Origin of the sequence: Bacillus sp. PAMC28748 (assembly GCF_014250415.1) — a bacterium.
Lineage (GTDB): Bacteria > Bacillota > Bacilli > Bacillales > Bacillaceae > Bacillus > Bacillus licheniformis.
This window is the reverse complement of record NZ_CP060192.1, coordinates 3,596,161-3,652,790: the sequence shown is the minus strand read 5'-3', so window position 1 is coordinate 3,652,790 and position 56,630 is coordinate 3,596,161. Positions and strand designations below refer to the sequence as shown.

The window sequence follows — 56,630 nt, the reverse complement described above, 5'->3', positions numbered from 1 at the left end:
AGGGAGAATAACAGCCCCGAACCGACAGCCAGATGCACATTCCAAATTCCGCCGATCATGCCAAGCGCTCCGGCGATTTCGAGACATCCTGTAACAGAAAGAAACCACAGCGGATATTCATAATGGCGCCAATGTTCGACTTGAAAAGGAACGTGCAGCACCTTGATTACGCCTCCGGTCAGCATAAATGCCGCCAGCCCTGCTTTTAAGAAAATAAATGCCACCGTGTTCACTCCGTTTCTGGATGCTGCGGATTTACGAGCATTCCGTGGATCAAAAGATCCGTGATTTGTTTTGCGAGACTTGAGGGGTCCTTTGATCCGTCAAGCAAATAGATATCGGCAAGGTGCTCAATCATGCCTGTCAGACATTCAGCAACGGTCTCCATTTCCAGGTCGGATCGGAAGTAGCCGAGCTCCTGCTCTGCTTTCAAGTTTTCTTTCAAGGCGAGCGTTAAATCTTTTTTCATTTCGCCTGCTTCAGGGCTGAGAAAAAAACCGATGCGAGTCAAATCCGGGTCCTCTGCCAAAAATCGAAATACAGCCTCTACAGCGGCCGTTACCCGTTTTGATACGTGTTTTTTCTCGATTCCTTTCTCTAAATGGAACGATTCGATCAGATTTTTTAAGTTCGCGTGAAAGCCATTGATCAGCTCGTCATAGATGGCGTCCTTGCTTGGGAAATATAGGTAGAAAGAAGGCTGAGTCAGTCCAGCTCTTTTCACAATCGTACTCACTTTTGTCTCATGGAATCCCCGGTTTGCAAATTCGTTTGCAGCGACCTCGAGCAGCCGCTTCCGGCTTTGTTTGCCTTTGCGGCCCTTTTCAATTCCCACATCCATCCGCCTCCAAATAATAATACTTGTGAGTAACATTACTCACGAGTATTATTTCATGCAGTCCTTCTTGATGTCAATAAAATTAAGCTTTTGCAGGCGATTTTCTTTTTCAGAAAGCCAATCTTTCACATAGTGATGCGTTCGTCCGTATTCCTTCAGCTTGGCGCGGATTTCCCATGCTTTCCCAGACATGACGATGCGGTCATTCAGGCGGTAGACCTTCATGGCGCGTCCCCCTTTCATGGTGTATGATAAAATGTATGGGATCTAAAGCCAGAGCAGAACTTAGGAGATGATCAAACTGAAGCATTTAGAGGAGAAAACCATATCAAAGGAAAAGCTTTTTTCAGGCAAGGTGATCGATCTTTATCTTGAAGATGTCGAACTGCCGAACGGTAAAACGGGAAAGCGCGAAATCGTGAAGCATCCGGGCGCTGTAGCGGTGCTTGCTTTAACTGATGAAGAAAACATCATCTTAGTTAAGCAGTACAGAAAAGCGCTTGAACGGACGATCGTTGAAATACCGGCGGGCAAGCTTGAAAAAGGGGAGAAACCCGAATATACCGCGCTGCGGGAGCTTGAGGAAGAGACGGGATACACGGCGGCGAAGCTTGAGAAAATCACCGCTTTTTACACATCGCCGGGCTTTGCGGACGAACTGGTGCATCTGTACCTGGCTGAAGAGCTGACGCCGCTTGAAGAAAAGCGCGAACTTGATGAAGACGAATTTGTTGAAGTACTGGAGGTGCCGCTTTCAGGCGCGCTGAAACTGATGGAAACTCAGGACATCTATGATGCGAAAACGGCTTATGCCGTGCAGTATCTGGAGCTGAGAAAGGCCCTGCAAGCAAAAAAATGAAAGAAATATTCGCAGACATGCATATCCATATCGGGCGGACGGAATCAGGCCGGCCCGTTAAGATAACGGCTGCCAGAACGCTAACGCTCGACGAAATTTTGATTGAAGCAAGCGAACATAAAGGGATGGAACTGATCGGCATTATAGATTGTCATTCACCCGAGGTGCTGGCCGAAATTGAAAAAGGGGTGTCTTCAGGGCGTTATACAGAGCTTGAAGACGGCGGAATCAAGTATAAAGATACCGTGCTTTTATGCGGGTCTGAATTGGAAATCAATGATGACAGATGCCGCGGCCCGATTCATGTGCTTGCCTTTATGCCGTCGATCTCCGCAATGAAGCAGTTTTCCGGCTGGCTCTCAGAAAGGGTGACGAATATCCACCTGAGCTCCCAGCGCATCTATGAGACGGGCATCGGTCTTCAGCGGAAGGTGAAAGAGCTCGGCGGCCTGTTCATTCCCGCGCACATTTTTACGCCGCACAAGAGCCTGTACGGAAAAGGAGTCGAATTTTCGCTGAAAGAAGTGTTTGACCCGAGGATGATTGATGCGGTTGAACTCGGGCTGAGCAGCGACACCGATATGGCTTCACACGTATCCGAACTGAATCCTTATGCATTTTTGACCAATTCGGACGCCCATTCTCTTGGAAAAATCGGCAGGGAGTATAATAAGCTGCACATCAAACATGCCAGCTTTCAAGAGTTTTCGCTTGCTTTAAAAGGACAAGAGGGGCGTAGCATTGCCGCGAATTACGGGATGAATCCGCAGCTGGGCAAATATTTTCAAACCGCTTGTGAAACATGCGGCCGTCTGCAGGAGGCAGATGAAACGTTGTGCAAAGCGTGCGGCAGCCGAAAGTTTACAAAAGGCGTCAGCACGCGTCTAATGGAGCTTTATGATCAGGATGAAAGCCCGGTCAAGCGCCCGCCGTACGTTCACCAGGTTCCGCTGCAGCTGATCCCCGGCATCGGCCCGAAAACGATTCAGAAGCTGAAAGAGGCTTTCGGCACTGAAATGAATATACTTCACCGTGTAAAAGAAGGCGATCTAAAAGAAACCATTCGTCCGCAGACGGCAGAGCTCGTGATCAAAGCAAGGAACGGGGATTTAGAGCTGAAAGCCGGAGGCGGCGGAACCTATGGAAAAGTGCAGAGCTAAAGGGGGCTTTAGAGAACAGGGATGGAGTGGAAACTAAAATCGTATGAGGAATTGTCGAAGGAAGAGTTGTATCGCATCATCAAGCTCAGAATAGACGTCTTTATCGTTGAACAAAACTGTCCGTATCACGAGCTTGATCACTTGGATGAGCGGGCGCACCATTTATTTCTGAGCCAAGAAGGAGAGATCGCTGCGTATTGCAGGCTGTTCCCGAGCGGCACAGCATACCCCGAGGCATCAATCGGCCGGGTGATCGTCCGCAAAGAAGACAGGGGAAAGGGATATGCGCAGGCGCTTCTTGATAAAGCGATCCGCTTTTTGGAAGGCGAGTGGGAAGAGACAAAGGTCAAGATCAGCGCCCAGAATCATTTGCGTTCCTTTTACGGCTCCTTCGGATTTAAAGCAATCTCAGACGTCTATATGGAGGACGGCATTCCGCATGTGGATATGGTCAGAACGGAAGAAACCGTATGACTTGCGTTTAGAACCCCGCCTTTCTATAATAGTGAGGTAAAAATTTGACAGGAGAGTGGGGAACATGGCCAAAAGCAAGGCAAGGAAAAAGCGCGAGCACATGTTGAGAAACACAGGCAGAGATGCCGCCGCATCAAGAGGCAAGGCGCCGGACTTCGGCACGCACGTCAGAAAAACGAAAAGCAGGCGGGAAGAGCTTGCAAAGCTGCATATGAAACATAAACGAAAGAACCCTTATGATTTGCTTCATGAAGATCATAAGGGTTCTTTTTTTAGAAGATGCGCGAATAAATGCATGTGTCCCGATATTCGCTCAAATCGTTCGAAAGGTCATCGCTTTGTAAAACGGCTTCAAGCTCGAAACCGAGGCGCTCCGCCATTTTTCTGCTTTTCGTGTTCATGCTGTCACAACATATCTCAAGCCGCTTGGCTCTGACGTGTCTTCTCGCGAAATCAATGAGACCGTTAAGCGCTTCTGTCATGTACCCTTGTCCGGAAAATTCGGAACTGCGCCAATAGCCGATTTCAAACCGTTTCGCTTTCCAGTCCATGCGGTGAAGACCGGTGCTGCCGACGAATTTTCCCGTTTCTTTATGGAAAATATGCATCCGCAAATCGTTGCGCAAAATAAAATCGGCCTGTGCCCGCCTGACGTTGATTTCTACACGCTCTTCCTCGGGGATCTCCCTTGCAAACGGCATCCACGGCTTTAGTTCTGAAAACGAAGCTGCAATAGCATCATATACTGCCTTGCCGTCACCGGCGCGCGGTGCTCTGATCAGCAGGCGCTCTGTTTCGAAGCTGTCCGGAAAATCGAGCAGTATCGGATTCATAAAGTATTCCTCCCGCAGGTGTTTTTCATGAAATGTTGCCACCGCAGGCGACGTGATCCAAAAGGCCTGTCCGTCGAACTCGGCGCCCGTTTGCATCATTGCTCTCCATCGACCAGTGGAAAATTTTTGATAATATGAGTCTATCATAAGCTGCCTTTGAAAAAAAGAGGTAAGAAGAAAAGGCATTTTTCACTAGCGAAAAATCCTTTTTCGATATTACCCGCTTATTTTTCTTCCGCCGCCTTCGTATTGAGCCGTTTCATTTGAAATGGCAGCCGGCGGATGGATGCGCATTAAAAAGATATAGGCGAAGGCAGCGATCAGCACGCCCGAAAACCAGGAGATGTCATAAAGCGGCTTCATGGCGGGGATGTAAGAGCCGATGAGAGATATAAGCGCTCCGAGAGCTACCGCAGCAAAAGCCCTGTAATTATAGCCTTTATAATACATATACTGTCCTTTTGCGGAATAGAGATCTTCGAGGCAGAGGGTGCGCTTCCGGATGATGAAATAATCGGCGAGCATAACGCCTGCGACCGGGCCCAATATTCCGCCGATCGTGCCGAGAAACGAAAACACACTCGCTTCATTCTCCATCAGCTTCCATGGAAAAGTGAACAGGGCCAAAACTGCTGTCAAATAGCTGCCTCGCTTGAAATCGATGTATTTCGGCAAAAAATTGGCCAGATCATAGGCAGGCGAGACAATATTTGCCGCAACGTTTACCGAAATGGCGGCGATGCAAAGCGTAATGACCGAAAGAGCGATCACGTACGGATTGTCAAAATGGGCGAGAATATCGACCACGTCCCAAATCGGCTCCCCGAAGGCAGCCTGTGAGCCGGAGGTGACGGTGATGCTTGCAGAACGAATGTGCCCGGCAAACCGTAAAACTGTCCTCTGATTTGTTCTTTTTGGGAGGCTGCAAACCTCGTAAAATCGGGAATGTTCAAAATGAGCGTCGCCCAAATGCCGATAATCCCCGTCACACCGGCAAGAAATGGCCAAATTAATTCGCTGAATGTCTGAAATTTTCCCGGCTGCGAATAAATCGGACCGAGCCCCCCTGCAATATCGACCGCCCACCACACCATCCCGCCAAAGACGAGATAAACGAGCGGGCCGGCCCAGACTTCAAACCTTCTAATCGACTCCATTCCGTGATGGAGGACGAGAAGATGAATCCCCCAAAAGAAAACAAATGACAAAAGACCCGGTAAATGCAAACCAAATAAGTTCCAGTCGCCGCCGATGTCTTTCCAGCCGCTCCATACGTTTAAGATCAGGATGTTGATCGCCGTGCTTCCCGCAAACGCTTGAATGCCGAACCACATAATCGCTACGAAACCTCTGAGGAGCGCCGGTATATTAGCCCCGTAGATCCCGAAAGAAGACCTAATTAATACTGGAAAAGGCACGCCGTATTTTGCGCCGGCATGTCCATTCAACGCGAGGGCCGCGTAGAGAACAATCGAAGCGACGGCGATAATCCCAAGCACTTGCCACGGAGAAAGTCCGATCGCAATCAGTCCGCCAACCGTTGCATAAGTCGGGATGTTATGGATGCAGCCCATCCAGATCGATGCGAAATTAACCGCTTTCCATGTGCGTTCCTCCGGCTTCAGAGGCTGCAAGTCGCTGTTTGAGAGCGTGAGGTCTGTTTGAATTTTTTCTTGATGGACAGGTTTCATGTAATCCCTCCGGATTTTTTAAGGAAAAATATAACTCATTATCCTGAAAAATTCATTAGATAAACTAAACAAATGTTTCAAGGCGTTTGTTGAGGTTGACTAAACGAGCCGTTTGAAACAGCTATAAAAATATTGATTTTTATGAAACAGTTGTCTATCTCGATCATAGGATAAAAGACCAGGTTGAAATGTTTCTCCGCATCATAATGAAAGCGTTTTCTTTGCGGCGGAGGAAAAGATGAATCCAAAGGGGGTCAATTGATAATGAAGAAAATTTTATTGGTTTGTGCGGCCGGCATGTCAACGAGCCTGCTTGTCAGCAGAATGAAAAAGCATGCAGAGGCGCTGAACGAAGAGGTCGACATCATTGCTCTGCCTGTATCCGAAGCGGGGACTGCCGCGTCAAGCGCGGACGTCGTATTGTTGGGGCCGCAAGTCAGGTACCAAAAGTCACAGGTTGAGGCGAGCGCAGGAGACACGCCGGTCCAGGTGATCGACATGCGAGACTACGGCACCATGAACGGCGAAGCTGTGCTGCAAAAAGCGCTGCAGCTGATGAAATAAAAAAGGAGGGGAGATAGGGATGAGCGGGTTTATGGAGAAGTTTGAGCGGAACGTGGAGCGGTTTTTGGTTCCCGTTGCTGCAAAATTGAATTCACAGCGCCATATATGTGCGATCAGAGATGCTTTTATTCTATCATTTCCGATTATTATGGCAGGATCGATTATCATTTTATTGAATTTTGCCATTTTATCTCCGGACGGGTTTATCGCCAAAATTTTATTTCTTGAAAAGATATTTCCGAACTTGGCTGATTACCAGTCGGTCTTTACGCCCGTACTGCGGGGGTCGCTCGATATTATGTCCATATTTGTCGTGTTTCTCGTCGCCCGCAATTTAGCCATCTCAATGAAAGCGGATGAACTGCTTGCCGGATTAACGGCTGTATCCTGTTATTTTATCATTTATTCACCGTACCGCCTGATCGAAAACGAGAGCTTTTTAACGACGAAATGGCTCGGCGCCCAAGGACTGTTCGTCGCCTTAATCATCGGAATCATCGTCGGTGAAGTGTTCAGCAGGCTATCAAATGCCAAGCGACTGCAAATTCATATGCCTCCGCAGGTGCCGCCTGCGGTCGCCCGGACATTTAAAGTGCTGTTTCCGATCATCTTCATTACGATTGGTTTTGCGATATTAAGCTTTGCGCTGATGTCCCTGTCGAAAAACGGTCTGCATGAATTGGTGTATACTGTGCTGCAGGCGCCGTTGAGAGAGATGGGAACGAATATTTTCACCGTTGTTTTTCTTGGAATCGTCGCCAACTTTTTATGGCTGTTCGGCATTCACGGTCCGAATACGATTGCGGCGATCAGAGAAACGATTTTTGCAGAAGCAAACCTTGAAAACCTCGGTTTTGCCGCTAAAACAGGCTCTGCATGGAACGCTCCGTTTCCTGAAACATGGGCGCTGAATGACGCCTTTGCGAACTACGGGGGATCAGGCATGACGCTGGGGCTTTTGATCGCGATATTCATCGCTTCAAAGCGGCGGGATTATAAAGATATCGGCAAGCTTTCGATCGGGCCGGGAATATTTAATATCAATGAACCTGTCATTTTCGGACTTCCGGTCGTGCTCAATCCAATCTTCATGATTCCCTTTATTATCGTTCCGGCAGTCAATACTGTCATCGGCTATTTGTTCATCAAGTTTCAGCTGATTCCGCCGATCGCATACGCTGTTCCGTGGACAACGCCAGGGCCGTTGATTCCGTTTCTCGGGACCGGAGGAAACTGGCTTGCGCTCGGCGTCGGCTTTCTCTGCCTCGCCATTTCAACGATGATTTATCTGCCGTTTGTGATGGCTGCCAACAAGACTGTGAATACGGACAGGGAGCATTCCGCGGAAAACAGGAAGGAATCATAACTTTAGACGGGGCGCCTTTTACGGGCGCCCGTCTTTTTTTAAAAAAAGTCATGCGGCTCTCTTTTCTCTCATACAATCTATTAAAATCAAAAGCACGTCTGGGAGGAAGATACATGCGGAAGCCCACAATCAAAGAGCTCATCTTTCAACATATGAAGGACCATCTGTCGATCTATTTATTTGTTTCTGTGCTGTTCTTAATGGGTGTGATTTTCGGCGCGGTCATCGTCAACAGCATGACGATCGGTCAAAAAGAAGATTTGTTCTACTATTTGAATCAATTTTTTGGACAGCTTTCCGAAGGAAAAGCAGCCAGCTCAAAGGAAATGTTTTTGCAGAGCTTTCTTCATAATATGAAATATTTAGGCTTAATGTGGATTCTCGGGATATCCATCATCGGTCTGCCCGTCATTTTTATCATGGTCTTCTTAAAAGGGATCGTCGTCGGATTTACAGTCGGCTTTTTGGTCAATCAAATGGGAATCAACGGCTTTTTCCTGTCTTTTGTCTCCGTGCTCCCGCAAAATATTCTGCTGATCCCGGCGTACTTGATCATGGGCACCTGCGCCATCGCCTTTTCGATGAGGCTCATCCGCCAGCTTTTTGTTAAACGCAGCCTTGCAGAAGCACCTGTCCATTGGTTTGGCCGCTACGCTTTTGTACTCGTCCTGATTCTCGCAATGTCTCTTATATCCTCTTTCTTTGAAGCATACCTTTCGCCAGTGTTGATGGAAAAGCTGACAGAGTACGTCTTGCCGAAACAGCATTAATTTATAATGATTATTAAAAAATATTCATTTTGTTTCTCAATTTATAATGATTATAGTTGGCTCTCTGCGCTTGTTTTGTTATAATAAGCTAGGTAATGCGGCGTAGGAGGGAAAGTCAATGGAAACACGTATTGATCGGATTAAAAAGCAACTGCATTCTTCCAGCTATAAACTCACCCCTCAGCGCGAGGCTACTGTAAGGGTGCTGCTAGAGAATGAGGAAGACCATTTAAGCGCAGAAGATGTATACCTCCTCGTAAAAGAGAAATCTCCTGAGATTGGTCTTGCGACAGTATATCGGACTCTTGAACTGTTAACTGAATTAAAAGTAGTGGATAAAATCAATTTTGGCGACGGTGTGTCAAGATATGACCTCCGCAAAGAAGGTGCCGCCCATTTCCATCACCACCTGGTTTGTATGGAATGCGGTTCGGTTGTTGAAATTGAAGAAGATTTGCTTGAAGACGTGGAAGAAATCATTGAAAAGGATTGGAAATTTAAAATAAAAGACCACAGGCTGACGTTCCACGGCATCTGTCATGACTGTCAGCAAAAGGAATCGGAATAGCCTAAACCGGAGAGAACCCTTTCAGCCATGAGCGGGTTCTTTTTTGATTCAGACGTATAAAACTTGTCTCATTTGGCATAAGTTTTAGTAATCGAATCAAAAGAAGGGACCTGAAACCGTATGAAAATGCTGAAAACGGCCGCCGATATGATCAAGGTGTTTGTGCTGTTTACCGGTTTTACCGTCTTGTTTTATTATGCTATGATATGGATAAATTCAGAGTATGAAAACTATCATCGGTATGATAAACCTGAAGGAGCAGCCCTCAAGGTCGCCTCGATGGAAGAGGACGAGCAGGGCAGCTGGTTTAACCGGTTAATCTTTTTTTATTTGAACGGGGAGTAGGATAGCGTGAAAGTTCATATTAAAGACTTTATCCACTACGCCGTTGTTGAACGGGGGCTTTCCCACAACACGGTTGTGAGCTATGAACGGGATTTGAACAGCTACGCCGCCTATTTAGAGGAGCAGGAGCAGCTGAACTCTTTTGACCAGGTGACAAGGCTGCACATCATCCAGTTTTTGAAGCATTTAAAAGACGCCGGAAAATCCGGAAAGACGGTCGCGAGGCATCTCGCTTCCATCCGCAGCTTTCACCAGTTTCTGCTGAGGGAAAAAGTGACGGCCCAGGACCCGTCCGTCCATATTGAATCGCAAAAAACGGAACGGACCCTTCCGAAGGTGCTGTCATTACAGGAAGTCGAAACGCTTTTGGATACGCCGAAGCTGACGGGGCCGTTCGGCTACCGCGATAAAGCAATGCTGGAGTTATTGTATGCGACAGGAATCCGCGTCAGCGAGATGATCGCATTAAAGCTGTCCGATGTCCATTTATCGATGGGCTTTATCCGCTGCTTCGGGAAAGGAAGAAAGGAGCGGATCGTTCCGCTCGGCGAAGCGGCGTCACATGCGGTCGGCGAATATCTGTCAAAAGCGAGGGGCAAGCTTTTGAAAAAAAATACCGAAGACGCCCTGTTTCTGAATCACCACGGCAGACAAATGAGCCGCCAGGGGTTTTGGAAAAATTTAAAGAAAATCGCTTTGGAAGCGGGAATTAATAAAGAGCTGACGCCGCACACGCTGAGGCACTCATTCGCCACACACTTGCTCGAAAACGGAGCCGATCTCCGGGCCGTTCAGGAAATGCTCGGACACGCCGACATTTCGACGACGCAAATTTATACGCACGTGACGAAAACAAGGCTGAAAGATGTGTATAGGCAATACCATCCCCGTGCATAGCCTGAAAGGACAGGCGGTAGCACGGTTTTTCATGTTGAGGGAGTAGCAAATTGCGGGAAGTTTCTCACTATTTCCGTTCGTATTGTCAACTGTTGTGTAAACGGTTTATACTTGGCTAATAGCGGTATTTTGGTTTTTTTATGCCAAGCGTGACAGCCTATAGCTGACAGAAAGAAAAAAAGGAGGCCGACAAATGCCTGCATTTGATTATAACCGCGTATTTTTAATTGTAATGGATTCCGTTGGAATCGGCGAGGCGCCTGATGCCGAAAAATTTAATGACAAAGGCGCAGATACATTGGGCCACATTGCCGAACACATGGGAGGCATCAGCCTGCCGAACATGGCAAAGCTCGGGCTCAGCAACATCCGTGAAATCAAAGGCGTCGAAAAGGCGGAAAAGCCGCTTGCCTATTACGGCAAAATGAAAGAAGCCTCAAACGGAAAAGATACGATGACTGGCCATTGGGAGATTATGGGACTTTACATAGACAAACCTTTCCGGGTGTTTCCCGAAGGTTTTCCGGACGAATTGATCCACGAACTTGAACAGAAATCCGGAAGAAAAGTGATTGGAAACAAGCCTGCATCAGGCACTGCGATTTTGGATGAACTCGGTGCGGAGCATATGGAAACCGGCGCGCTGATCGTCTACACCTCAGCAGACTCCGTTCTGCAGATTGCCGCACACGAAGAAGTCGTGCCTCTCGAGGAATTGTACAAGATCTGCGAGATCGCGCGCGAGCTGACGCTTGACGAGAAATATATGGTCGGACGCGTTATTGCGAGGCCGTTTGTCGGCAAGCCGGGCGAATTTAAACGGACGCCGAACCGCCATGATTATGCGCTGAAGCCGTTTGACAGAACCGTGATGAATGAATTGAAAGATGACAGCTTTGATGTGATTGCGATCGGCAAAATCTCCGATATCTACGACGGCGAGGGCATTACGGAATCGCTCAGAACGAAATCGAATATGGACGGGATGGACAAGCTGGTGCAAACGCTTGACAAAGGTTTTACTGGGATCAGCTTTGTAAACCTCGTGGACTTTGATGCGCTGTTCGGACACCGCCGCGATCCGGAAGGATACGGAAAAGCGCTCGAAGAGTTCGACGCGCGCCTTCCTGAAGTATTTGAAAAGATGCGCGAAGATGATCTGCTCATCATTACCGCCGACCACGGCAATGATCCGGTTCACCATGGCACTGATCATACAAGGGAGTACGTTCCGCTTCTTGTATACAGCAAAAAACACGAAAAGCCTGGGGCGCTTCCGCTCGCAGATACATTCGCGGACATCGGCGCAACGATCGCCGACAACTTTAAAACGAATATGCCAAAGTACGGAAAAAGCTTTTTATCCCTGCTGAAATAGGAGGAAACGACGTGAAACAGATGATTGCAAATGCCGCAGACTATATTAAAAGCAAAACGGAAATCAAACCTGCGGTCGGCCTGATATTGGGATCCGGCCTTGGCGTGCTTGCCGATGAGATAGAAGACGCCGTCCGCATTAAATATGAAGACATCCCGGACTTTCCTGTTTCCACTGTTGAAGGGCATGCCGGACAGCTTGTCATCGGCAGACTTGAAAATGTGCAAGTCGTCGCGATGCAAGGGCGTTTTCATTTTTACGAAGGGTATTCCATGGACAAGGTAACCTTCCCTGTCCGTGTCATGAAAGAGCTGGGGATCGAGACTTTAATCGTGACCAATGCCGCAGGCGGCGTCAATGAATCGTTCCGTCCCGGCGATTTGATGATCATATCCGATCATATCAATTATATGGGAACGAACCCGCTGATCGGTCCAAACGATTCCTCGCTCGGCGTCAGATTCCCGGATATGTCGTCCGCATATGATAAGGAACTGCGCCTCTTGGCGAAAAAAACAGCCGAAGAATTGAACATCAGCGTACAAGAAGGGGTTTACACAGCCGTTACAGGACCTACATACGAAACGCCTGCCGAAGTGCGGTTCCTCAGAACGATCGGATCGGATGCCGTCGGCATGTCGACGGTTCCGGAAGTCATCGTGGCAAAACATGCGGGCCTTCGCGTGCTCGGCATTTCGTGTATATCAAACGCGGCAGCCGGAATCCTCGATCAGCCGCTCTCCCATGATGAAGTGATCGAAGTCACCGAAAAAGTAAAAGCCGACTTCTTGCGGTTTGTTAAAGCGGCAGTCGCCAAAATCGGCTAAAACTACAGCGAAGTTGAAATATGAGCCAGTGCAAGTTCAAATGAGAGCCTGCATTGGCTCTTTCTTTTTGGTCGTTGAGAAATTTTTTCCAACCGATCCGTATAAATCCAACCGGATTGGAAAAAATAGAGAGGATTACGAAATGGAGGTCTGGGTGATGAAACGTCATTTATCCAAATTGCTGATTTTTACGATAATCCTGATGACTGCGCCGTCGGCGCTTGCAAAAGAGAGCGCAAAGAAACCGTCGGAGCTTGCTGATGACGCAAAATCTGCCGTTTTAATCGAGCGGGATACCGGTAAGGTGATGTATGACAAGAACAGCCGTGAAAAGCTTCCTCCGGCCAGCATGACAAAGGTGATGACCATGCTGCTGATCATGGAGGCCCTTGATGAAGGCAAAATCAAAATGAAAGACAAAGTCAGAACAAGCGAGTATGCCGCTTCAATGGGGGGTTCGCAAATTTTTCTAGAGCCCGGTGAAGAAATGACGGTTGAAGATATGCTGAAAGGGATCGCCATCGGATCGGGTAATGATGCCTCTGTTGCAATGGCAGAGCATATTGCGGGGTCTGAAGAGGAATTCGTCAAAAGAATGAATGAAAAAGCTGCTGAGCTCGGCCTCAAGGATACGTCTTTTCAAAATACGACAGGTCTGCCTGAAGAAGGCCATTACAGCACAGCCTATGACATGGCGCTCATGGCGAAAGAGCTTTTAAAATATGAAAACATCACGAAATTTACGGGAACGTATGAAGACTATCTGAGAGAAAACACTGATAAAAAATTCTGGCTCGTCAACACAAACCGCCTCATCAAATTTTATCCAGGTGTTGATGGAGTCAAGACCGGCTTTACAAATGAAGCAAAGTACTGTCTGACAGCTTCAGCGAAAAAAGGAAACATGCGCGTCATCGCTGTCGTTTTTGGAGCCAGCACGCCGAAAGAACGAAATGCCCAAATCACAAAAATGCTTGATTTTGCGTTCAGCCAATATGAAACGCATCCGATGTATAAACGTAACGAAATCATTTCCGATTTGAAGGTCAATAAAGGCCGTGAGCAAAAAATAAACCTTGTCACATCAGAACCGATTTCCCTTTTGACGAAAAAAGGCGAAAATATCGAATCTGTTAAAAAAGAAATCAAACAGAAAGAAGATATCCAGGCCCCTGTCAAAAAAGGCACAGAGCTTGGGACGCTCGTTTTGAAAAAGGATGGAAAGGTGCTCGCTGAAAGTCCTCTTGTCGCTGAAAAAGATATGGACAAAGCGGGGATGTGGACGATGTTCAAGCGGACGATGACCCACTGGACGAAGTGGAGTGAATAATGCCGAACGGTCACTAGTTTTGTCACGGTGAAGGAATTTATAAAGTCTGAAGCGAAACACTCATTATCCGATTTAAACCAAGGAGGAATGAGGATGAGCCTCGGAATCGATATTCACGTCAAAGAATCCGTATTATGCATTCGGTTGACAGGTGAACTCGATCACCATACAGCAGAAACCTTGAGAAAACAAGTCAGTGACCATCTGGAACAAACCGACATTCGCCATATTGTCATGAATCTTGCAGACCTTTCGTTTATGGACAGTTCAGGGCTTGGCGTCGTGCTCGGCAGATATAAGGAGATTAAGCAGCTCGGCGGAGAAATGATCGTCTGCGCCATTTCCCCTGCTGTCAAACGTTTATTTGATATGTCCGGGCTGTTTAAAATCATTCGCCTTGAGCAATCAGAGCAGCGTGCACTTGAAACGTTGGGGGTGGCGTCATGAAAAATGAAATGAACATTCAGTTTACAGCGCTCAGCCAAAATGAATCGTTTGCACGGGTGACAGTCGCTGCTTTTATCGCTCAGCTTGACCCGACGATGGATGAACTGACCGAAATTAAAACGGTCGTATCCGAAGCGGTCACAAACGCGATCATTCACGGTTATGAAAACTCAGGGCAGGGAAACGTATATATTTCCGTCACTCTCGAGGACCATATTGTCTATTTAACGATCCGCGACGAAGGAGTCGGCATCCCTGATCTTGAAGAAGCGCGCCAGCCCCTGTTCACGACAAAGCCTGAACTCGAGCGGTCGGGAATGGGCTTTACGATCATGGAAAATTTCATGGATGATATTTCGATCGACTCCTCACCTGAGATGGGAACCACAATACACTTAACAAAGCACTTATCAAAAAGCAAAGCGCTTTGCAATTAAGGGAGATTTGTTATGGATGTGGAGGTTAAAAAAGAAAACCAGAACACTCAGCTTAAAGACCATGAAGTGAAAGAACTGATTAAAAACAGCCAGAACGGCGATCAAAAAGCAAGGGACCTCCTCATAGAAAAAAACATGCGTCTTGTTTGGTCTGTCGTTCAGCGTTTTTTGAACAGAGGCTATGAGCCTGACGACCTCTTTCAAATCGGCTGCATCGGCCTCTTGAAGTCGGTGGACAAATTCGATCTTTCCTATGACGTTCGGTTTTCCACCTACGCCGTTCCGATGATTATCGGCGAGATTCAGCGGTTTATCAGAGATGACGGAACCGTCAAAGTGAGCCGCTCGCTGAAAGAACTCGGCAACAAAATCCGGCGGGCGAAAGACGAGCTTTCCAAGTCAAACGGCCGGATTCCGACCGTTCAGGAAATCGCCGATTATCTCGAAATCAGTTCAGAAGAGGTCGTGATGGCCCAGGAAGCGGTCCGCTCTCCCTCGTCCATTCATGAAACGGTTTACGAAAACGACGGGGACCCGATTACACTTCTGGACCAAATCGCCGATCAGTCGGAAGAGAAGTGGTTCGATAAAATCGCTTTGAAGGAAGCCATCAAGGATTTGGATGAACGGGAAAAGCTGATTGTTTATTTAAGGTATTACAAAGACAAGACGCAATCTGAAGTTGCCGACCGCCTCGGCATATCCCAGGTGCAAGTCTCGAGGCTTGAGAAAAAGATTTTAAAGCAAATCAAAAACCAGATGGACCATTTTGAAAGCTGAGGCTGCTCATGTTGCAGGCAGCCTCGGATGTCCGATGAAAAACCGGACGCTCTTGGGAGCGTTCCGGTTTTTTTGTGTGGTAATTTATGGTCTTTTGCGCCTTTCTGAATGATAAATGGGATGTACTTCATACTACAACTATAACCATCATATAGGAAGTGACCCAGATGGAACGTCAAGTTTTTATCAGACTCCGCCACCGGCTTGAGGCAGATCCGGATGAATTGATTTTGCTCGGCCATATCGCACAGGTAGCGGGTGACCGCCGATACAAAGAAAAGCTTGAACGGCTGCCTATTTATCAGGTCAGCAAAGCGGATCAAAGCATGGTGGTGCTGGACGTGATGAAGGTGATTGAAGCTGTACATAAATCGTTTCCTGACCTTGATGTCCAAACCGTCGGCGGTTCTGAAACCATCGTGGAGATCCAATATCCGAAAAGGGGTCTGTCGCCCGTGCTTTTCATCGCCGTCTGGCTGCTCTTGTTCGTCGGTGCCGGCCTTGCCGTCATGAACTTTCATGAAGATGTCAGCATGAGGGAAGTGCACATCCTGCTTTACGAAATGGTGACGGGCAAGGTGAACCGCTACCCATACCTTTTGCAGGTTCCGTACAGCATCGGTCTCGGCCTCGGCATGATCTTGTTTTTTAATCATTTATTTAAAAAACGGTTTAACGAGGAGCCCAGCCCCCTGGAGGTCGAGATGTTTAAATATCAGCTTGATTTGGACCATTATGTGGCCATGCACGAAAACAAAGAAACGACAAAGGATATTCATGATCATTAGCGTGATATTTATCATCTTTCTCGGACTCGCAGGAGGGGTTGCTGTTGGATCCGGCTTTGTCGCTTTTCTTACCGTGCTTGGCATTATCCCGAGGCTGACTCAGCTGACGAAAACAAAAGGATTTATCCAGGCGTATGAATGGGCTGTCATTTTAGGCGCGGTTTTCGGAGGATGGGAATCGCTGAACATGTCCCGCTTTTTTTTATCCAAATGGCTGCTTGTTCCGATCGGCCTTTTTGCGGGCGTTTTCATTGGAATGCTTGCAGCGGCGCTAACAGAAGTCTTGAACGTGCTGCCGATACTGGCGAAACGCATCGGGATGGGAGACCGGATTTTGATACTTTTAATGGCCATTGTTTTCGGCAAGATTCTCGGATCGATGTTCCAATGGCTCATTTTTGTTCATTTGTCATAAAAGGAGGATTATGATGTCAAGTTTGAAAGATAATTATCAATCGAAAGTTAAAGCGTATCAGCCTTCACCGCCTTATGTCCTGAACTGTATCAAGGCATTTCTCGTCGGTGGTCTGATTTGTACGATCGGCCAGGCTTTCCAGAATTTTTATATGGCTGTGTTCCATTTTGATGAAAAAACGGCCGGGAACCCGACGGTTGCCACGCTGATCCTGATCTCCGCTCTGTTAACAGGCCTTGGCGTCTACGACAGAATCGGACAGTTCGCCGGCGCTGGTTCTGCCGTTCCGGTTACAGGGTTTGCCAACAGTATGACGAGCGCAGCGCTTGAGCACAAAAGCGAAGGCTACGTCCTCGGCGTAGGTACAAACATGTTCAAGCTTGCGGGAAACGTCATCGTGTTCGGTGTTGTGGCCGCTTATATTGTGGGGATGATCCGCTTTGCCTTTGACAAGCTGTTTTAGGAGGAAAACATCATGAAATTAACAGGAAAACAAACATGGGAATTCGAGAACCCGCTGTTTGTTAACTCAAGCGGAACAGCGGTCGGTCCCAAAGAAAAAGAAGGTCCTCTTGGACACTTATTTGACAAAAGCTATGATGAAATGCACTGCAACCAGAAAAACTGGGAAATGGCAGAGCGCAAGCTGATGGAGGATGCGGTTCAGTCCGCGTTATCAAAACAAAATCTTAAAAAGGAAGACATCGATATCTTTTTGGCTGGCGATCTGCTCAACCAAAACGTGACAGCCAACTATGTGGCGCGGCATTTGAAAATTCCTTTTCTCTGCTTATTTGGAGCATGCTCGACATCAATGGAATCGATCGCGATCAGTTCGGCGTTGATTGACGGGGGTTTCGCAAAGCGCGCCCTAGCGGCAACCAGCAGCCATAATGCTACGGCAGAAAGGCAGTTCCGCTACCCGACGGAATACGGGGGGCAAAAACCGGGAACCGCGACTTCGACAGTGACCGGAAGCGGAGCGGTCGTCCTCAGCCAGCAGCCCGGCGGAATTAAAATTACAAGCGCAACTGTCGGAAGGGTTATCGACTTGGGGATTACCGATTCGCAAGATATGGGGTCGGCGATGGCACCCGCTGCTGCGGATACGGTCAAGCAGCATTTGGAGGATCTGGGACGCACCCCTGATGATTACGATCTGATCTTAACCGGCGACCTTTCAGGCGTCGGCAGCCCGATTTTGAAGGATCTGTTAAAAGAGGAAGGAATCAATGTCGGGACAAAACATAATGACTGCGGGCTGATGATCTATACGCCTGACCAGCAAGTTTTTGCAGGTGGAAGCGGATGCGCTTGTTCCGCGGTCGTCACCTTTGCCCATATTTTCAAAGAAATTGAAGCGGGAAGGCTGAACAGAGTGCTTGTTGTCGCGACAGGCGCCCTTTTAAGCCCGACGATCATCCAGCAAAAAGAATCGATACCATGCATTGCCCATGGCGTCGTATTTGAACGGGCCGAAAGGGGGAACGCTTAAGATGGAGTATGTCATTGCTTTTATTGCAGGCGGGCTGATTTGCGTCATCGGACAGCTCTTGCTTGATATCTTCAAAATGACGCCGGCTCATGTCATGTCAACTTTTGTCGTATCTGGAGCGATCCTTGACGGATTCGGCATTTACGACCGTTTTATCGAATTTGCCGGTGCCGGGGCTACAGTCCCGATTGTCAGCTTCGGCCACTCTCTTTTGCACGGCGCGATGCACCAGGCTGAGAAACATGGCTTTATCGGAATCGGCATGGGGATATTTGAACTGACATCTGCCGGTATATCTGCCGCTATCTTGTTCGCTTTTCTTGTTGCCGTGATTTTTAAACCGAAAGGATAAAGGAAAATGCCAGCAAAACGCAAGGTCATTTTGGTCACAGACGGCGATATATACGCTGCAAAAGCAATCGAATATGCAGCAAGAAAAACGGGTGGCCGCTGCATTTCCCAATCGGCGGGGAATCCGAGCGTTAAAACAGGACCGGAGCTTGTAACCATGATCCTGCAAACCCCTCATGATCCTGTATTCGTCATGTTTGATGATTCCGGACTTCAAGGTGAAGGCCCGGGAGAGACAGCTATGAAATATGTAGCGATGCATCCCGATATCGAGGTGCTCGGAGTCATCGCCGTCGCTTCAAAAACTCATTATGCAGAGTGGACGAGAGTCGATGTATCAATCGATGCAGAAGGCGAACTGACAGAGTACGGCGTCGATAAACACGGGGTCAAAGAGTTCGATGTCAAACGAATGAATGGTGATACAGTCTATTGCCTTGACCAGCTGGATGTTCCGATCATTGTCGGAATCGGTGATATCGGTAAGATGAACAGAAAAGACGATGTGGAAAAAGGTTCGCCGATTACAATGAAAGCGGTCGAGCTCATTTTAGAAAGGAGCGGGTATCATGAGTGCTCAAAAGCAAGAGAAGACGAACGTATTCCTTGATCCTTCTAAGAATGAAGCGTATTTCAAGAAGCGGGTCGGCATGGGAGAAAGCTTTGACCTTGGCGTACGGAAGGTCTTTATTCTCGGACATGAAGTTCAGCTTTATTATGTCAACGGATTGTGCGACACACAATACATCATTCACCTGTTAAGAGAACTGGTGCATCTGAATGATAAAGAAAAAGAATCGGGCGAGGTCGAAGACATCGTCGAAAACAGGCTTTTGAACCAGCAGGTTTCAAAAGCGGAAACGCTTGATGAAGCTGTCGACCAAGTGTTGTCAGGACTGGTTGCCATCATCGTCGAAGATGCGGGCTTTGCTTTTATCATCGATGTCAGAAGCTACCCGGGCAGAACGCCGGAAGAACCTGATACAGAAAAAGTCGTACGCGGTGCAAGGGACGGACTCGTCGAGAACATCATCGTCAACACAGCCCTGATTAGACGCCGGATCAGAGATGAGCGCTTGCGCTACAAAATGCTTCATATCGGTGAACGCTCTAAAACAGACATCTGCCTCTGCTATTTGGAAGACGTTGCAGATCCCGATCTTGTTGAAGTATTAAAAAAAGAAATTGAAGATGTGAAGATCGACGGGCTGCCGATGTCGGATAAATCGGTAGAGGAATTCCTGGTCGGCCAAGGCTACAATCCGTTTCCGCTTGTCAGGTTTACGGAAAGGGCAGACGTAGCCGCAAGCCATATTTTAGAGGGGCATGTCATCGTGATCGTCGATACGTCGCCAAGCGTCATCATCACACCGACCACTTTGTTTCACCATGTTCAGCATGCTGAGGAATACAGACAGACGCCGGCTGTTGGGACGTTTTTAAGGTGGGTGCGGTTTTTCGGTATTTTGGCCTCCACCTTTTTGCTGCCGCTTTGGCTGCTGTTTGTCATTCATCCGTCGCTCTTGCCTGATAATTTATCGTTTATCGGGTTGAATAAAGACACCCATATTCCGATTATCATGCAGATTTTCCTGGCGGATCTCGGCGTCGAATTTTTAAGAATGGCCGCCATTCATACGCCGACGGCGCTTTCGACTGCAATGGGCCTGATCGCCGCTGTATTGATCGGCGATATCGCGATCAATGTCGGCTTGTTTTCTCCCGAAGTCATTTTATACGTTTCCCTCTCGGCAATCGGAGCCTACACGACACCAAGCTACGAGCTGAGCCTGGCGAATAAAATGGTGAAGCTGTTTATGCTGATATTGGTGGCGCTTTTTAAAGTGGAGGGATTTGTCATCGGATTAACGATCTTAACTATAGTGATGACTTCGATCAGGTCATTGCGAACGCCTTACTTATGGCCTCTCCTCCCGTTCAATGGAAAAGCGTTTTGGCATGTTCTCGTGCGCACGTCCGTTCCAGGGGGAAAAGTCAGGCCGAGCATCGTTCATCCGAGAAACCGCTCCAGACAGCCGTGAAGCCGGCATTCGAAGAGGCTTTTCCCCGGGGAAAAGCCTCTTTTTCAATAATCGAATTCCGGTCTTTGAGTACCGATGCCTCTGTATTCATTGGCAGAGATCGCGACTGCCCGGAGGCTGCAGATGTTGTTCTGTCTTCTGATCGGATAGACGACATACAGCATTTCGCGGCCGTACGGGTCAATCGTTGACGAATGAAGGAAAACCTCAGTTCCTCTCCGCCAAAATCTCGTATTCGCCGGAGCTGTAATAATCTGCCCTTCATAAGGCTCATAAATTCTCTGTTCATAATGCGCAGCCGGCTGATAAGGGGCGTATACATCTTCAGGTGCATAGCCGGGAGCGGGGGTGTAGGGATAACGATTTGGATACATATGATAACCTCTTTCCCACTTCGTTTTTTGGTTTTCATCTTTAAGATTATATTCAGGTAAATGCCTATTTGTATGGGCGAAAATCTCAGCTTTTCGGCTCTTTTTTTATTGAATGGACGTTGTGTATGCCTATTTCTATCAAGCGCTGTTTTCTGTTATTCTATAATCAATAGAATGGATTAGTTGTTTAGGGAATCATTTCCTTTATAAATCAAGAAAATTTGGACAAATGGTGGTTTAGTTTTTAAAACGAAATGTTATAATACAACATAAGAATCGCACTATCATGAAGCCGGAAGATGCATCGGGCAGCAACCGGAGCGCCCCTTGCACCTTTGTCGATAGAGAAAGAGGGAATGACAATTGTTTTTACACGGTACTAGCAGACAAAATGAAAGAGGGCACCTCGAAATCGGCGGTGTCGATGTTCTATCATTGGCAGAAAGATACGGAACACCTCTTTATGTATACGATGTCGCGCTGATTAGAGAGCGCGCCCGAAAATTCCAGAAGGCATTCAAGGAAGCCGGTTTAAAAGCGCAGGTAGCGTATGCAAGCAAGGCGTTTTCATCGGTTGCCATGATTCAGCTTGCCGAACAAGAGGGGCTGTCTCTGGATGTGGTATCGGGAGGAGAGCTTTTCACTGCGATCAAAGCAGGGTTCCCAGCTGAGCGGATTCATTTTCACGGAAACAATAAGAGCCCTGAAGAACTAGCCATGGCGCTGGAGCATCAAATCGGCTGCATCGTGCTCGATAACTTTCACGAGATCGCCATTACAGAAGATCTTTGCAAGCGATCAGGACAAACTGTAGACGTTTTGCTCAGAATCACTCCGGGAGTTGAAGCGCACACGCACGATTATATTACGACGGGGCAGGAAGATTCCAAATTCGGTTTTGATCTGCATAATGGACAGGTCGAACAAGCCATCGAACAAGTCCTCCGCTCGTCTGCGTTTAAGCTCCTCGGCGTGCACTGCCACATCGGTTCGCAAATTTTTGATACGGCAGGATTTGTCCTTGCAGCAGACAAGATTTTCGAGAAGCTTGCGGAATGGCGGGAGACTTACTCTTTCATTCCGGAAGTGCTCAATCTTGGCGGGGGCTTCGGCATCCGCTATACAAAAGACGACGAGCCGCTCGCAGCTGATGTTTATGTTGAAAAAATCATCGAGGCGGTCAAAGCAAATGCCGAGCATTTCGGCTTTGACATCCCTGAGATTTGGATCGAACCAGGCCGGTCTCTCGTCGGTGATGCGGGGACTACGCTGTACACGATCGGTTCTCAAAAAGAGGTGCCGGGCATTCGCAAATATGTAGCCATCGACGGCGGCATGAGCGATAATATCAGGCCGGCGCTTTATGAGGCAAAATATGAAGCAGCCGTCGCCAACAGGATGAACGATGCTTGTCATGATACCGCATCAATCGCAGGAAAATGCTGCGAAAGCGGAGATATGCTGATTTGGGATTTGGAAATCCCCGAAGTTCGCGACGGAGATGTGCTCGCCGTTTTCTGCACCGGTGCGTACGGCTACAGCATGGCCAACAACTACAACCGCATTCCGCGCCCGGCCGTCGTCTTTGTCGAGGACGGGGAAGCGCAGCTCGTCATTCAGAGAGAGACGTATGAGGATATCGTCAAGCTGGATCTGCCGCTGAAATCGAAAGTCAAACAATAAAAAAATGGAGATTCCCTAAGAGGGGGGTCTCCATTTTTAATTCAAGCACGAAAAACACTTCCCGGTGATCGGGAGGTGTTTTTTGTTAAAAAGATCATGACATGCATAGAACAGCGACCGGGCTAATTGTATATAATATTGTGAATTTAACAAAAAATTTACAAAGGAGATGATAAAGGCAATGACCAGGGTGAAAAGGATGAGATTTGCTGATTTGTTGGATTTAGAGGCGGAGTAGATGAAACCGGCCAAAGTATCCCTACTCCACCGATTGCTCCAGTGCCTGAAGCAATGTGTTGATTGTAACACAGTAAATCGTTTTACAGCAATAAACATTTTTGTGAATATTTTATTGATTTCGGCTGTGATCTCATTCCCATATTCTGCTGCGGCCCATGGCGCAACACAGTCCGGCGATCAATATTCAAGCTTTGAAGAATTGGAGCGGAATGAAGATCCAGCTTCTTACCGAATTACGGAGAAGAACGCAAGAGTGCCGATGCTCATCATGGCCATCCATGGAGGCGGCATCGAACCCGGAACGAGCGAAATCGCCAATGAAGTGTCCAAAAACTATTCCCTGTACTTGTTTGAAGGGCTGAAATCATCAGGCAATACGGACCTTCACATTACAAGCACGCGTTTTGACGAGCCAGCGGCGCTCGCAATTACTGCAAGCCACCAGTATGTCATGTCGCTCCACGGCTATTACAGTGAAGACCGCGATATTAAAGTAGGCGGCACAGACCGCGCTAAAATCAGAATATTGGTTGATGAGCTGAACCGCTCGGGGTTTGCCGCTGAAATGCTGGGGACAGATGACAAGTATGCCGGAACCCATCCGAATAACATCGCCAACAAGTCGCTTTCCGGGCTGAGCATTCAGCTTGAAATGAGCACGGGTTTCCGCAAATCTTTATTCGACCGGTTTACACTAAAAGACAGGGCGGCGACGCAAAACGAAACGTTTTACCGATTTACAAAGCTGCTGACAGATTTTATTCATGAAAACTATGAAGAAGACGGAGGGGATTTCCCCTCTGCAAAAATAAAACACCCCCTTCAAGTGAAAAAGGAGGTGTTTCGGCGGTTGTGTTAACCGTTGGACTCTGAGGTGCCGCCGCCGGTGAATACGGAAACGATGGCGTTCCACAGAGACACAAAGAAGTCGATCAGTTTTTGAAGAAAGTTTTGTCCTTCTTCAGAATCCAAGAATTTCGTGATTTTATCCTTTGCTTTGTCAAGCTGGTCTCCAACCTGGTTCCAGTCGATATTAATATTTTTCATGTTATTAAATAAAGATATAAGAGAGTTTTTCTGATCTTCTGTGAGTGTCACGCCAAGTTCGGAAGCAGCCGAATCAATCGTTTTCTCCAATTCCTCTTTTGACTCGGGAACTCCGTTTTTCGAGATTTCTTCCTTGACTTTGGCCATCAGCGCTGACGCGTTTTCACTGCCGATTTTCTCGCCAAGCTCTGAAGTGGTGACAAGCTCTTCATTCGCGACCTTTTTCACATCTTCGGAAATTTTTTCGCCCGAAGTCGTTTCATACGCTTTCATCAATCCGGTTAAAGCGGCTGTGCCTGACACTTCAAACGGAGCGGTGACATAGACTTTGGCGTCTTTTACACCGGCCGTCATCAGCGCGTTCAAATACATCTCATCTGTAATTCTGCTGATATTGTGTGTCTGAACTTCCAAACCGGTGCCTTTTTTCGCTACGGTAATTGAAGAAGAAGAAATCGCTCTTGTTCCGATTTGTGCTTTCGGTATATAATCCCCTAAATATTTATGCTCCTCATCATTTGTCACCTCGATGATGGTCGCATTTTCAGGCGCATTCATTTCTTTTAATACTATTTGTCTGTCCTGGCTTGACAAGTCTTTCCCCAGCGTGACGATGACATCACCCACTGCGGCGTCAGCGAAGCTGACCTGCGGGAAAATGAGCAGACACAATGCTGTAAAGATTCCTAGTATCGATTTTTTCAAGCTCAATGCCCTCCTTAAAAATGCAGGCTTCAGGCAGAATTGCTGTACTTTTAAAGAAGCCTGCCGGAACGGAAATAATGCGTTCCGAAATATAGACGGATGAAAGATGAGTGAGGTTTCAAAGAAAAAAAGAGAGAATTTTCTCTTCAAGTCAAATGCCCTCCCGGCATCGTATCTCGCCGCTCTTTTATCATTCATGATTTTCACAGGCGATTCAACCTTTTTTTAAAATTTTTTACAAAAACGATACAAGAGCGGCGTTTATTTCGGTCGATTGGCTCTCTGCTTCTTCAATATGATATAATGACCCTTGTGAAATGAAAGGAGAGAATCAAGATGGCTAAAAAAGGATACATACAACTGACAAACGGCAAAAAAATCGAGTTTGAACTATATCCGGATGCGGCGCCGGGAACTGTCGCCAACTTTGAAAAACTTGCAAACGAAGGGTTCTATGACGGGCTGAAGTTCCACCGCGTCATCCCGGGCTTCGTCAGCCAGGGAGGCTGCCCGCACGGCACCGGAACAGGCGGACCTGGATATACGATTAAATGCGAGACAGAAGGGAATCCGCACAAACACGAAGCCGGTTCTCTCTCAATGGCTCACGCAGGAAAAGATACCGGAGGCAGCCAATTCTTTATCGTCCATGAGCCTCAGCCGCACTTGAACGGCGTTCACACCGTTTTCGGAAAGGTCACATCAGGCCTTGATGCCGTCACTTCAATGGAGCAGGGACAAGGCATGGAAAAAGTCGAAGTATTTGATGCATAATCAGAGAGCGCAAAAAACAGCCCGCTTAGCCGGGCTGTTTTTTTTGTCTGTAACGGTGTTTATTTTCCAGGTGCAACAGGACTTGAGGCCGATTCTTCGTCCACATCCTGATAGGAAATAACGATGCTAATAAATAAAATAATTGTGAAAAAATGACCCTTTATGTAAAATATATTCAAGTGAAGAGCTAGATAGAGAACGCAATCTGTAAAAAAGGAAGGGGCGTAAGGGGTGAGCGTAAAAATCCCATCGACGGCAGTCGGCGTAAAAATTAATGACTGGTATAACGCGATACGTAAATTCAACGTCACGGACGCCGAAATGCTGAAGGCAGAAATTGAGCGCGAAATTTCTCAAATGGAAGAGGATCAAGACTTATTATTGTATTACGCCTTAATGGAATTCAGACACAGAATCATGCTTGATTACGTAAAACCTTTGGAAGAAGGCGAAACCCCGCCTGACTTTTCTGAAATATTAAAAGATATCGAAGATGAACAAGGAAAGCTGACAGGCCTGCTCGAATATTATTTTAACTTTTTTAGAGGGATGTATGAATATAAAAACCATGATTATATTAAAGCGATCTCTTTTTACAGGCGCGCCGAAAAAAAGCTGCTGCACGTCGAGGACGAAATAGAGAGAGCCGAGTTTCATTTTAAAATGGCTGAAGTGTTTTATCATATGAAACAGAGCCATGTGTCGATGAACTATGCGCTTCAAGCGATTGAAACCTATCAGGCGCATGAAACCTACACGGTTCGGAGAATCCAATGCGAGTTCGTCATCGCAGGGAACTATGACGATTTAGAGTCGAATGAAAAAGCGCTGTCACATCTTGAAAAGGCGCTGAAGCTTTCACAGCAAGAAGGCCAGCTCATATTGGAAGGACACACCTATTACAATTTGGGAAACTGCTATTATAAGATGGGGGATTTCGATCAGGCAGCCGAGTACTTCAACAGGGCTGCTGCGATTTATCAAGAAGAGTCATCAGATATTCTTCCAAAAGCGTTTTTCAGTCTTGCACTTGCATATTTCAAGTTGAAGCAGCTGGAAAAGGCGGATGACGCGTTAAACAAAGGAATTGACATCGCCCGCCGATCAGACGATGCGATCTACCTTTCAAAATTTCATTTTTTAAAAGCTTTGTATGTTGATGATGACGGCAGGGCTCCAATGCTGGAGACATTTCAGCTGCTCGGGTCAAAAAAGATGTATCCCGATATTGAGGACTTGGCATTGGAAGCAGCTGAATACTATAATGAAATTGGGCGCTTGAGCGACTCTGTTTATTTCTATCAAACGGTATTCAGTGCTCGAAAACAAATGAAAAAAGGGGACTGGTCGTATGAAATCTAAACTGTTGTTAACCGCCGCTGCTTCAGTAGCAGGACTTTCTTTGGCAAGTGCTGCGCTGATGACGCAAACAGATGGTGTGAAGGTCGCCGAGAGAAACGTCACATCCGCGCCAATGCAAATCGCAGAGAGAAATGTAACATCAGCACCGGTGCAAGTCGCTGAGAGAAATGTAACGTCCGCGCCAGTGCAAATCGCAGAGAGAAACGTAACATCCGCACCGGTACAAGTTGCTGAGAGAAACGTAACATCTGTCAAAACGTCACCGATTCATATCGGAGAACGAAACGTAACATAATATTTCAGTAAAAGAGCAGTGCTTGGTCTATATCAGCACTGCTCTTTTTATGTCCGCTAAAAAGCCTCTTCTTCCCTGAGCTTAACCTCATATTGGCATGCATAAATCAAAGCGTACAAGAAATCATAAGGTTATGAAAACATGAAGGAGGAAAGAAAATGCCGTTAGTACCTTACGAACCATTTAAACATTTGAATACGATCAGAAGAGAGTTTGATCGGGTGTTTGCCGATTTTCCGGCAAACTTTGGAGGAGAGCACGGCTTTGGCGATATCAGGGTTGATGTGCATGAAGCCGGGAATGAAATCGTCGCCTCCTGCGATATCCCGGGCCTTGAAAGCAAAGAAGATGTTCATATTGAGGTTGAAAACAATATGCTTCATATCAGCGGAATCATCAACAGGTCAAGCGAAGTAAAAGAGGAAAACATGCACCGGAAAGAACGATTTACAGGCCGTTTTCACAGGGCAGTCGCGCTTCCTGCTCCCGTCAGCCGTGAAGGAATAAGAGCTTCTTATAGGAACGGCGTGCTTGAAGTGAGAATGCCGAAAGACAAGCCCGACGAAAAAAAGAGGATAGATGTGGAATTTCATTAAGGACACAAAAGGTCCCCTTTATGGGGATCTTTTTTATTTGTTTTTGAAACAAATAGCAAAAAATTACGTATATTCTTGGAAGGAATGCTAAAATTAACTCATCAGAACTGAATAAGGAGATCAACAATGAGGACTTTAGTACTGCTTAGAGGCTGCCCTGGCACCGGAAAATCAACCTGGATCAGGGATCATCAATTGAATCAATATACGCTGTCTGCCGATCAGCTGAGGCTGATCCATCAGTCACCAGTGTTAAATTTGGAAGGGAAATACGACATTTCCCAAAAAAATGACGGCAAGGTATGGAAGCTTTTGTTCAGCCTGCTTGAAGAAAGGATGGAGAGGGGAGAATTCACGATCGTTGATGCCACACATGCAAAACAAAGCATGATTTCCGGCTATAAAGCTCTCGTTTTAAAGTATCGCTACAGAGCGTATGTGGTTGATTTTCCCAATGTTCCGCTTGAGACCGCCCTGTTGAGAAACCGCGAGAGGGCTGAGCATAAGCGGGTGCCAGACAGCGTGGTTCACGCCATGCACGAGCGGATTTTATCCGAACCGGCGCCTTCCTGGACAACAGTGATCAAGCCGGAAGAATTTGCCGATGCTATGCAGTATAAGCCGAGGCGGCTTGACAGCTACAAAAAAATACATGTCATCGGGGATGTGCACGGCTGTTTTACGGTGCTTGATTCCTATTTGAAAGGCAGACTCGAAGATGACGAGTTATATATTTTTACAGGCGATATGGTTGATAGAGGAATAGAAAACGCAAAAGTCGTCCAATTCCTTCTCCGTATCAAAGACCGCAAAAATGTGATTTTGCTCGAAGGAAATCATGATAAATATTTAAAGCAATACGGGCATGACGAAGTAACAAGAAGCAGCGTATTCAACAAGAAGACAAAACCAGAATTAGACGAAGCAGGTTTTGACAAGAGAGATATCAGGGAACTGGCCAGGCGCTTCCACCAAATTGCCTACTTCACGTATGGACAAGACACTTACATCATCACGCACGGCGGCATTTCCGCGCTCCCTGACAACCTTCTGTTTACGGCTACCAGCCAGCTGATCAACGGTGTCGGCGGATATGAGACAGATATCGACCATGTCTTTACGAAAAATATGGAAGGGCGGAACATCATTCAAATCCACGGGCACAGAAACATGTTCCGACTTCCAGTGCATGCAGCTGCAAAATCATATAACCTGGAAGGGCAGGTGGAGCACGGCGGGCATTTAAGAGTTGTTACCATTGATCGGTCGGGAATTCAAACACACGAAATAAAAAATGATGTGTTTAAAACTTCCGCTCCTCCGCTTACTTCTCATCACGCGCACGAGGAGCTGACGGTCGAACATTTTCTAAAGCATTTGGACGAACATGATTATGTGTCTGAGCAAAAACTAGCCGGCGGCATTTCCTCTTTTAACTTTACGAGAAAGGCTTTTCAGGAGAGAAAATGGGACAGCGTCAGCATGAAGGCAAGAGGGCTGTTTATTAATAGAAACACGAATGAAATCGTCAGCAGAAGCTACAACAAATTTTTCAACATCGAGGAGCGTCTGACGACGAAAATGCATGTTCTCGTTAACACGCTGCGCTTTCCGGTCACCGTCTATGATAAGGCGAATGGATTTTTGGGAACGGTCGGCTACAATTCTGAAACCGATGAGCTTGTCTTCACCTCAAAATCCTATACATCAAGCGGACAAAAAGACGGCCATGCGAAATGGGTGGAAGAGCTGTTTTACAAAACGTTTGACGCATCTCAAACAGAGGCTATGAAAGAATATGTGAAAAAACGCAATGTTTCGTTAGTGTTTGAAGTCGTGCTGCCAGAAAAAGATCCGCACATTATCGAGTACGAATCGGACAAGCTTGTCCTTCTCGACATTGTCAAGAGGCAGATGAAATATGAAAAGCTGCTGTATGAAGACGTCCTTCGTTTTGCGGAGACATTCCGCGTAGAATGTAAGCAAAAAGTCATTACTTTTCATCAGTGGACCGATTTTTATAAATGGTACCTGTCTGTGTCAAATGACCCGTCGATTGAAGAGGAAGGATATGTGATTGAAGACTCGGCAGGATTTATGACAAAATTAAAACTGCCTTTCTATCAATATTGGAAGTTCATCCGCGGAATCAAACACAGACTCGGCGCGGCTGCTGCTCGCTCGCCCCAACACGAGGCACTGTTCCATTCCGAGCATGTGAAGTTTCTCGCCTGGGCAAAAACAAAAGACAGCGAGTATTTTAAAAATCAGTCTGTTATCGCCATCCGAAACGACTTTTACAACGAAACCTGAAGCGAAGAAGACAGAACAAACGGTTTTTTGAAATGTAGTGATTTAGACTCAATTTTTAAGCTTGTTTTCGCAAACACCCCTAAATCAGAATGTACATTCGTAGGTTATAAGTAGTATTTCGTCTGAATATGAAACGATTTCCCTTCATTTTGCGTTATACTTAAAAACCACATATTTTCCGTCTGAATCGAACATGTTTTATTTCATCATTCATAGGAAATAAACATAGGATAGTTCAGAACGTGTTCTGGAGGTTTTGATCATGGGGAAAATAAAATTCAAGCTCACGGTTCTGCTCGTTTTGGCTGCCGTACTGGCCGGAGGCTTTTATTATTTAAAAAACGGAAGCGTTCAGGATGTCTCAACGGCGCTCAGCCAAACCGTCTCATCTGAGGAAAAGAACTATACCATTTATCAATATAAGATCACCAAAATTGACGGCACTGAATACCACGGGGTATCAGATAACGGAACGAAGATCATTTTCAATGCGAAAAATCTTAACCAGGATCTGTCCGACATTAAAGAAGGAGACAAAGTAAAGGCCTACTTCTCTAATGCCAACAGAATCGACGGATTAATAAAAGTCGTCAAGGTGGCAGAATAAAAACCCTCTGTTTTTCAGAGGGTTTTTCTGTGCAAGCAGTTTTCATTGCAATTTTAATATGCGGCCGCTATAATTACGCATAAGGACAAGTAAATATCGATTGTATCCTTCGGGGCTGGGTGAAAATCCCGACCGGCGGTAATAAAGCGAGAGACAGCTTTAGAGCCCGTGACCCGCTGTGCTTCGTGCAAAGCGGTGGATTCAGTGAAAAGCTGAAGCCGACAGTGAAAGTCTGGATGGGAGAAGGATGAAGAGACTATGTAAAAAATAATGAATAAGCATAGTTTTATTTCTCATGCACAAAAACAACCCCCGGATCAACATCCGGGGTTATTTTTTTGAAAGAAGGGAGGGAAATTCATGACGGATGCGCATTATATGAATCTTGCATTGGAGCTGGCGAGGCAGGGCGAAGGCCAGACCGGGGCCAATCCGCTTGTCGGAGCGGTTGTCGTCAAAGACGGCGAAGTGGTCGGAATGGGAGCCCATTTAAAATACGGCGAAGCACATGCAGAAGTGCACGCCATTCAAATGGCAGGCCGCCATGCGGAAGGAGCCGTCATCTATGTGACGCTTGAACCGTGCAGCCATTACGGCAAAACGCCTCCTTGCGCGGAACTGATTATTCGTTCCGGTTTGAAGCGGGTGGTCGTGGCTGCGGAAGATCCGAATCCGCTCGTTTCCGGAAGAGGAATCGAGATGCTGAGAAGCGCCGGGATCGAGGTGGAAACAGGCATTCTCAAAGAACAGGCGGAAGAGCTGAATGAAAAGTTCATGCATTTTATGCGGACAGGCCTTCCGTATGTGACATTAAAAGCCGCTGCAAGCCTTGACGGCAAAACCGCCACCGCAACAGGCGACAGCAAATGGATTACTTCTGAAGAAGCGCGGATGGATGCTCACCAATACCGAAAAAACCACCAGTGTATTTTAGTCGGATCGGGCACAATAAAAGCAGACGACCCAAGTTTGACATGCCGTCTCCCCGGTGCGGTGAATCAGCCGGTGCGCGTCGTTCTCGATACGACGCTGTCAATCCCGCTCCAGTCAAAAGTGATTCAGGATAAAGAAGCGCCTACTTGGATTTACACGACGTCCAAGGCAGATCCCGAAAAGGTTCGGAACGTGGAAAAAGAAGGTGTGCAGGTAACCGTGCTCGATGCGGATGAACTTCAGGTGCGCGACGTGCTTCTGCACCTTGCAGACCGCGGCATCGCTTCAGTCTTTGTCGAAGGAGGCGCAACGGTTCACGCAAGCTTCGTCAAAGAAGGACTCTATCAGCAAATAATCTTCTATCTTGCCCCTAAATTAATCGGAGGGCTGCAATCTCCCAGCATCCTCTCCGGTGAAGGCTTTCAATCGATGAAAGATGTCCCCTTACTGCAATTCACAACCATTACCAAGATCGGCCAGGATATAAAGCTGGCAGCAAGACCGATAAAAGAATAAGGCGGTGGCATATGTTTACAGGCATCATTGAAGAAGTCGGAACGATTTTGGACATGAAAAAGGCGGGAAGCGCCATGTCTTTAGTCATTCAATCCAACAAAGTGATCGAAGATGTGAAGCTCGGCGACAGCATTGCTGTCAACGGAGTCTGCCTGACCGTAAATGAGTTCGGTTCCAGCAGTTTCACGGCGGATGTCATGCTTGAAACGCTGAAAGCAACATCACTCGGCACATTGAAAAAAGGAAGCCACGTCAATCTTGAACGGGCGATGGCGGCAAACGGCCGCTTCGGCGGGCATATGGTGTCGGGGCATGTCGACGGCACTGCATCGATCGTTCGCATAGAAAAAGCGGCAAACACCGTATACTATGATTTAAAACTTGACCCTTCACTGGCCAAAATGCTTGTGTTAAAAGGTTCGATCGCCGTAGACGGCGTCAGCCTCACCATATTCGGACTGACGGAGGATCAGGTAACAGTCTCGCTTATCCCGCACACATTGGATGAAACGATTTTTCCTGCAAAAAAGGTCGGAAGCATCGTCAACATCGAGTGCGATATGATCGGCAAATACATTTACCGCTTTCTCCACCAAACAAAACAAGAAAAACAGGCACAGGCATTGACTGAAGCATTTTTTAAAGAAAACGGGTTTTAAATGAAAGGAGGCTGTGCGTCTATGTTTCACACAATTGAAGAAGCGATTCGCGATTTGAAGCAGGGAAAAGTCATCATCGTAGTCGATGACGAGAACAGGGAAAACGAAGGCGATTTCGTTGCGCTGGCGGAATACGCAACACCCGATGTAATCAACTTTATGGCTTCGCACGGAAGGGGGTTGATCTGCGCGCCGCTCAATGAAGAGATCGCTTCCCGGCTTGAGCTCCAACCGATGGTGGACGAAAATACCGATTCTCACCACACAGCATTTACGGTCAGTGTCGATCACCGCGATACAAAGACGGGGATTAGCGCTCAGGAGCGGTCGCTGACCGTCATGTCGCTGATCGCTGATCACGCGCATCCGGGTGATTTTAAAAGGCCGGGGCACATTTTCCCCCTGATCGCGAAAAAAGGCGGCGTTTTAAAAAGAGCCGGACATACGGAGGCGGCCGTTGACCTTGCAGAAGCGTGCGGGTCCGCGCCGGCCGGCGTCATCTGCGAAATCATGAATGAAGACGGCACGATGGCAAGGGTGCCTGAACTCAAAAAAATAGCCGATCAGCACGGCTTGAAAATGATCACGATTAAAGATTTGATCGAATACCGCTACAGCAAGGGAACGCTGATCAACCGGGAAGTGAAAATTACGCTGCCTTCCGAATTCGGTACCTTCAAGGTTTACGGCTATACAAACGAAATCGATGACAAAGAACATATAGCACTCGTCAAAGGCGACATACCTTTCGGTGACGAGCCTGTGCTTGTCCGGGTACACTCAGAATGCCTGACGGGCGATGTTTTCGGCTCTTACCGCTGCGACTGCGGCCCGCAGCTTGCCGCTGCGCTCGCGCAAATCGAACAAGCGGGCCGGGGCGTACTCCTGTATTTGAGACAGGAAGGAAGGGGAATCGGCTTAATCAATAAACTGAAAGCTTATAAGCTGCAGGAAGAAGGATACGACACCGTACAGGCTAACGAAAAGCTCGGTTTTCTTCCAGACCTTCGCAACTATGGGATCGGCGCCCAAATCTTAAGGGACCTCGGCGTGAAGCAAATGAAGCTGTTAACGAACAACCCGCGAAAAATTGCAGGTCTCGAAGGCTACGGCCTGACGATCGCAGACAGGGTGCCGCTGCAGATGGAGACAAAAAAAGATAATGAAAAGTATCTAAAAACGAAAAAATCAAAATTGGGGCATATGCTTCATTTTTAAACTAAAATCAATCACAAAAAAGGACGGGATTCATATGAATAAAATAGAAGGTCATGTAATTGGAACAGATTTGAAAATTGGGATCGTTGTGTCAAGGTTCAACGATTTTATTACAAGCAAACTTCTAAGCGGCGCAGAAGACACGCTGTTGAGACATGGGGTCAAAGCTGATGATATTGATGTCGCCTGGGTTCCCGGCGCTTTCGAAATTCCGCTCATCGCCAAAAAAATGGCTGAAACGAAAAAATACGACGCAGTGATTACGCTGGGCACGGTTATCAGAGGAGCGACAAGCCACTATGACTATGTCTGCAATGAAGCGGCTAAGGGGATTGCAGCGAGCAGCATGTCAACAGGCGTTCCGGTGATCTTCGGCGTATTGACGACAGACACGATCGAGCAGGCGGTCGAACGCGCCGGAACAAAAGCCGGAAATAAAGGTGCAGAAGCTGCCGCGGCAGCGATTGAAATGGCGAACCTGACCCGGTCGCTTCAATAATTGCCGAAAAAGAGTTTAAAAAGGTTATAAAAATGTTTATAATGTGATGTGAAGCGACTAGCCTTCGTTAGATCCACATTTTGATATATTGAGGGGTATTTATGTTAATTCGTTATAAAAAGTCATTCGAAAAGATTGCGATGGGGCTCCTTTCGTTTATGCCGAATGAGAAGGACGTCAAGCAGCTTCAGCAGACAATTAAAGACTATGAAACGGACACTGAAAGGCAACTGTTCCTATGGAAAGAAGGCGAGGATATTGTCGGCTGTGTAGGAGTAGAGAAAAGAGAAGAAGAAGTCGAGATCAAGCATATCAGTGTAAATCCGTCTCACCGTCATCAGGGAATCGGCAAAAAAATGGTGTCGGCTATTTCGCCAATATTTGCACCTAAACCGCTGGTTCCGAATGAATTAACTAAAGGATTCTTTGAGCGCTGTCAGGATCATGAAAATGAAGACATCACATATAACCAATGAGCAGAGGCTTCTAGCCTCTGCTCTTTTTTCGCCGCTTGATTTGTTTATCCCTCTCGGCAATTACTTCAGTCCGGTCCCTCAGCCGGTGTTTATCAATGATAAAGGCGTCTGGTGCAGCGTTTGCTCCCCACTCATATGACTTTTTCTCACATTGTTTCCGGCATGCTTTGATCAATGCTTCATCTGCGATCGGGAGCATGATGCTTTCATAAGGGGAATGGGCTTCGATTTTTTGGTGAGTCCGCCTTAACAGTTCGATGAAGCGGCTGTAATCCAATCCGAGCGATTCAACTGCGTCTTTTTCGGACGCCAGGATGCGAATGCTGTTCGCCATTAATCTCTCCGCGCCGGCAAAATTGTTTCTCCGCTGATGATAGAGCGCGACAGCCAGCTGAATCAACCCGACCCAGTGTAATTTCCGCTCGCCGGGAGGGTCCTTTTTCCAATGGTCTTCTAGAATTTCGTGGCACTCAAAATAATCCCTTGCCCCGTGGAATTCGGCGAGGTAATCGATATAAGCTTGGGGATACATCTGACATCCTCCTTTAAGTTTCCGTTAAAGTGTATCATAAGAACGGAACGGAGGAAAAACGGCTGATATATCCAGGCTGTGAAAAAAGCGCCCGGTAACGGACGCTTCTCATCTTTTATGTTAATAGATCCATGCCGCTCCAACAATAATCAACAAAATAAACAGAACGACAATCAAAGCAAATCCTCCGCCGTAGCCGAAGCCTTTACCTCCCATGTTGTTCCCTCCTCAGATTTAAGATTTTACACGGTATTCTATGCAGAATACACTCAAACCGTATAGGCGGATGCCAAAGCTTCTTAAATTATATTGGACTTCATGCAGACGCGTAATTTATACTAAAGGGTAGCCAGTTTTAGCCGGCTTAGAAGCGATTTTGAAAATGGTGAGAAATGAACATGGAATATCAGGTGAAAATCGAGGCGTTTGAAGGGCCCCTGGATCTGCTGCTGCACTTAATCAACCGCCTTGAAATAGACATTTATGACATACCTGTTGCGAAGATAACCGAGCAGTATTTATTATATGTGCACACGATGCGCGAACTTGAGCTCGACGTGGCCAGCGAGTATTTGGTGATGGCTGCGACCCTTCTCAGCATCAAAAGCCGAATGCTTCTTCCAAAGCAGGAAGAAGAGCTGTTTGACGAAGAGTTTCTCGAGGAGGAAGAGGATCCGAGAGAAGAATTGATTGAAAAATTAATAGAGTACAGAAAATACAAAAGTGCCGCGCAAAATTTAAAGGAGCGCGAGGAAGAGCGGCAAAAAGCATTCGCAAAGCCGCCGAGCGATTTAAGCGACTACGCCAAGGAAATCAAACTCAGCGAGCAAAAGCTGTCCGTCACCGTTTACGACATGCTCGGGGCGTTTCAAAAAGTGCTGAACCGCAAAAAAATCAACCGGCCGTCTGAAACAAGAATTTCAAGACAGGAAATACCGATAGAAGAGCGAATGACGCAAATCGTCGACTGTTTGAAATCGTCCCGCAAAAGGATGCATTTTATGGAACTGTTCCCGTATGAACAGAAAGAGCATCTCGTTGTGACGTTTTTGGCGATTTTGGAGCTGATGAAAAACCAGCTGATCATCATTGAACAGGAACACAACTTTTCAGATATTTACATAACAGGGAGTGAAGCGATTCATGACGCTTGATATCGTGAATTGGAAAGCCATTGTCGAAGCGCTTTTGTATGCCGCCGGCGACGAGGGCCTGACAAAAAAACAGCTATTATCCGTTTTGGAGGTCGATGAAGCCGAGCTGCTGGATATTATGCTTGATGTCAAAGAAACCTATGAAAAAGAAGACAGGGGCATCGAGCTTGTCGAGTATGCGGATACGTACATGCTTTCGACCAAAAAAGAATTCGCCGTCTATTTGAAAAAGCTGATCGAAGCCCCTTCAAAAGGGCTTTCTCAGGCTGCGCTCGAGGTTTTGGCCATCGTCTCTTATAAGCAGCCGATCACGAGAGCGGAAGTTGAGGAGATCAGAGGGGTCAAATCTGAACGGATTCTTCAGAGCCTGGTCGCAAAAGCGCTGTTATGCGAAGTCGGACGGGCGGATGGACCGGGCAGGGCGATCTTGTACGGTACAACAGAAACATTTCTGGAACAATTCGGCTTAAAAACGCTTGAAGAGCTTCCGCCGCTGCCCGAAAATGTAGAAGAAGACGGGGTTCAGGAAGAAGCCGATCTGTTCTTCGAAAACTTTAACCAGACGTTCGAAGATTTAAAATAGATTCACCTTAAGGATCGAAGTATGATAATATATATTATCGTATTTTTTATGTTTAATTTCATTCATGAAAGAATACGATTGTAACAAAGCGATGAGGAGAGGGTGCCGACACCAATGGGAAAATCTATGGCAAGAGCCCAAACCGAGCAGGCAGGCGAATTTTTAGCACAGACCGTTCAGACGCTGAGCGATTATTTAAACGAAACGACGCTTTCATCCCTTGAAGCCGAAGAGCCCGGGAGAAGAGATTATTATCGCGATGTCCTCAGCAACTTGAGAAAACTGGCGGTTTACTGTGAAGAAGGGCTTGCGGCCTGCCGAATCAGGCTGCAGCAGGATCCTTTTCAGGAAGCTGCAGCCGAAAGGACGCTCTATCAGGTCTATCATCGATGCATAGAAGAATTTTTTACACCGAAAAAAGATACTTGGTACGAAGACAGCAGAGCGGCCTACACGGGAAAAAACGCCATTTGCTTTCACGAACCAGCGCCGGCCTCATTAAAAAATTTGATGGCTTCGCTTGAAACAGGATATCAATCGATGAGAGAAGAATTGGAATACTATGCGACTGACTATCGAATGAAGATGGTTCAGCCGAGATCATAGCTTAAATGAACCGTGAGCCGGAACTCCCCCTTTCATGAAAGGGGGGGTTTTTATCTTGCTTTAGATTTTTCTCGGGAAATCATCCAATTGGTGTTCATAACAAAAAGACAAGCGCATAAACTTGTACAAACAACCACAAGGACGTGAGAAAAAATGCGCTTTTTTCTAAAACAAGCGGCAGCAGCCATCATGATATGCTCTCTTTTATGCTCTTCATACGAAACCGCTCAAGCACAGCCCTCCCTTCATATCAGCGCAAAAAGCGCGATTGTCATGGACGGGCAATCCGGACGGGTTTTGTTTGCAAAGGATGAGCATGAAAAACGGCGCATTGCAAGCATTACGAAGATTATGACAGCCATTTTGGCCGTGGAATCGGGCAAATTGGATGAGACGGTCACGGTCAGCGACAGAGCGGTCAGGACAGAGGGATCATCGATCTATTTAACAAGCGGGCAAAAGGTGAAGCTGAAGGACCTTGTTTACGGTTTGATGCTGAGATCGGGAAATGATGCAGCCGTTGCGATTGCCGAACATGTGGGCGGAAGCCTGGAAGGCTTTGTCTACATGATGAATCAAAAAGCGGCCGAGCTCGGCATGGAAAACACCCTGTTCCGCAATCCGCACGGACTTGATGACCACCCTGATCACTATTCCTCGGCCTATGATATGGCGCTTTTAACAAAATATGCGATGACAAATGAAACGTACAAAAAAATCGCCGGAACGAAACGCTATAAAGCAGAAACGATGCAAGGCATCTGGAGAAATAAAAACAAGCTTTTAACAGGGCTTTACAAATACAGTACAGGCGGGAAGACGGGATATACAAAGCTTGCAAAGCGTACGCTCGTCTCCACTTCATCGAAAGACGGAACCGATTTGATCGCCGTCACAATCAATGCCCCTGACGACTGGAATGATCATATGAACATGTTCAACTATGTATTCGGCCACTACAAAACATATATCATCGCCAAAAAAGGCGAGATTCCGAAATTAAAAGACTCTTTTTACGGAAATAAAGCTTTTATTAAACGGGATGTCACATATCTTTTAAACGAAGAGGAAAAAGAAGATGTGAAGGTTGATATCGAGCTTCTTGAACCGAAAAAATCATGGCGTAAAAACAAAAAAGAAATCCCGGACATCATCGGAGAAATGAACGTCATGTTCGACGGAAAAACGATTGCAAGCGTACCGATCTATTATGAAAACGAGCGAAACAAAAAACCGAAAAAATCGTTTTTCGAGACCTTTCAATCCGTATTCCAAAAAGCGGCGGGCGGTTCATCATGGTCAATATAATCTGGGTCGGCTTAACGGTGATCGGTCTGGTGTTTGCGCTTTTCAACGGAACGGTTCAGGAAGTTAATGAAGCTGTATTTAAAGGATCGAAGGAAGCCGTCACGATTGCGATCGGACTGATGAGCGTCCTTGTTTTTTGGCTGGGGCTGATGAAAATCGCTGAACAGTCCGGGCTTCTCGAAAAATTCAGCAGGCTGTGCCGGCCGTTCATTTCAAAGCTGTTTCCCGAGATCCCTCCGGATCATCCGGCGATGGGATATATTTTATCCAATTTAATGGCCAACTTTTTCGGATTGGGCAATGCAGCGACACCGCTCGGTATTAAAGCGATGGAACAGATGAAGGCGCTCAACCGGAACCGCAGGGAAGCGAGCCGCTCAATGATCACCTTTCTGGCGGTCAATACGTCAAGCATTACCTTGATTCCGACGACCGTCATCGCGGTCAGGATGACATATGATGCAAAGGCGCCGACAGACATCGTCGGTCCGACCATTTTGGCGACTTTAATATCGGGGATCTTTGCGATCTTCATCGACCGATACTTTTATTATAGAAGAAAAAAGAAGGGGTGAGCATTTGGAATTCATCAACTGGCTTTCTCTGGCCCTTATCCCGTTTATCATCGCCACGATTCTGCTATACGGTACATTCAAAAAAGTTCCGACTTATGAAGCGTTTGTTGAGGGGGGGAAGGAAGGAATCCAAATTGCATTTTCCATTATCCCTTATTTAGTCGGTATGCTTGTAGCGATCACGGTTTTCCGGGCTTCAGGGGCGCTCGATTTTTTTATGAATCTTTTAAAGCCCGTGTTTTCCGCCGTGGGAATTCCGACGGAAGTGGTTCCGCTGGCTCTGATCCGGCCGATTTCGGGAACGGCAGCGCTCGGCATGACGACCGATTTGATCGCCGTTTACGGGCCCGATTCGTTCATCGGCCGGCTGGCCTCTGTCATGCAGGGATCGACAGACACGACTCTGTACGTTTTGACCGTCTATTTCGGAGCGGTCGGAATCAAGAAAATGGGGGATGCTTTAAAGGTGGGACTGCTTGCTGATTTAGCGGGGGTTATCGCGTCTGTAATTATTGTAACATTGCTGTTTGGAAGCGCCTGATCAACAGGCGCTTTTTGCTTTTTAGCCAAAACTGTTTTACTTTTGAGGTGAGAAAGGATACATTTAAGGGCGGAGTGCTACTTTCCTAAGGAAGAAGGCGCCTCGCAAACTTGTTTGTTGGTCTGGAAAAAAGTAAGATAATACATGAGGTGAAAGATATGGAACGACTTCAAAAAGTAATCGCCCACGCCGGTATCGCATCGAGGCGGAAGGCGGAGGAGCTTATAAAAGAAGGGAGAGTCACGGTCAACGGCAAAACCGTCAGAGAGCTTGGCGTTAAAGTATCAAGCTCCGATCGGATTGAGGTAAACGGCATCCAGCTTGAAAGCGAAGAACCCGTTTATTTTCTCCTGTATAAACCGAGAGGGGTTATATCAGCAGTTAAAGACGACAAAGGCCGGAAAGTTGTGACCGACTTTTTCACCGAGGTGGAGGAGCGGATTTATCCGATCGGAAGGCTTGATTATGATACGAGCGGCCTCTTATTGTTAACGAATGACGGGGACTTCGCCAATAAATTGATGCACCCGAAATACGAAATTAATAAAACGTATGTAGCAAAGCTGAAAGGCATTCCTTTAAAGGAGAATTTAAAAAAACTTGAGCGGGGCGTGCGCCTTGAGGATGGAAAGACAGCTCCTGCAAAAGTGAAGCTTTTGTCGCTTGATAAGAAAAAGCAGACAAGCATCGTCCAAATCACGATCCATGAGGGGCGAAACCGCCAGGTCAGGAGAATGTTTGAAGCCATCGGACACGAGGTGCTCAAGCTGAAAAGGGAAGAGTATGCTTTTTTGAACCTGGCGGGCTTGAAAACAGGGGAAAAAAGAGAGCTTACGCCTCATGAAGTCAAAAGGCTCAGGGCATTGGCAGAACACGGTAAAGCGGCTTTCTAAATTTTCACACAACCTTCAAAAAAGGCAAATGGCAGTCAGTCTTGAGATGATATAATGATACTGAATGTCTACATGAGGGGGCGGATTATGAAAAAAAAGCGTTTTTACATTCGGACAGGCATCCTCCTTGTGCTGCTTGCAGCGCTTGGCTACACGCTGTACAGCGCCGTGTTTCAAAACACGGAGAGTGTGGCGGTGGGGGAAAAAGCTCCCATTTTTTCGCTGGAGGATGTTGACGGCAACCGTCTCAAACTGGACGAACTAAAAGGCAAAGGGGTATTTTTAAACTTTTGGGGAACATGGTGCGAACCATGCAAAAGAGAATTTCCTTATATGGCGAATCAATACAAGGTGTTTAAGGATAAAGGGGTGGAAATCGTCGCCGTCAATGTCGGCGAATCGAACCTCGCCGTCCGAAACTTTATGAAAGACCACGGCGTCAATTTTCCGGTTGTGCTTGATAAAGACAGGCAGGTCCTTAACGCATATGATGTCACACCGCTGCCGACCACGTTTTTGATCAACCCTGACGGAGAGATTGTCAAGGTCGTGACGGGCGAGATGACAGAACGGATGATCCACGATTATATGAATATGATCAAACCAGAGGGATCGTCATGATGAAAGAAATCAAATGCGAATGCGGCCATGTGAATCCGGCGGGTACCGTTTTGTGTGAATCGTGCGGAAAGCCGCTGGTCAAACAGGATGCCAAACTCCTTGACATGCGGTATGACGGAAGTGCGAGACGCTCTCAAACCTATAATAAAACGATCGTAGATAAAATATGGAATTTCTTTTCGTCTGTAAAGGTCGGCGTCTGGCTGATCGTCATTACGCTGACAGCATCCGCTTTTGGAACGATATTTCCGCAGGAAATGTTCCTGCCGCCGGGTGCGCAGGCTGATACATACTACAGCGAACAATACGGGCTTCTCGGACAAATCTATTATGCTCTCGGTTTTCACAATCTCTACGGTTCATGGTGGTTTATTATTCTGGTTGCCTCAATCGGCATTTCGCTTGTCATCTGCAGCCTTGACCGGGTCGTTCCTTTGTACAGGGCTCTGAAAAACCAGGGCGTCACGCGAAATCCGAACTTTATGGAGAGGCAGCGCCTATTCAGCCGGACGGAAGCGGACATGTCTGAGGACACAAAATCGCAAATCATCGGTAAGCTGAAGAAAAAACGATACCGCGTCAAGGAAGAAAACGGCAACCTATTTGCCGAAAAAGGCCGTTTTTCAAGGTGGGGCCCATATGTTAACCATATCGGACTGATTATATTCCTCATCGGGGTCATGCTCAGATTTGTCCCGGGCATGTATGTCGACGAAACCCTTTGGATCAGGGAAGGGGAAACGGTGCCAATTCCGGGAACTGACGGCCATTACTATTTGAAAAACAACCGGTTTATAAAAGAAATGTACGACAGTGAAAAAGAAAAAGAAGTATTTTCAGAGGCGATCACCAAAGCTGGTGACGGGACTGTCGCAAAAACATATCAAACCGATGTTGAACTGTATGAAAGAAAAAATGACAGCCTGCCGGGCGAAGCGCCTGAATTGAAGAAAGTGAAAAACGGCAAGATCAAGGTCAATGACCCGTTGAAATTCGGTTCATATGCACTCTATCAGCTGACATACAAGGAAGGCGAGCTCGACAAAATGGTGTTTCAGCTGATTGAAAAAGACAGCGGGAAATCCTTCGGCAAAGTGGCAATCGACCTCTTGGAGCCGAAACCGGAATATGATCTTGGTAACGGTTACAAAGTTCATATAGCAAGCTACCTGCCGGACTTTTATTTTAACAAAGACGGGGAACCGAGCACGAAAACGAGGAATCCGAACAATCCGGCATTTGTATTCCAGATCACCGCACCGGATAAGCCTAAAGGAGAAAAAAGTTTCGTGGCGATTCAGGAAACAATCGAAGGTTCTGACGACAATAAATACAAAATGAAGTTTGACCATGTCGAAACGAAGAATCTCTCAGGCCTCACAATTAGAAAAGATTTGACTTTGTGGGTGCTCATTGTCGGCGGTGCCATCTTTATGATCGGCGTCATTCAGGGGATGTACTGGCACCATAGAAGGATCTGGCTCAGAACGCTGGACGGGCATGTGCTCGTCGCCGGACATACGAACAAAAACTGGTACGGGCTGAAGCAGGACTTGAAGGCCGCGCTCGCGGATACGGGGATATCCGAACCGGCCGATCAAAAAGAACTGTCAAAGGAAAAAAAATAAACGGCCAGCATAGGGAGGGGTTTTCATGGCAGAGTTAAGCGGCAATTTATTGTACGCGGCATTTCTCTTGTATCTCTCAGCGGTCTTCTTTTTTGGCGGCTCCATCAGGAGCAAGGCTTCAGACCGGAAGAAGAAGAACCGCTGGGCATCGATCGCAGTGTTGATCACGATCATCGGATTTGTATGCCAGTTTGGATATTTTATTGCGAGATGGATCGTTTCCGGACACGCGCCGGTCAGCAATCTCTTTGAATTTACAACTGCTTTCAGCATGATGCTCGTCCTGGCGTTCATCATCATCTACTTTATTTACAAGCTGTCCGCATTGGGACTGTTTACGCTTCCCGTTGTCCTGCTTTTGATCGCATATGCCAGCATGTTTCCGACCGATATCACACCGCTGATTCCGTCGCTTCAAAGCAACTGGCTGTATATTCATGTCACGACTGCAGCCCTCGGGCAGGCGATTCTCGCCATCAGCTTTGTCGCCGGCGTGATCTTTCTGCTCAAGCATGTGGATCATTCAAAGCCGGGCAAAAAAACGTTCTGGCTCGAATGTGTCATGTTTATGCTTGTGACAACGCTCGCGTTTATCCTTGTGACGACCTCATTCCGCATTGGGGGCTATGAGGCGCAGTTTAAGTGGATTGATAAAGACAACCAGGAAGACGTCATGATTTACGAGCTTCCCGCTCTTATCGGCCCGAATAAAGGAGAACTTTTAACGGAGGAGAGAATGGAGCCGCTTGTCAATGTGCCGCCCATTTTTTCAGGCCGGAAGCTGAATACCGTTCTCTGGTCGTTTGGAACCGGCGCCTTGCTTTACGGTGTCATCAGGCTGATCATCAGAAAACGCATCAGTCAGCTTCTTCAGCCGCTCGTGAAAAATGTGAACCTTGACCTTGTCGATGAAATCGGCTATCGCTCCGTTTCGATCGGCTTTCCGGTTTTTACGCTTGGCGCGCTTATTTTCGCGATGATATGGGCACAGCTGGCGTGGAGCAGATTCTGGGGCTGGGATCCGAAAGAAGTCTGGGCGCTGATTACATTTTTGTTTTATGCAGCTTATCTGCATCTCAGGCTTTCGAGAGGCTGGCACGGCGAAAAATCGGCGTGGCTCGCCGTCATCGGTTTTGCCATTATTATGTTTAATCTTATTTTTGTAAACCTTGTCATCGCCGGGCTTCACTCTTATGCATGATCCGTGCGGTGCAGGAAGGTCCGGGCTTTTCACCGGGCCTTCCGCAGCTTTTTGTTTTAAATTGAGGAAAGGCATTCTTGGCTTGGCTTACAATCGCTTTTCTAATAAAATGAATGTAAGAAGATTCAAATCAGGAGGTTTACGATGGAACAGACGAAAGAGACAAAAATATTAGTAGTAGATGATGAGGCAAGAATCAGACGACTTTTAAAAATGTACCTTGAAAGGGAAAACTACAAGATCGAAGAAGCCGAGAATGGCGATGAAGCCATCGACAAAGCCCTCGGCAACGATTACGATTTAATCCTGCTCGATTTGATGATGCCGGGAACCGACGGCATTGAAGTATGCCGCCAAGTACGCGATAAAAAAGCCACTCCGATCATCATGCTGACGGCGAAAGGCGAAGAAGCGAACCGGGTGCAGGGCTTTGAAGTCGGAACCGATGACTACATTGTGAAACCTTTCAGTCCGAGGGAAGTGGTGCTGAGAGTCAAGGCGCTCCTAAGAAGATCATCGCAAACCTCTTACCTGAATACGGATACAACGGCAAAAAATGTGCTTGTTTTTTCTCACTTATCCATTGATCACGATGCTCACAGAGTCATGGCGGACGGAACGGAAGTCAGCCTGACGCCGAAAGAATACGAACTGCTTTACTTTCTGGCCAAAACCCCTGATAAAGTATACGATCGTGAAAAGCTGCTGAAGGAAGTATGGCAATACGAGTTTTTCGGCGACTTGAGAACGGTCGATACCCATGTTAAACGTTTACGTGAAAAATTGAACAAAGTCTCGCCGAAAGCTGCGAAAAAAATCGTAACAGTATGGGGCGTCGGGTATAAATTTGAGGTCGGAAACGAATGAAGTTTTGGAAGAGCGTAGTCGGTAAACTGTGGTTTACCATACTGCTTTTGGTTTCATTTGTCTTATTTATCCTTACGTTCTTTCTGCTCGAGTTTATTGAAAACTACCATGTAGATGAAGCGGAAGCTGATTTGACAAAGCTCGCCAGCAAGGTGGCCGTCATCATGGAAAACCATAAAGACCAGGAGACAGCCAGATCGATTACATGGGAGCTTGCCGATGAACTGACGAGCATCGCCGTCATCAAAAATGAGAATGAATATTGGTATTCACCGCGGGAACATCAAAAAGTGGCTTCCATCACATTAAAAGATATTAAAAACGATCCAGATCTGAACGAAGCGCTTCGCAAGCATCAAAAAGTGCAGAAGAGGACGGTTATCTCCAATCAAAAGAACGATCAGCTGATTGTCGGCGTACCCTACGGGAAAGGCGAAGATGAAGGCATGGTGTTTCTTTCTCAATCGCTTCTTGCCGTCAAGGATACGACACAGCATACGACGAGGTATATCCTCTTTGCCGCTGCGATTGCGATTGTGTTAACGACGATTTTCGCTTTCTTCCTCTCAAGCCGGATTACCTACCCGCTCAGAAAAATGCGGCAGGGTGCCCAGGACTTGGCGAAAGGGAAGTTTGATACGAAGATTCCGATTCTGACCCAGGATGAAATCGGCGAGCTGGCGATTGCCTTTAACCAAATGGGGCGCCAGCTGAAGTTTCACATTACGGCACTCAATCAGGAAAAGGAGCATTTGTCGAATATCTTAAGCAGTATGGCCGACGGCGTGATCACCATTAATATCGACGGGACAATCCTTGTGACAAACCCTCCGGCTGAACGCTTTTTACAGGCTTGGTATTATGAGCAGAACATGAATGTAAAAGAAGGCCATGAACTGCCTCCCGAAGCGCGAGAGCTTTTTCAAAACACCGTCAGCACGGAGAAAGAGCAGATGATTGAAATGACCCTGCAAGGCAGAACATGGGTGCTGCTCATGAGTCCGCTGTACAATCAGTCCCATGTACGCGGAGCGGTTGCCGTGTTGAGGGATATGACGGAGGAAAGACGGCTTGATAAGCTGAGAAAAGATTTTATCGCCAATGTCAGCCATGAGCTGAGAACACCGATTTCGATGCTTCAAGGGTACAGTGAAGCGATCGTTGACGACATCGCAAGCTCTGAGGAAGAAAAAAAGGAAATCGCCCAGGTCATCTATGACGAGTCTTTAAGAATGGGAAGGCTTGTGAATGATTTGCTGGACCTTGCCAGAATGGAGGCGGGGCATATTTCCTTAAACGTTGAACCGGTGGAGCTCCGCGAGTTTTTTGAGAGAGTGTTCAGAAAGTTTTACGGAGTGGCCGGGGACAAAAATATTACGCTTTCTCACAATCTTGATCTGCATGAAGCAAAATTTGTGTTTGATCCGGACAAAATGGAGCAGGTTTTAACCAACCTGATTGACAACGCGATCCGCCATACAAATGCCGGGGGCACCGTTCATGTCGATGTGCAGTCTGCTGAAAGCGGGCTGAAGATTGCCGTGAAAGACTCCGGCAGCGGGATTCCCGAAGAGGATCTGCCGTTTATTTTTGAACGTTTTTATAAGGCCGATAAAGCAAGGACGAGAGGAAAAGGCGGGACTGGCCTCGGGCTTGCGATCGTCAAAAACATCGTCGATGCACACAACGGATCGATCACCGTCCACAGCATGCTGAACGAAGGTACTTCCTTCACGTTCTACATTCCAAGAAATAAGCAGGATGATGGCCAAATTTGACGAAGAATCTTGTTCCATACGAAACAAAGAGCACCTGTTCATACAGAACAGGTGCTCAGTTATTTGAAGGCAAAATGTATCCAATTTGTAAAATTTCTGTATATCCTGAAACGTTTATGCCTTTGTAGCCGATAAAAGAGTGAGAATTTCAGGAAGACAGATGAGCGTCTAAGAGGAGATGAAAGAAGAATTTAGGACAACCGCAAACTTTATCATAGTGAAAACCGCATATGGAAATGGCCGCTCCCGTTCTGGTAATCTATACAAGGCGGTTCGCTTTTTACTGCACACACTAAAGTCCGCCAGCCATTCCCAATAAGAGTGGGATGACTGAAGGGCTGTCAAATGAAGACTTTGGTTTGGATTTATGTATAATCTCTATAGAAGGATGCGAGAAACAAAAGAGATTTTTTAGATAAAATAAGCATGAAACAGGGAATGAGTGATGACTGATGGAAAAAACAAAAATACTGATTATTGAAGATGATGAAGCAATTGCTGATTTGCTTTCATACGGGCTGACGTCCGAAGGCTTTGAAACGTGCACGGTCAATAACGGTTCTTCAGGAATGAGGAAACTAGATCAGTTCAAACCTGACCTTCTGCTCCTCGATTGGATGCTGCCGGACTGCAGCGGATTGGATATTTGCAAAAAAGTGACCGAAAGCTGTAATATTCCAATACTGATGATTACCGCAAAATCAGATATCACGGATAAAATACTGGGGTTGGAATTCGGGGCCGATGACTATATTACAAAGCCGTTTGATCTGCGCGAAGTTGTCGCGAGAATACGCACGATCCTTCGGCGTCTGGAACAAGCCCATCATGTGAACGAACGGGAAACGGAAAAAGTGGATGAGATCCGGTTTAAAAATATTGTGATCGTTCCGGGCGAAAGACTGGTGAAAAAAGACGGGGCAGCCGTCGAATTAACTCCTAAAGAATATGATCTGCTAATGACTTTGGTTGACCATCGGGGAAAAGTTTTTACCCGTTCAGAGCTTTTGGAATTCATCTGGGGATACGATTTTTTCGGTGACACCCGTACAGTCGATACCCATATTCAAAGACTCCGCAAAAAGCTTGATGCAAGCGACTTGATTAAAACAGTGTTCGGCATCGGATATAAATTCGAGAAGCAGGAGGAGTAGAGAGTGTTACGGACCATCAAGGGCAAGTTTATTGTTGGCTTTTTTCTGATTTTTTCTCTCTCTTTCCTTGTGCTCAATCACACGGTTAAGAACGTCATTTGGTCGAGTAACGAAAAAATTGTAACATCGGATTTAGTCGAACTGAAAAAAAACAGTACCGTCTATGTAAACCAAGCATTTTTAATCAATCACTATAAAAACAATGAACTTTATTTCGGTGATATGGCCGATGAAATGGTAGATAATTTAAATCACTCCACAGGAAGCAATGTCGGTGTTTATACAGTAGATGGCGCATTGTTGTCTTCTTCTGATCAGAAGGTGTTTTCCAGAGGGAGTGATGAAGATCTTCAACAGGCGATCAAAGGAAAGACTGCCTATCATATCACCTATAACCGGAATAAAGCAAAAGTGTTTTTCTCATATCCGGTTGTCATTGAAGGCACAAAAGTAGGCATATTACGCTTTTCGAAAAATTTCGACCTGCTGTATAAGCAGAGCGGAGAGATTCTGGATATTGTTTTTTATATCGCGCTTGCAATATTTGTGGCGGCGTTCCTTTTCTCCTATATCCTGTCCAGACATATCACGATTCCGCTCGTCAAGCTGACAGATGCCACCTCACAAGTCAAGAAGGGTAAGCTGGATATGGATATCCACTTTAATAGAAAAGATGAGATTGGCCAGCTTGCCGTCAACTTTAACGATATGATCAGCAGGATTCGGGAACAAATTTTAACCATCGAAAGGGATCGCGACCGTCTAAAAGAACTTAACGAACAAGAAAAACGGTTTTTTGATAATATGACGCATGAGCTGAAAACACCTCTGACTTCCATCCAAGGATATGCTGAGATCATAAAAGATAAAGGGGAAGCGGACCGGAAATTTTTTGATAAAGGAATGAACCACATTGTCGAAGAAAGCCGGCGCCTGCATAATTTGGTGATCAAGCTTCTTGAAGTATCCCGGGAAACGTCCAAGAGTGCTCAATTTGACAGGATCGACGCAGGCGAAATTTTAAAAGATGTTTGCGAGTCGATGAAATTTCGGGCAGAACGGTATAAGAAAAGGATCACCTGTGACATTGAAGATGGCCTGTACGTTCTTGGTGAGGTGAGCAGGCTGCGCCAGCTTTTTATCAATCTGCTGGACAACGCCATCAAATACAGCTTATCTCATTCGGAAATCATCATTAAGGCCGAAATCGTTGGAGAAAACATTCTTTTTACATTCAAGAATCCAAGCGATCCATTGGAAAATGACCAACACACCAAAATGTTCCAACCTTTTTATTCAGTCAATCAGAAGATTAAGGAAGAAGGAAGTGTAGGTTTGGGATTAAGCATTGTGAAAACAATTGTTGACGAACACGGAGGAACAATCGAGATGTTCTACAAAGAAAACCACACAGTGATTCAAGTTGAATTAGCTTACGCAAAGGTTGAGAAATGATGAAAAACAAACCGTTTATTATATGGGCAGGAGTGCTGCTGTTTCTGATCATTATCGTGTCCAGTTATAATGTCGGAAAAAGATCGGAAACGATTATTATCCCAAGCGGGGAAGAAAATCATATCTATGACCAGAAGACCCGCCCTTTTCAAGTCAATACGATCTATCGTCTTCCAAAAGTCGGGCAGCTGCTCGGGTGGTCTTCACCGGATTCCGTTGTCGGTTTTTTCAAGGGAGAAGGGACATCCGAACGTACAGCGCACAGTCTTCAGCGCCTTTCCTCCCCCTATGAAAAAGCTGAAATCGTAAAAGGCATTGAAAGCAACACGTCCAACCTAAAAATGTCTCCAGACGGAAAGCGTATCGCCGGAGTCACTTTGTCATTAAGTAAGGCATCAATGCAGCTGTTTTCGCCGGCGAGCGGGAAAAAAACAGAAATCGCCAGCACCTCCGCCAGCAATGAGGTCTATGTCCAAGATGTTTCATGGTCAAATAATAGCAGATACGTTTGCTATCTTGTTTTAGATGTCGGGCAGGGGGATGAGACCGGCCTTCGTGTTTATGATACGGCTTCCGGAACGCTTAAAACGTATTCATTGAATGATTTTGCGGAGAAGGATTCGCTTACCGGAGTTAACATCTCCGATAATGGACGAGATTTGCTGTTTACCGTGTTGCAGCGTTCCGACGAGTACGGGATCAGAATGGGAACCATTGACGGCAGCCGCATTAAAATCGAGGACAAGCGTCTGGACAGCCGCGGCGGGCCTGTTTGGTTAAACAATGATCAATTTGTATTCCTGGACACCGGGGAAACCCTGTGCGAATATGATCGCAGAAACGGAGAGCTTTCTGCTCTGCTCGATAAAGTAACTGTTTTTAAATTCTCAAACGACTTTAAGAAAATCGCTTACTCTTTAAAGGATGAAGACAATATCTATGCAGGTAAGCTTCAGGGGAAAAATATCCTCTATGAAGAACCGATATACCACGGCACCATCCCTTCGGAAATATTTTGGAGTCCGGACGGCAACAGCCTGCTTGTTAACGCTCAATACCAGTACCCTGCCATGGAGAGTGCATCCGTGCGATTTTTAGAAGAGCAAGCTTATATCATCACATTTAAATAATTGTTCGTTCTCCACTTTAATATCAGGCAAAAAAACCTTATTTCGGCATTTAACCGAAATAAGGTTTTTCTTTTGTAAAGACTTCTTTCACTTTTTTTGCAGGGTAATTAGCCTGATTATCATTCCTCAAAAAATGATGTTTTTCTTCTTTTTGTGACATTTTGTTTACAAGTTGGTCGAACTTCTGCGATATCTTCCTCTTATATTTAAAGAGCATCCTTCTTATAGAACTTTGTCTTCAAAAATAGCAGCTTAAAAAATTGTCACTTGTGAGTGACGAGTTTAAAAGAAACCTAGTGATTGTTAATTAAAGTCTAAGGAGTTGGAAAAAGTGTCAAATTCACCAAAAGAAGATCATAAATTGAGCGCACTAGGAAAATTAGTGCTAGGTATGTTGATTGTATTCGGTGTGACTTTGTTATGCATTTCTTGGAATGCGCTTGCCGGCCCAAAGCAGGAACCGATAAAAGAAAATTCCGCGGCTTCAGCATCGGTGCCGGGAGGCAAACATAAAGCAGAGAAAAAAGAAAGTAAGCAAACAGCGCCGGAAATCGGAAAGGTCGTCTATTTGTCATTTGATGACGGTCCGAATCCTGCGGCTTCAGATAAAATCTTAAGTTTGCTCGATAAGTATCATGCGAAAGCTACATTTTTCATGTTAAAACCGAATATTGAACAAAATCCCGATATTGTGAAGAAAATGGTTGAAAACGGCCATTCTGTCGGCTCTCACGGAGTGACGCATCAAGTATCGAAAATCTATAAATCTCCTGAAAGCTTCGCGGCAGAAATGAATGATACGCTTAAAGCCATCAAAGAAACGACCAACGTTGACACACATTTGATCAGATCGCCTTACGGATCAAAGCCCTATATCACCGGTCCATTTCAAGAAGTCATTAAGCGCGACCATTTTAACCTTTGGGACTGGACTGTTGATTCAGAGGACTGGAAATCTGCAAATACAAACGGTCAATTCGTGAATAATGTGATTCAGCAAGTCAATAACCTTTCCGGTGTTGAGCCGCTAGTTGTATTGATGCATGAAAAACCGACAACTGCGGCCCATTTAGAGAAACTATTGAAATACTTCCAAGAAAACGGATATGAAATGAAGCCCATTCATGATTCGATAAAACCGGTTCATTTCAGATGGAATTAAAAAATATGAGATGCATCAACAAGGAAGGGATACTATGGTAAAAATGAGAAAAGGAAAACTAAAGATGAAAAATGTGATATTGTTTGTCCTCGCGCTAGTGATAACGATCGGCAGTGTGGTGTCATACTGGATTTACCGTACAGTCGCCAAATCAATAAATGGAATGTACGAACCTCTTCATCGGGATGCCGAGCAGAAGGATACTGCTCCGCACGATCCTATATCCATTCTTTTATTGGGGATAGATGAGCGCCCCGGTGATAAAGGACGCCCGGATTCTATGATTGTAATGACTGTTAACCCGAAGACAAAGAAAACGACAATGACCAGTATTCCGCGTGATACAAGGGTGTTTATCAAATCAAAAAATAAATTTTCGAAAATGAATTCGGCTTATACGTATGGCGGAATTGAAGGAACCGTTGAAACTGTAGAACAATTTTTGAACATTCCAATCAATTATTATATCAAAATCAATATGGATGGGTTTAAAGATATAGTAGATGCGATTGGCGGCGTAACGGTGGATAATCGGATTGATTTCACCCTTGAAGGCGTGCATCTGTCAAAAGGGAAGCAGCATCTTGACGGCAAAACAGCATTGACATATGCCCGGATGAGAAAAGACGATCCCCGCGGTGATTTTGGGCGTCAAGAGCGTCAGCGTGAGATTATCAACGAAATTATTCATGAAGGTGCACAATTAAAATCATTAACAAACTATCAGGAGATTTTGGCAGCATTAGAAAAAAACATCAAAACAAACTTAACACTGGACAAGATGATCGATATTCAAAGTTCTTATAAAGAAGCTGCTAAAGATATTAAGCAGGTAGAAATTGAAGGTGAAGACAAAAAAGTTGACAGCTTATGGTATCACCTAGTGACTGACGAAAAGAGAATGGAGATTTCCAAAAAGCTTCGCCAACAATTGGACTTAAAGTCATAAACGGATTGAAATCAGTTCATTTCAGCGGATCCGCAACGCTCCGGTCAGGAGAACGAAAGCCTTGTAAGGGCACAGCTTAGTGAAAATGTGGGCTCCTATAACCTTGGCACCTGTTCATTTAGAACGGGTGCTTTTGTGCTTGTTAAGTTAAAATTAAGCTTAACTTTCGCAAAACCCCCTTTCCATTTTCATATGTTCGTAATATAGTTGTAATAGTTGTAATGTAACCTTTTAAGATTGACAAACGACAATAAATTGAACGGAGGGGTTTCAGGTGGAAGAAACCTTTCAGAAAATATATGATCAGTATCATCAGGATTTATTTCAGTTTTTATTTTATATGGTAAAAGACAAAAATCAGGCGGAAGACTTAGTTCAGGAAGTATACATCCGCGTCCTGCATTCTTACGAAACATTTGAAGGCAGGAGCAGCGAAAAAACCTGGCTTCTTTCGATTGCGCGGCACGTTGCGATCGACTGGTTCAGAAAGCAGCAGACGATCCGCCAGCGGATTTTGGGGACGTTTGACTGGGAGAAACAAGATGTAAAAGACCGCAAGCCTCTGCCTGAGGACATCGTGATGCAAAATGAAAACCTAAAGGAAATTTTCGAGGCCCTAGACAAGTGTACGCTTGACCAAAGATCAGTTATCGTCTTGCGTTTTATTCAAGGATATTCGATCAGTGAAACAGCAAAAGCCTTGAATTTTTCCGAAAGCAAGGTAAAAACCACTCAGCACCGCGGTCTGAAAGTGCTTCGTAAACAGATGGAGCTTTTGAAGGAGGATCCAAAGAATGAAGAAGTCAGAATGGAACGAAGAACGGCTGAAGGCGTTACTAAGCCAACTTCCAACGGTTAAGGATAATCGTTCGGCAAATCAGATCTATCAAAAGCTGATTCTCGCACCAAAGCGTAAATCACCGAAAAAACGGGTCGGCGCATTTGCTGCTACAGTTTTGGTTCTCTTTCTTCTGATGCTGATCACTCCCCAGTTAATCGAACAGATCAGAACTCAAAACAGCGCCGACGCCAACATTTCTTCTGACGGAAAATTGGTGCAGACGGAGGCTGATGCTGCCAAGTCTGAACCTGCAAATACGTTTGTCGTCTCACAGAATCAAAAAGACGACTATATCACCTTCGCTTTCCTTGACGAGTCCAAGTCTGTCGTTGTCCCGGTAAGCCTCGAGAAAAGCACTGGCATGACAAATCTTGAAGATGCGCTTCACGCTTACAGCCGGCTTGGAGTGGACCAGTTTACATCATTTGACACAGCTTACCTTGATAAGGTGAAGTTCAAAGAGCAGAAAAACAATAAAAAACTGAAGATTCAAGTTGATGAGAAAATACCGGAGCTATCAGTCGAAGATTTCGAACGGCTGAAAAATGTGATCAACGAAACCTTTAAATGGGGATCGTATGATTCTGTTCTGTTTATTTCCAATGATAAATCGGGTGTTGAATTTGAAACATTCGGAATGCTCGCCGATATGGCGATTATGCACCAGACGCAAAAATGCTACTATTTATATGAAAGCTCAGACGGGCGCCGGTTCCTTGCACCTTCAAGCGAATCTTACGAATCGGTGCAGGAAGCGATTAAGATGATGAAAAACGAAGAAAGCGGCACTCATTTAAAACCCATTTTATCCGATGATACGCCGATTGAAGATATTCAAAAGAATGGAAAAGAACTGATCATTCAATTTTCTTCCTCCGCGAATATTGAAAATAAACCCGAAGATGTCTTGATGGTGGAAGGCCTTCTATTGACCGCGAAAGATTTCGGCTTCACAAAAGTGAAATTTAAAAACGCATCCATAACCAAGGTCGGCGCCTATGACCTGTCGAAATCTGTACAGGTTCCGTACGCACCGAATCCGATGACGATAGAAAACTAAAAGACTCCCTGTGCGGAGTCTTTTTTTAATGTATAAATTGTATTGATTTGGAAGTATACTAAGCTGTCTCCGAATAGGGGGCAATTTTACCGAAGATGCATGTAATAGGAGGATATGGAAAACCTTGAAGAAACTCAGACATCAAAACTTCCTGTTCGCGATCGCATGGCTTTCGGGATTGGCGCTTTTCGTCAATGCCCCGGGGGCGGAAGCCTCAGAGTGGATTGAACCGATTAAAGGAGAGATCACAGATCAATTCGGTACGAGAGGCGGAAAGCATAAGGGGCTTGACATCGCTGCTCCCGAAGGGGAAGCAGTAGCGGCAGCCGCAGACGGAACGATAAGCAAATCGTATCAATCCGACTCCTACGGCCAAGTGATATTTATTAAACATGACAACGGATATGAAACCGTTTATGCCCACTTAAGCAAACGCCTGAAAAAGGAAAAGGAGCGGGTGAAAAAAGGCGAGCAAATCGGAATCATCGGCAATACGGGAATATCGACCGGAACCCACCTGCATTTTGAAATGCATCACGGTTCATGGACTGAAGATAAAAGATATGCAATCAATCCGCTGACGGTGCTTCGTGAGGAGGCGTTCCGGCAAAATTCTATCCACGTTCATCAAAACGCCGGGACAATGAGCGGTGCGGTGACCGTTCAAAAAGGGGACACGCTCTGGAGAATCAGCAAGGATAGCGGTATATCCATCGAGGAGATCATGAGAATAAACGGGTTGAAACATTCAAATCTCAAGGCCGGCCAAACACTCCGCCTTCATGACGATGAATCGAAGACCGGTACATATGTAGTGCGGAAAGGGGATACGCTTCATCATATCGCCGAAAAAATGGGCGTAACTGTACAGCGCCTCAAAGAATGGAACGATTTGAAAGGAGAGCGGATTTATCCCCGCCAGATGCTTGAGATCAGGGAGAATTCCTAAAAAAAAACGGAACCTGAAAGGAATTCTTTTCAGGTTCCGCAGCTTCTGTTTAAGGAAGGTCGATGGCTTTAACAGACACGATATCCGGGATGTTTTTCAGCTCAGCTAAAATATCGTCCTCAAGGTGGCGGTCAAAGGAAAGCATCATGATCGCTTCTCCGCCTTTTTCTTTTCGGCCTACCTGCATAGTGGCGATATTGATGTCATGGTCTCCTAAAATTCGTCCGACATGGCCGATAGCCCCTGGTTTATCCTGGTGGTGAATGTAGACAAGGTGTCCAGCCGGATAAAAATCAATATCAAAGCCGTTTAAGGCAACGATGCGTCCGCCGAAGTGCGGAATGTACGTCGCTCTTAAAGAGAATGTTGTTACATCTCCGGTGACAGTCACAGAGATGCAGTTTTCATAGCCTGACTCATTGGAAGAAATTTTTTCGCTGAAGCTGATGCCGCGCTCTTTCGCAACGGTGCCGGCATTCACTTCGTTAACGGTAGCCGCGACCCTCGGCTTCAGGAATCCGGCCAAAAGGCTTTTCGTAATAAATGACGTTTCAAGCTTGGCGATAGAGCCTTCATATTGAATGGCTACATCTTGAACAGGCTCATTCATACACTGAGACACAAGGTTTCCGATCGTATTGGCAAACTGATGATAAGGCTGGATTTTTTTGAATGAATCCTTTGTCATGGC

At 46.2% G+C, this 56,630-nt stretch carries 63 protein-coding genes, 2 pseudogenes and 1 riboswitch (2 of these 66 only partly in view); of the genes and pseudogenes, 55 read left to right on the top strand and 10 right to left on the bottom strand.

The window, feature by feature from the left end; genetic code table 11:
* The 3 genes and pseudogenes from H7F26_RS18810 to mciZ form a co-directional block, all read right to left on the bottom strand.
* Nucleotides 1–224, bottom strand: the 5' portion of a protein-coding gene (locus H7F26_RS18810; protein WP_003183202.1) for a DoxX family protein. 124 nt of this gene lie to the left of the window's left edge; only the first 224 of its 348 coding nucleotides appear in the window; the start codon lies at nt 222–224; its stop codon lies off the left edge, out of view.
* A 5-nt stretch (nt 225–229) separates the two neighbouring features.
* The gene (locus H7F26_RS18805) at nt 230–835 is read right to left on the bottom strand and encodes a TetR/AcrR family transcriptional regulator (RefSeq protein WP_016885959.1); all 606 of its coding nucleotides are present in this window, start codon (nt 833–835) and stop codon (nt 230–232) included.
* Nucleotides 836–946: 111 nt separating this feature from the next.
* Nucleotides 947–1,063 (bottom strand): annotated as a pseudogene (mciZ, locus tag H7F26_RS18800) (Z-ring formation inhibitor MciZ); the annotation flags it as partial.
* Nucleotides 1,064–1,139: 76 nt separating this feature from the next.
* On the opposite strand from mciZ, the gene H7F26_RS18795 reads away from it, so the two are divergent.
* Genes H7F26_RS18795 through H7F26_RS18785 form a run of 3 tightly spaced genes read left to right on the top strand, consistent with a single transcriptional unit; the run spans nt 1,140 to nt 3,331 of the window.
* Nucleotides 1,140–1,697, top strand: coding sequence for an NUDIX hydrolase (locus H7F26_RS18795; protein ID WP_025804832.1), 558 nt, complete (start codon nt 1,140–1,142; stop codon nt 1,695–1,697).
* Nucleotides 1,694–2,857, top strand: coding sequence for a TIGR00375 family protein (locus tag H7F26_RS18790; protein WP_003183196.1), 1,164 nt, complete (start codon nt 1,694–1,696; stop codon nt 2,855–2,857). Before H7F26_RS18795 ends, H7F26_RS18790 begins: the two co-directional genes overlap by 4 nt.
* A gap of 21 nt (nt 2,858–2,878) precedes the next feature.
* Entirely contained in the window at nt 2,879–3,331 is a 453-nt protein-coding gene (locus H7F26_RS18785; RefSeq protein WP_003183195.1) for a GNAT family N-acetyltransferase, read from the top strand.
* A gap of 272 nt (nt 3,332–3,603) precedes the next feature.
* On the opposite strand, the gene H7F26_RS18780 is transcribed toward H7F26_RS18785, so the two are convergent.
* Together H7F26_RS18780 and H7F26_RS18775 are read right to left on the bottom strand one after the other, a co-directional pair.
* Nucleotides 3,604–4,260 carry a GNAT family N-acetyltransferase gene (locus H7F26_RS18780; protein ID WP_016885960.1) on the bottom strand — a complete coding sequence of 219 codons (657 nt, stop codon included), beginning with the start codon at nt 4,258–4,260 and terminating at the stop codon, nt 3,604–3,606.
* 120 nt (nt 4,261–4,380) lie between these two features.
* Nucleotides 4,381–5,738 (bottom strand): annotated as a pseudogene (locus H7F26_RS18775) (NCS1 family nucleobase:cation symporter-1).
* Between the two features lie 381 nt (nt 5,739–6,119).
* Between H7F26_RS18775 and H7F26_RS18770 the strand changes: the two are divergent.
* The 19 genes from H7F26_RS18770 to H7F26_RS18680 all read left to right on the top strand — a co-directional run bounded on the left by H7F26_RS18770 (nt 6,120) and on the right by H7F26_RS18680 (nt 20,655).
* Entirely contained in the window at nt 6,120–6,419 is a 300-nt protein-coding gene (locus H7F26_RS18770) for a PTS sugar transporter subunit IIB (protein ID WP_003183185.1), read from the top strand.
* Nucleotides 6,420–6,438: 19 nt separating this feature from the next.
* Entirely contained in the window at nt 6,439–7,785 is a 1,347-nt protein-coding gene (locus H7F26_RS18765) for a PTS sugar transporter subunit IIC (protein ID WP_003183182.1), read from the top strand.
* Between the two features lie 113 nt (nt 7,786–7,898).
* Nucleotides 7,899–8,555 (top strand): stage II sporulation protein M, encoded by a 657-nt coding sequence (spoIIM, locus tag H7F26_RS18760; RefSeq protein WP_003183180.1) that lies wholly within the window; start codon nt 7,899–7,901, stop codon nt 8,553–8,555.
* 118 nt (nt 8,556–8,673) lie between these two features.
* Nucleotides 8,674–9,123, top strand: a complete 450-nt coding sequence (fur, locus tag H7F26_RS18755; protein ID WP_003183178.1) for a ferric iron uptake transcriptional regulator — start codon at nt 8,674–8,676, stop codon at nt 9,121–9,123.
* 120 nt (nt 9,124–9,243) lie between these two features.
* Entirely contained in the window at nt 9,244–9,468 is a 225-nt protein-coding gene (locus tag H7F26_RS18750; protein WP_003183175.1) for a YqzK family protein, read from the top strand.
* A 6-nt stretch (nt 9,469–9,474) separates the two neighbouring features.
* Nucleotides 9,475–10,365 carry a site-specific tyrosine recombinase XerD gene (gene xerD / locus H7F26_RS18745; protein WP_003183174.1) on the top strand — a complete coding sequence of 297 codons (891 nt, stop codon included), beginning with the start codon at nt 9,475–9,477 and terminating at the stop codon, nt 10,363–10,365.
* A 193-nt stretch (nt 10,366–10,558) separates the two neighbouring features.
* Nucleotides 10,559–11,743 (top strand): phosphopentomutase, encoded by a 1,185-nt coding sequence (deoB, locus tag H7F26_RS18740; RefSeq protein WP_003183173.1) that lies wholly within the window; start codon nt 10,559–10,561, stop codon nt 11,741–11,743.
* Nucleotides 11,744–11,763: 20 nt separating this feature from the next.
* Nucleotides 11,764–12,570: a purine-nucleoside phosphorylase gene (locus H7F26_RS18735; protein ID WP_035316189.1), complete on the top strand. Its 807-nt coding sequence runs from the start codon at nt 11,764–11,766 to the stop codon at nt 12,568–12,570.
* A 157-nt stretch (nt 12,571–12,727) separates the two neighbouring features.
* Nucleotides 12,728–13,900 (top strand): D-alanyl-D-alanine carboxypeptidase family protein, encoded by a 1,173-nt coding sequence (locus H7F26_RS18730; protein ID WP_011198088.1) that lies wholly within the window; start codon nt 12,728–12,730, stop codon nt 13,898–13,900.
* Nucleotides 13,901–13,993: 93 nt separating this feature from the next.
* Nucleotides 13,994–14,347, top strand: coding sequence for an anti-sigma F factor antagonist (gene spoIIAA / locus H7F26_RS18725; protein ID WP_003183167.1), 354 nt, complete (start codon nt 13,994–13,996; stop codon nt 14,345–14,347).
* A complete protein-coding gene (gene spoIIAB, locus H7F26_RS18720) occupies nt 14,344–14,784 on the top strand; it encodes an anti-sigma F factor (RefSeq protein ID WP_003183165.1) in 441 nt (146 codons plus the stop codon). The genes spoIIAA and spoIIAB overlap by 4 nt, the downstream gene beginning before the upstream one ends.
* Nucleotides 14,785–14,796: 12 nt before the next feature.
* Nucleotides 14,797–15,564, top strand: a complete 768-nt coding sequence (gene sigF, locus H7F26_RS18715) for an RNA polymerase sporulation sigma factor SigF (RefSeq protein WP_003183162.1) — start codon at nt 14,797–14,799, stop codon at nt 15,562–15,564.
* A gap of 167 nt (nt 15,565–15,731) precedes the next feature.
* Nucleotides 15,732–16,352: a stage V sporulation protein AA gene (locus tag H7F26_RS18710; RefSeq protein WP_003183159.1), complete on the top strand. Its 621-nt coding sequence runs from the start codon at nt 15,732–15,734 to the stop codon at nt 16,350–16,352.
* Nucleotides 16,342–16,767, top strand: a complete 426-nt coding sequence (locus tag H7F26_RS18705) for a stage V sporulation protein AB (protein WP_003183156.1) — start codon at nt 16,342–16,344, stop codon at nt 16,765–16,767. Before H7F26_RS18710 ends, H7F26_RS18705 begins: the two co-directional genes overlap by 11 nt.
* Nucleotides 16,768–16,780: 13 nt before the next feature.
* The gene (gene spoVAC / locus H7F26_RS18700) at nt 16,781–17,230 is read left to right on the top strand and encodes a stage V sporulation protein AC (RefSeq protein WP_003183155.1); all 450 of its coding nucleotides are present in this window, start codon (nt 16,781–16,783) and stop codon (nt 17,228–17,230) included.
* A 12-nt stretch (nt 17,231–17,242) separates the two neighbouring features.
* Entirely contained in the window at nt 17,243–18,262 is a 1,020-nt protein-coding gene (gene spoVAD / locus H7F26_RS18695) for a stage V sporulation protein AD (RefSeq protein ID WP_003183153.1), read from the top strand.
* A gap of 1 nt (nt 18,263) precedes the next feature.
* Entirely contained in the window at nt 18,264–18,614 is a 351-nt protein-coding gene (gene spoVAE, locus H7F26_RS18690) for a stage V sporulation protein AE (protein ID WP_003183151.1), read from the top strand.
* A gap of 6 nt (nt 18,615–18,620) precedes the next feature.
* Entirely contained in the window at nt 18,621–19,223 is a 603-nt protein-coding gene (locus H7F26_RS18685; protein WP_003183148.1) for a stage V sporulation protein SpoVABEA, read from the top strand.
* Nucleotides 19,183–20,655 (top strand): spore germination protein, encoded by a 1,473-nt coding sequence (locus H7F26_RS18680; protein WP_003183145.1) that lies wholly within the window; start codon nt 19,183–19,185, stop codon nt 20,653–20,655. The genes H7F26_RS18685 and H7F26_RS18680 overlap by 41 nt, the downstream gene beginning before the upstream one ends.
* Before the next feature lie 44 nt (nt 20,656–20,699).
* Here H7F26_RS18680 and H7F26_RS18675 read toward each other — a convergent pair whose 3' ends face one another.
* A complete protein-coding gene (locus tag H7F26_RS18675) occupies nt 20,700–21,029 on the bottom strand; it encodes a hypothetical protein (protein ID WP_003183143.1) in 330 nt (109 codons plus the stop codon).
* A 363-nt stretch (nt 21,030–21,392) separates the two neighbouring features.
* On the opposite strand from H7F26_RS18675, the gene lysA reads away from it, so the two are divergent.
* Nucleotides 21,393–22,712, top strand: coding sequence for a diaminopimelate decarboxylase (lysA, locus tag H7F26_RS18670; RefSeq protein ID WP_003183141.1), 1,320 nt, complete (start codon nt 21,393–21,395; stop codon nt 22,710–22,712).
* Nucleotides 22,713–22,950: 238 nt separating this feature from the next.
* Entirely contained in the window at nt 22,951–23,811 is an 861-nt protein-coding gene (locus H7F26_RS18665) for a poly-gamma-glutamate hydrolase family protein (protein WP_003183139.1), read from the top strand.
* Here the strand turns inward: H7F26_RS18665 and H7F26_RS18660 are convergent.
* The gene (locus tag H7F26_RS18660; protein ID WP_017473930.1) at nt 23,808–24,911 is read right to left on the bottom strand and encodes a DUF1002 domain-containing protein; all 1,104 of its coding nucleotides are present in this window, start codon (nt 24,909–24,911) and stop codon (nt 23,808–23,810) included. The genes H7F26_RS18665 and H7F26_RS18660 overlap by 4 nt on opposite strands.
* A gap of 129 nt (nt 24,912–25,040) precedes the next feature.
* On the opposite strand from H7F26_RS18660, the gene H7F26_RS18655 reads away from it, so the two are divergent.
* From H7F26_RS18655 to H7F26_RS18605, 11 genes are all read left to right on the top strand, one after another.
* Nucleotides 25,041–25,478: a peptidylprolyl isomerase gene (locus H7F26_RS18655; RefSeq protein WP_003183133.1), complete on the top strand. Its 438-nt coding sequence runs from the start codon at nt 25,041–25,043 to the stop codon at nt 25,476–25,478.
* Between the two features lie 231 nt (nt 25,479–25,709).
* Nucleotides 25,710–26,840 (top strand): Rap family tetratricopeptide repeat protein, encoded by a 1,131-nt coding sequence (locus H7F26_RS18650; protein ID WP_009327959.1) that lies wholly within the window; start codon nt 25,710–25,712, stop codon nt 26,838–26,840.
* A complete protein-coding gene (locus H7F26_RS18645) occupies nt 26,830–27,135 on the top strand; it encodes a hypothetical protein (RefSeq protein ID WP_003183128.1) in 306 nt (101 codons plus the stop codon). Before H7F26_RS18650 ends, H7F26_RS18645 begins: the two co-directional genes overlap by 11 nt.
* 158 nt (nt 27,136–27,293) lie before the next feature.
* Nucleotides 27,294–27,731: an Hsp20/alpha crystallin family protein gene (locus H7F26_RS18640; RefSeq protein ID WP_003183127.1), complete on the top strand. Its 438-nt coding sequence runs from the start codon at nt 27,294–27,296 to the stop codon at nt 27,729–27,731.
* Between the two features lie 126 nt (nt 27,732–27,857).
* Nucleotides 27,858–30,044 carry an RNA ligase gene (locus tag H7F26_RS18635; RefSeq protein ID WP_011198084.1) on the top strand — a complete coding sequence of 729 codons (2,187 nt, stop codon included), beginning with the start codon at nt 27,858–27,860 and terminating at the stop codon, nt 30,042–30,044.
* Nucleotides 30,045–30,306: 262 nt separating this feature from the next.
* On the top strand, nt 30,307–30,651 hold the full coding sequence (locus H7F26_RS18630) for a hypothetical protein (RefSeq protein ID WP_003183123.1): 345 nt from the start codon (nt 30,307–30,309) through the stop codon (nt 30,649–30,651).
* Nucleotides 30,652–30,752: 101 nt separating this feature from the next.
* Nucleotides 30,753–30,903, top strand: a riboswitch (FMN riboswitch).
* A 108-nt stretch (nt 30,904–31,011) separates the two neighbouring features.
* Complete coding sequence (gene ribD, locus H7F26_RS18625; protein WP_017473931.1) at nt 31,012–32,100, top strand: bifunctional diaminohydroxyphosphoribosylaminopyrimidine deaminase/5-amino-6-(5-phosphoribosylamino)uracil reductase RibD; 1,089 nt, start codon at nt 31,012–31,014, stop codon at nt 32,098–32,100.
* A gap of 11 nt (nt 32,101–32,111) precedes the next feature.
* Nucleotides 32,112–32,759 (top strand): riboflavin synthase, encoded by a 648-nt coding sequence (gene ribE, locus H7F26_RS18620; RefSeq protein WP_017473932.1) that lies wholly within the window; start codon nt 32,112–32,114, stop codon nt 32,757–32,759.
* A 21-nt stretch (nt 32,760–32,780) separates the two neighbouring features.
* Nucleotides 32,781–33,977 (top strand): bifunctional 3,4-dihydroxy-2-butanone-4-phosphate synthase/GTP cyclohydrolase II, encoded by a 1,197-nt coding sequence (locus tag H7F26_RS18615; RefSeq protein WP_003183117.1) that lies wholly within the window; start codon nt 32,781–32,783, stop codon nt 33,975–33,977.
* 34 nt (nt 33,978–34,011) lie between these two features.
* Complete coding sequence (gene ribE / locus H7F26_RS18610; protein ID WP_003183115.1) at nt 34,012–34,476, top strand: 6,7-dimethyl-8-ribityllumazine synthase; 465 nt, start codon at nt 34,012–34,014, stop codon at nt 34,474–34,476.
* 101 nt (nt 34,477–34,577) lie between these two features.
* Complete coding sequence (locus tag H7F26_RS18605; protein ID WP_003183113.1) at nt 34,578–34,952, top strand: GNAT family N-acetyltransferase; 375 nt, start codon at nt 34,578–34,580, stop codon at nt 34,950–34,952.
* A 10-nt stretch (nt 34,953–34,962) separates the two neighbouring features.
* Here H7F26_RS18605 and H7F26_RS18600 read toward each other — a convergent pair whose 3' ends face one another.
* Both H7F26_RS18600 and H7F26_RS18595 read right to left on the bottom strand, forming a co-directional pair.
* Nucleotides 34,963–35,484, bottom strand: coding sequence for a DUF309 domain-containing protein (locus tag H7F26_RS18600; protein WP_003183111.1), 522 nt, complete (start codon nt 35,482–35,484; stop codon nt 34,963–34,965).
* A gap of 120 nt (nt 35,485–35,604) precedes the next feature.
* Nucleotides 35,605–35,700, bottom strand: a complete 96-nt coding sequence (locus H7F26_RS18595) for a YjcZ family sporulation protein (protein ID WP_003183108.1) — start codon at nt 35,698–35,700, stop codon at nt 35,605–35,607.
* Nucleotides 35,701–35,882: 182 nt separating this feature from the next.
* On the opposite strand from H7F26_RS18595, the gene H7F26_RS18590 reads away from it, so the two are divergent.
* The 20 genes from H7F26_RS18590 to H7F26_RS18495 all read left to right on the top strand — a co-directional run bounded on the left by H7F26_RS18590 (nt 35,883) and on the right by H7F26_RS18495 (nt 55,939).
* Nucleotides 35,883–36,638 carry a segregation/condensation protein A gene (locus H7F26_RS18590; RefSeq protein ID WP_009327962.1) on the top strand — a complete coding sequence of 252 codons (756 nt, stop codon included), beginning with the start codon at nt 35,883–35,885 and terminating at the stop codon, nt 36,636–36,638.
* Nucleotides 36,628–37,221, top strand: coding sequence for an SMC-Scp complex subunit ScpB (scpB, locus tag H7F26_RS18585; protein WP_003183104.1), 594 nt, complete (start codon nt 36,628–36,630; stop codon nt 37,219–37,221). Before H7F26_RS18590 ends, scpB begins: the two co-directional genes overlap by 11 nt.
* 114 nt (nt 37,222–37,335) lie before the next feature.
* Complete coding sequence (locus H7F26_RS18580; RefSeq protein WP_017473933.1) at nt 37,336–37,827, top strand: YpuI family protein; 492 nt, start codon at nt 37,336–37,338, stop codon at nt 37,825–37,827.
* Nucleotides 37,828–38,016: 189 nt separating this feature from the next.
* Nucleotides 38,017–39,135 carry a D-alanyl-D-alanine carboxypeptidase family protein gene (locus H7F26_RS18575; protein ID WP_369878958.1) on the top strand — a complete coding sequence of 373 codons (1,119 nt, stop codon included), beginning with the start codon at nt 38,017–38,019 and terminating at the stop codon, nt 39,133–39,135.
* Nucleotides 39,123–39,710, top strand: a complete 588-nt coding sequence (locus H7F26_RS18570; protein ID WP_003183096.1) for a nucleoside recognition domain-containing protein — start codon at nt 39,123–39,125, stop codon at nt 39,708–39,710. The genes H7F26_RS18575 and H7F26_RS18570 overlap by 13 nt, the downstream gene beginning before the upstream one ends.
* A gap of 4 nt (nt 39,711–39,714) precedes the next feature.
* Complete coding sequence (locus H7F26_RS18565; protein ID WP_003183094.1) at nt 39,715–40,251, top strand: spore maturation protein; 537 nt, start codon at nt 39,715–39,717, stop codon at nt 40,249–40,251.
* Between the two features lie 158 nt (nt 40,252–40,409).
* Entirely contained in the window at nt 40,410–41,144 is a 735-nt protein-coding gene (gene rluB / locus H7F26_RS18560; RefSeq protein ID WP_003183092.1) for a 23S rRNA pseudouridine(2605) synthase RluB, read from the top strand.
* An 87-nt stretch (nt 41,145–41,231) separates the two neighbouring features.
* Nucleotides 41,232–41,765 carry a thiol-disulfide oxidoreductase ResA gene (resA, locus tag H7F26_RS18555; RefSeq protein ID WP_003183090.1) on the top strand — a complete coding sequence of 178 codons (534 nt, stop codon included), beginning with the start codon at nt 41,232–41,234 and terminating at the stop codon, nt 41,763–41,765.
* Nucleotides 41,765–43,393, top strand: coding sequence for a cytochrome c biogenesis protein ResB (locus H7F26_RS18550; RefSeq protein ID WP_025808105.1), 1,629 nt, complete (start codon nt 41,765–41,767; stop codon nt 43,391–43,393). The genes resA and H7F26_RS18550 overlap by 1 nt, the downstream gene beginning before the upstream one ends.
* Before the next feature lie 25 nt (nt 43,394–43,418).
* Nucleotides 43,419–44,594, top strand: a complete 1,176-nt coding sequence (gene ccsB / locus H7F26_RS18545) for a c-type cytochrome biogenesis protein CcsB (protein WP_003183086.1) — start codon at nt 43,419–43,421, stop codon at nt 44,592–44,594.
* A gap of 144 nt (nt 44,595–44,738) precedes the next feature.
* Nucleotides 44,739–45,461, top strand: coding sequence for a response regulator transcription factor (locus tag H7F26_RS18540; protein WP_003183084.1), 723 nt, complete (start codon nt 44,739–44,741; stop codon nt 45,459–45,461).
* A complete protein-coding gene (locus tag H7F26_RS18535) occupies nt 45,458–47,239 on the top strand; it encodes an ATP-binding protein (protein ID WP_003183082.1) in 1,782 nt (593 codons plus the stop codon). The genes H7F26_RS18540 and H7F26_RS18535 overlap by 4 nt, the downstream gene beginning before the upstream one ends.
* 452 nt (nt 47,240–47,691) lie before the next feature.
* Nucleotides 47,692–48,393 (top strand): response regulator transcription factor, encoded by a 702-nt coding sequence (locus tag H7F26_RS18530; protein WP_003183080.1) that lies wholly within the window; start codon nt 47,692–47,694, stop codon nt 48,391–48,393.
* 3 nt (nt 48,394–48,396) lie between these two features.
* The gene (locus H7F26_RS18525; protein WP_003183078.1) at nt 48,397–49,848 is read left to right on the top strand and encodes a HAMP domain-containing sensor histidine kinase; all 1,452 of its coding nucleotides are present in this window, start codon (nt 48,397–48,399) and stop codon (nt 49,846–49,848) included.
* The gene (locus tag H7F26_RS18520; RefSeq protein ID WP_016885961.1) at nt 49,845–50,978 is read left to right on the top strand and encodes a TolB-like translocation protein; all 1,134 of its coding nucleotides are present in this window, start codon (nt 49,845–49,847) and stop codon (nt 50,976–50,978) included. The genes H7F26_RS18525 and H7F26_RS18520 overlap by 4 nt, the downstream gene beginning before the upstream one ends.
* Nucleotides 50,979–51,309: 331 nt before the next feature.
* Nucleotides 51,310–52,140: a polysaccharide deacetylase family protein gene (locus H7F26_RS18515; RefSeq protein WP_003183075.1), complete on the top strand. Its 831-nt coding sequence runs from the start codon at nt 51,310–51,312 to the stop codon at nt 52,138–52,140.
* A 34-nt stretch (nt 52,141–52,174) separates the two neighbouring features.
* Complete coding sequence (locus H7F26_RS18510) at nt 52,175–53,089, top strand: LCP family glycopolymer transferase (RefSeq protein ID WP_044789887.1); 915 nt, start codon at nt 52,175–52,177, stop codon at nt 53,087–53,089.
* A gap of 274 nt (nt 53,090–53,363) precedes the next feature.
* Nucleotides 53,364–53,948 (top strand): RNA polymerase sigma factor SigX, encoded by a 585-nt coding sequence (gene sigX / locus H7F26_RS18505; protein WP_003183073.1) that lies wholly within the window; start codon nt 53,364–53,366, stop codon nt 53,946–53,948.
* On the top strand, nt 53,884–54,990 hold the full coding sequence (locus H7F26_RS18500) for a GerMN domain-containing protein (RefSeq protein ID WP_016886708.1): 1,107 nt from the start codon (nt 53,884–53,886) through the stop codon (nt 54,988–54,990). The genes sigX and H7F26_RS18500 overlap by 65 nt, the downstream gene beginning before the upstream one ends.
* Nucleotides 54,991–55,114: 124 nt before the next feature.
* Nucleotides 55,115–55,939, top strand: coding sequence for a M23 family metallopeptidase (locus H7F26_RS18495; protein WP_003183070.1), 825 nt, complete (start codon nt 55,115–55,117; stop codon nt 55,937–55,939).
* 49 nt (nt 55,940–55,988) lie between these two features.
* Here the strand turns inward: H7F26_RS18495 and serA are convergent, their stop codons facing one another.
* Nucleotides 55,989–56,630, bottom strand: the final stretch of a protein-coding gene (gene serA / locus H7F26_RS18490; protein WP_017473935.1) for a phosphoglycerate dehydrogenase. It continues 936 nt past the right edge of the window; 642 of the gene's 1,578 nt are visible here — the last part of the coding sequence; its start codon lies beyond the right edge, outside the window; the stop codon is at nt 55,989–55,991.

Excerpts from the sequence above, each read along its gene's own strand:
- H7F26_RS18790 (WP_003183196.1), top strand. The coding sequence starts at position 1,694 with ATGAAAGAAATATTCGCAGACATGCATATCCATATCGGGCGGACGGAA.
- H7F26_RS18785 (WP_003183195.1), top strand. The coding sequence starts at position 2,879 with ATGGAGTGGAAACTAAAATCGTATGAGGAATTGTCGAAGGAAGAGTTG.
- H7F26_RS18780 (WP_016885960.1), bottom strand. The coding sequence starts at position 4,260 with ATGCAAACGGGCGCCGAGTTCGACGGACAGGCCTTTTGGATCACGTCG.
- H7F26_RS18770 (WP_003183185.1), top strand. The coding sequence starts at position 6,120 with ATGAAGAAAATTTTATTGGTTTGTGCGGCCGGCATGTCAACGAGCCTG.
- H7F26_RS18765 (WP_003183182.1), top strand. The coding sequence starts at position 6,439 with ATGAGCGGGTTTATGGAGAAGTTTGAGCGGAACGTGGAGCGGTTTTTG.
- spoIIM (WP_003183180.1), top strand. The coding sequence starts at position 7,899 with ATGCGGAAGCCCACAATCAAAGAGCTCATCTTTCAACATATGAAGGAC.
- fur (WP_003183178.1), top strand. The coding sequence starts at position 8,674 with ATGGAAACACGTATTGATCGGATTAAAAAGCAACTGCATTCTTCCAGC.
- H7F26_RS18750 (WP_003183175.1), top strand. The coding sequence starts at position 9,244 with ATGAAAATGCTGAAAACGGCCGCCGATATGATCAAGGTGTTTGTGCTG.
- deoB (WP_003183173.1), top strand. The coding sequence starts at position 10,559 with ATGCCTGCATTTGATTATAACCGCGTATTTTTAATTGTAATGGATTCC.
- H7F26_RS18735 (WP_035316189.1), top strand. The coding sequence starts at position 11,764 with ATGATTGCAAATGCCGCAGACTATATTAAAAGCAAAACGGAAATCAAA.
- H7F26_RS18730 (WP_011198088.1), top strand. The coding sequence starts at position 12,728 with ATGAAACGTCATTTATCCAAATTGCTGATTTTTACGATAATCCTGATG.
- spoIIAA (WP_003183167.1), top strand. The coding sequence starts at position 13,994 with ATGAGCCTCGGAATCGATATTCACGTCAAAGAATCCGTATTATGCATT.
- spoIIAB (WP_003183165.1), top strand. The coding sequence starts at position 14,344 with ATGAAAAATGAAATGAACATTCAGTTTACAGCGCTCAGCCAAAATGAA.
- sigF (WP_003183162.1), top strand. The coding sequence starts at position 14,797 with ATGGATGTGGAGGTTAAAAAAGAAAACCAGAACACTCAGCTTAAAGAC.
- H7F26_RS18710 (WP_003183159.1), top strand. The coding sequence starts at position 15,732 with ATGGAACGTCAAGTTTTTATCAGACTCCGCCACCGGCTTGAGGCAGAT.
- H7F26_RS18705 (WP_003183156.1), top strand. The coding sequence starts at position 16,342 with ATGATCATTAGCGTGATATTTATCATCTTTCTCGGACTCGCAGGAGGG.
- spoVAC (WP_003183155.1), top strand. The coding sequence starts at position 16,781 with ATGTCAAGTTTGAAAGATAATTATCAATCGAAAGTTAAAGCGTATCAG.
- spoVAD (WP_003183153.1), top strand. The coding sequence starts at position 17,243 with ATGAAATTAACAGGAAAACAAACATGGGAATTCGAGAACCCGCTGTTT.
- spoVAE (WP_003183151.1), top strand. The coding sequence starts at position 18,264 with ATGGAGTATGTCATTGCTTTTATTGCAGGCGGGCTGATTTGCGTCATC.
- H7F26_RS18685 (WP_003183148.1), top strand. The coding sequence starts at position 18,621 with ATGCCAGCAAAACGCAAGGTCATTTTGGTCACAGACGGCGATATATAC.
- H7F26_RS18680 (WP_003183145.1), top strand. The coding sequence starts at position 19,183 with ATGAGTGCTCAAAAGCAAGAGAAGACGAACGTATTCCTTGATCCTTCT.
- H7F26_RS18675 (WP_003183143.1), bottom strand. The coding sequence starts at position 21,029 with ATGTATCCAAATCGTTATCCCTACACCCCCGCTCCCGGCTATGCACCT.
- H7F26_RS18665 (WP_003183139.1), top strand. The coding sequence starts at position 22,951 with ATGAAACCGGCCAAAGTATCCCTACTCCACCGATTGCTCCAGTGCCTG.
- H7F26_RS18655 (WP_003183133.1), top strand. The coding sequence starts at position 25,041 with ATGGCTAAAAAAGGATACATACAACTGACAAACGGCAAAAAAATCGAG.
- H7F26_RS18645 (WP_003183128.1), top strand. The coding sequence starts at position 26,830 with ATGAAATCTAAACTGTTGTTAACCGCCGCTGCTTCAGTAGCAGGACTT.
- H7F26_RS18640 (WP_003183127.1), top strand. The coding sequence starts at position 27,294 with ATGCCGTTAGTACCTTACGAACCATTTAAACATTTGAATACGATCAGA.
- H7F26_RS18635 (WP_011198084.1), top strand. The coding sequence starts at position 27,858 with ATGAGGACTTTAGTACTGCTTAGAGGCTGCCCTGGCACCGGAAAATCA.
- H7F26_RS18630 (WP_003183123.1), top strand. The coding sequence starts at position 30,307 with ATGGGGAAAATAAAATTCAAGCTCACGGTTCTGCTCGTTTTGGCTGCC.
- ribD (WP_017473931.1), top strand. The coding sequence starts at position 31,012 with ATGACGGATGCGCATTATATGAATCTTGCATTGGAGCTGGCGAGGCAG.
- ribE (WP_017473932.1), top strand. The coding sequence starts at position 32,112 with ATGTTTACAGGCATCATTGAAGAAGTCGGAACGATTTTGGACATGAAA.
- H7F26_RS18615 (WP_003183117.1), top strand. The coding sequence starts at position 32,781 with ATGTTTCACACAATTGAAGAAGCGATTCGCGATTTGAAGCAGGGAAAA.
- ribE (WP_003183115.1), top strand. The coding sequence starts at position 34,012 with ATGAATAAAATAGAAGGTCATGTAATTGGAACAGATTTGAAAATTGGG.
- H7F26_RS18605 (WP_003183113.1), top strand. The coding sequence starts at position 34,578 with ATGTTAATTCGTTATAAAAAGTCATTCGAAAAGATTGCGATGGGGCTC.
- H7F26_RS18600 (WP_003183111.1), bottom strand. The coding sequence starts at position 35,484 with ATGTATCCCCAAGCTTATATCGATTACCTCGCCGAATTCCACGGGGCA.
- H7F26_RS18595 (WP_003183108.1), bottom strand. The coding sequence starts at position 35,700 with ATGGGAGGTAAAGGCTTCGGCTACGGCGGAGGATTTGCTTTGATTGTC.
- H7F26_RS18590 (WP_009327962.1), top strand. The coding sequence starts at position 35,883 with ATGGAATATCAGGTGAAAATCGAGGCGTTTGAAGGGCCCCTGGATCTG.
- scpB (WP_003183104.1), top strand. The coding sequence starts at position 36,628 with ATGACGCTTGATATCGTGAATTGGAAAGCCATTGTCGAAGCGCTTTTG.
- H7F26_RS18580 (WP_017473933.1), top strand. The coding sequence starts at position 37,336 with ATGGGAAAATCTATGGCAAGAGCCCAAACCGAGCAGGCAGGCGAATTT.
- H7F26_RS18575 (WP_369878958.1), top strand. The coding sequence starts at position 38,017 with ATGATATGCTCTCTTTTATGCTCTTCATACGAAACCGCTCAAGCACAG.
- H7F26_RS18570 (WP_003183096.1), top strand. The coding sequence starts at position 39,123 with ATGGTCAATATAATCTGGGTCGGCTTAACGGTGATCGGTCTGGTGTTT.
- rluB (WP_003183092.1), top strand. The coding sequence starts at position 40,410 with ATGGAACGACTTCAAAAAGTAATCGCCCACGCCGGTATCGCATCGAGG.
- resA (WP_003183090.1), top strand. The coding sequence starts at position 41,232 with ATGAAAAAAAAGCGTTTTTACATTCGGACAGGCATCCTCCTTGTGCTG.
- H7F26_RS18550 (WP_025808105.1), top strand. The coding sequence starts at position 41,765 with ATGAAAGAAATCAAATGCGAATGCGGCCATGTGAATCCGGCGGGTACC.
- ccsB (WP_003183086.1), top strand. The coding sequence starts at position 43,419 with ATGGCAGAGTTAAGCGGCAATTTATTGTACGCGGCATTTCTCTTGTAT.
- H7F26_RS18540 (WP_003183084.1), top strand. The coding sequence starts at position 44,739 with ATGGAACAGACGAAAGAGACAAAAATATTAGTAGTAGATGATGAGGCA.
- H7F26_RS18535 (WP_003183082.1), top strand. The coding sequence starts at position 45,458 with ATGAAGTTTTGGAAGAGCGTAGTCGGTAAACTGTGGTTTACCATACTG.
- H7F26_RS18530 (WP_003183080.1), top strand. The coding sequence starts at position 47,692 with ATGGAAAAAACAAAAATACTGATTATTGAAGATGATGAAGCAATTGCT.
- H7F26_RS18520 (WP_016885961.1), top strand. The coding sequence starts at position 49,845 with ATGATGAAAAACAAACCGTTTATTATATGGGCAGGAGTGCTGCTGTTT.
- H7F26_RS18510 (WP_044789887.1), top strand. The coding sequence starts at position 52,175 with ATGGTAAAAATGAGAAAAGGAAAACTAAAGATGAAAAATGTGATATTG.
- H7F26_RS18500 (WP_016886708.1), top strand. The coding sequence starts at position 53,884 with ATGAAGAAGTCAGAATGGAACGAAGAACGGCTGAAGGCGTTACTAAGC.